45 protein-coding genes, 2 pseudogenes and 1 riboswitch (1 of these 48 running past the window's edge) are annotated in these 57,671 nt (G+C 66.7%); of the genes and pseudogenes, 13 read left to right on the top strand and 34 right to left on the bottom strand.

The genetic code is table 11. From position 1 onward, the window contains the following. From FFT10_RS21320 to FFT10_RS21315, 3 genes are all read left to right on the top strand, one after another. On the top strand, positions 1-505 hold the 3' portion of the coding sequence (locus tag FFT10_RS21320) for a Bug family tripartite tricarboxylate transporter substrate binding protein (protein ID WP_137734894.1). 497 nt of this gene lie to the left of the window's left edge; only the last 505 of its 1,002 coding nucleotides appear in the window; its start codon lies beyond the left edge, outside the window; the stop codon is at positions 503-505. Between the two features lie 124 nt (positions 506-629). Then, on the top strand, positions 630-764 hold the full coding sequence (locus FFT10_RS28635; RefSeq protein ID WP_265575357.1) for a hypothetical protein: 135 nt from the start codon (positions 630-632) through the stop codon (positions 762-764). A 116-nt stretch (positions 765-880) separates the two neighbouring features. After that, positions 881-992, top strand: a riboswitch (glycine riboswitch). A gap of 54 nt (positions 993-1,046) precedes the next feature. Further along, positions 1,047-2,351 carry a D-amino acid dehydrogenase gene (locus tag FFT10_RS21315; RefSeq protein ID WP_137734893.1) on the top strand — a complete coding sequence of 435 codons (1,305 nt, stop codon included), beginning with the start codon at positions 1,047-1,049 and terminating at the stop codon, positions 2,349-2,351. Between the two features lie 22 nt (positions 2,352-2,373). Here FFT10_RS21315 and FFT10_RS21310 read toward each other — a convergent pair whose 3' ends face one another. From FFT10_RS21310 to ssb, 3 genes are all read right to left on the bottom strand, one after another. Continuing rightward, positions 2,374-3,933 carry a tetratricopeptide repeat protein gene (locus tag FFT10_RS21310; RefSeq protein WP_137734892.1) on the bottom strand — a complete coding sequence of 520 codons (1,560 nt, stop codon included), beginning with the start codon at positions 3,931-3,933 and terminating at the stop codon, positions 2,374-2,376. A 218-nt stretch (positions 3,934-4,151) separates the two neighbouring features. Beyond that, positions 4,152-5,186, bottom strand: a complete 1,035-nt coding sequence (locus FFT10_RS21305) for a porin (RefSeq protein WP_137734891.1) — start codon at positions 5,184-5,186, stop codon at positions 4,152-4,154. Positions 5,187-5,529: 343 nt separating this feature from the next. After that, a complete protein-coding gene (gene ssb / locus FFT10_RS21300) occupies positions 5,530-6,063 on the bottom strand; it encodes a single-stranded DNA-binding protein (protein ID WP_137734890.1) in 534 nt (177 codons plus the stop codon). 174 nt (positions 6,064-6,237) lie between these two features. On the opposite strand from ssb, the gene recQ reads away from it, so the two are divergent. From recQ to uvrA, 3 genes are all read left to right on the top strand, one after another. Further along, positions 6,238-8,130: a DNA helicase RecQ gene (gene recQ, locus FFT10_RS21295; RefSeq protein WP_137734889.1), complete on the top strand. Its 1,893-nt coding sequence runs from the start codon at positions 6,238-6,240 to the stop codon at positions 8,128-8,130. Positions 8,131-8,265: 135 nt separating this feature from the next. After that, positions 8,266-8,847: a response regulator gene (locus tag FFT10_RS21290; RefSeq protein WP_137734888.1), complete on the top strand. Its 582-nt coding sequence runs from the start codon at positions 8,266-8,268 to the stop codon at positions 8,845-8,847. A gap of 105 nt (positions 8,848-8,952) precedes the next feature. Further along, the gene (uvrA, locus tag FFT10_RS21285) at positions 8,953-11,979 is read left to right on the top strand and encodes an excinuclease ABC subunit UvrA (protein ID WP_137734887.1); all 3,027 of its coding nucleotides are present in this window, start codon (positions 8,953-8,955) and stop codon (positions 11,977-11,979) included. Between the two features lie 21 nt (positions 11,980-12,000). On the opposite strand, the gene FFT10_RS21280 is transcribed toward uvrA, so the two are convergent. Further along, positions 12,001-13,047, bottom strand: coding sequence for a GGDEF domain-containing protein (locus tag FFT10_RS21280; RefSeq protein WP_162520874.1), 1,047 nt, complete (start codon positions 13,045-13,047; stop codon positions 12,001-12,003). A 242-nt stretch (positions 13,048-13,289) separates the two neighbouring features. Here FFT10_RS21280 and FFT10_RS21275 point away from each other — a divergent pair, with 242 nt between their 5' ends. The 3 genes from FFT10_RS21275 to FFT10_RS21265 are packed head-to-tail and all read left to right on the top strand — an operon-like array spanning position 13,290 to position 15,513. Beyond that, positions 13,290-13,652, top strand: a complete 363-nt coding sequence (locus FFT10_RS21275; RefSeq protein ID WP_228027222.1) for an ArsR/SmtB family transcription factor — start codon at positions 13,290-13,292, stop codon at positions 13,650-13,652. Then, positions 13,649-14,575 carry a DinB family protein gene (locus FFT10_RS21270; protein WP_137734885.1) on the top strand — a complete coding sequence of 309 codons (927 nt, stop codon included), beginning with the start codon at positions 13,649-13,651 and terminating at the stop codon, positions 14,573-14,575. The genes FFT10_RS21275 and FFT10_RS21270 overlap by 4 nt, the downstream gene beginning before the upstream one ends. 23 nt (positions 14,576-14,598) lie before the next feature. Beyond that, positions 14,599-15,513: a hypothetical protein gene (locus FFT10_RS21265; RefSeq protein ID WP_137734884.1), complete on the top strand. Its 915-nt coding sequence runs from the start codon at positions 14,599-14,601 to the stop codon at positions 15,511-15,513. An 82-nt stretch (positions 15,514-15,595) separates the two neighbouring features. On the opposite strand, the gene FFT10_RS21260 is transcribed toward FFT10_RS21265, so the two are convergent. Further along, the gene (locus FFT10_RS21260; RefSeq protein ID WP_137734883.1) at positions 15,596-16,018 is read right to left on the bottom strand and encodes an SWIB/MDM2 domain-containing protein; all 423 of its coding nucleotides are present in this window, start codon (positions 16,016-16,018) and stop codon (positions 15,596-15,598) included. A gap of 223 nt (positions 16,019-16,241) precedes the next feature. Between FFT10_RS21260 and FFT10_RS21255 the strand changes: the two genes are divergently transcribed. Further along, entirely contained in the window at positions 16,242-16,601 is a 360-nt protein-coding gene (locus FFT10_RS21255) for a phage holin family protein (protein WP_137734882.1), read from the top strand. 41 nt (positions 16,602-16,642) lie between these two features. On the opposite strand, the gene FFT10_RS21250 is transcribed toward FFT10_RS21255, so the two are convergent. Beyond that, positions 16,643-18,289: a M48 family metalloprotease gene (locus FFT10_RS21250; RefSeq protein WP_228027221.1), complete on the bottom strand. Its 1,647-nt coding sequence runs from the start codon at positions 18,287-18,289 to the stop codon at positions 16,643-16,645. A 63-nt stretch (positions 18,290-18,352) separates the two neighbouring features. Here FFT10_RS21250 and moaC point away from each other — a divergent pair, with 63 nt between their 5' ends. Next, a complete protein-coding gene (gene moaC / locus FFT10_RS21245; protein ID WP_137734881.1) occupies positions 18,353-18,847 on the top strand; it encodes a cyclic pyranopterin monophosphate synthase MoaC in 495 nt (164 codons plus the stop codon). Between the two features lie 24 nt (positions 18,848-18,871). Here moaC and FFT10_RS21240 read toward each other — a convergent pair. The 7 genes and pseudogenes from FFT10_RS21240 to FFT10_RS21210 form a co-directional block, all read right to left on the bottom strand. Beyond that, a pseudogene (locus tag FFT10_RS21240) lies at positions 18,872-18,937 on the bottom strand (cyclic pyranopterin monophosphate synthase MoaC); the annotation flags it as partial. A gap of 978 nt (positions 18,938-19,915) precedes the next feature. After that, a complete protein-coding gene (locus tag FFT10_RS21235) occupies positions 19,916-22,030 on the bottom strand; it encodes an ATP-binding protein (RefSeq protein WP_137734880.1) in 2,115 nt (704 codons plus the stop codon). A 731-nt stretch (positions 22,031-22,761) separates the two neighbouring features. Beyond that, positions 22,762-23,178, bottom strand: coding sequence for a hypothetical protein (locus tag FFT10_RS21230; RefSeq protein WP_137734879.1), 417 nt, complete (start codon positions 23,176-23,178; stop codon positions 22,762-22,764). Between the two features lie 1,225 nt (positions 23,179-24,403). Continuing rightward, a complete protein-coding gene (locus tag FFT10_RS21225; RefSeq protein WP_162520873.1) occupies positions 24,404-25,762 on the bottom strand; it encodes a GIY-YIG nuclease family protein in 1,359 nt (452 codons plus the stop codon). A 752-nt stretch (positions 25,763-26,514) separates the two neighbouring features. Next, positions 26,515-26,919 (bottom strand): ASCH domain-containing protein, encoded by a 405-nt coding sequence (locus tag FFT10_RS21220; protein WP_137734877.1) that lies wholly within the window; start codon positions 26,917-26,919, stop codon positions 26,515-26,517. Beyond that, on the bottom strand, positions 26,916-28,223 hold the full coding sequence (locus tag FFT10_RS21215; protein ID WP_137734876.1) for a DUF2130 domain-containing protein: 1,308 nt from the start codon (positions 28,221-28,223) through the stop codon (positions 26,916-26,918). Before FFT10_RS21215 ends, FFT10_RS21220 begins: the two co-directional genes overlap by 4 nt. Before the next feature lie 142 nt (positions 28,224-28,365). Continuing rightward, a complete protein-coding gene (locus tag FFT10_RS21210) occupies positions 28,366-31,176 on the bottom strand; it encodes a DEAD/DEAH box helicase (protein ID WP_228027220.1) in 2,811 nt (936 codons plus the stop codon). On the opposite strand from FFT10_RS21210, the gene FFT10_RS28365 reads away from it, so the two are divergent. Then, positions 31,141-31,554 carry a hypothetical protein gene (locus FFT10_RS28365; protein ID WP_228027219.1) on the top strand — a complete coding sequence of 138 codons (414 nt, stop codon included), beginning with the start codon at positions 31,141-31,143 and terminating at the stop codon, positions 31,552-31,554. The two genes, FFT10_RS21210 and FFT10_RS28365, sit on opposite strands and share 36 nt — an antisense overlap. A 103-nt stretch (positions 31,555-31,657) precedes the next feature. Here the strand turns inward: FFT10_RS28365 and FFT10_RS21205 are convergent, their stop codons facing one another. The 12 genes from FFT10_RS21205 to FFT10_RS21150 form a co-directional block, all read right to left on the bottom strand. Then, positions 31,658-33,475, bottom strand: coding sequence for an EH signature domain-containing protein (locus FFT10_RS21205; protein ID WP_162520872.1), 1,818 nt, complete (start codon positions 33,473-33,475; stop codon positions 31,658-31,660). Then, complete coding sequence (locus FFT10_RS21200; protein ID WP_137734873.1) at positions 33,472-34,221, bottom strand: flagellar motor protein MotB; 750 nt, start codon at positions 34,219-34,221, stop codon at positions 33,472-33,474. Before FFT10_RS21200 ends, FFT10_RS21205 begins: the two co-directional genes overlap by 4 nt. Positions 34,222-34,237: 16 nt before the next feature. Beyond that, positions 34,238-36,259 (bottom strand): anti-phage ZorAB system protein ZorA, encoded by a 2,022-nt coding sequence (gene zorA, locus FFT10_RS21195; RefSeq protein WP_228027218.1) that lies wholly within the window; start codon positions 36,257-36,259, stop codon positions 34,238-34,240. Positions 36,260-36,399: 140 nt separating this feature from the next. After that, complete coding sequence (locus FFT10_RS21190; protein ID WP_137734872.1) at positions 36,400-37,398, bottom strand: DUF5655 domain-containing protein; 999 nt, start codon at positions 37,396-37,398, stop codon at positions 36,400-36,402. Then, positions 37,395-38,714 carry a restriction endonuclease subunit S gene (locus tag FFT10_RS21185; protein ID WP_137734871.1) on the bottom strand — a complete coding sequence of 440 codons (1,320 nt, stop codon included), beginning with the start codon at positions 38,712-38,714 and terminating at the stop codon, positions 37,395-37,397. The genes FFT10_RS21190 and FFT10_RS21185 overlap by 4 nt, the downstream gene beginning before the upstream one ends. Then, positions 38,714-40,153, bottom strand: coding sequence for a class I SAM-dependent DNA methyltransferase (locus FFT10_RS21180; RefSeq protein ID WP_137734870.1), 1,440 nt, complete (start codon positions 40,151-40,153; stop codon positions 38,714-38,716). The genes FFT10_RS21185 and FFT10_RS21180 overlap by 1 nt, the downstream gene beginning before the upstream one ends. Before the next feature lie 3 nt (positions 40,154-40,156). Next, on the bottom strand, positions 40,157-40,474 hold the full coding sequence (locus FFT10_RS21175; RefSeq protein WP_137734869.1) for a hypothetical protein: 318 nt from the start codon (positions 40,472-40,474) through the stop codon (positions 40,157-40,159). A 93-nt stretch (positions 40,475-40,567) separates the two neighbouring features. Beyond that, positions 40,568-44,086, bottom strand: a complete 3,519-nt coding sequence (hsdR, locus tag FFT10_RS21170) for a type I restriction-modification system endonuclease (RefSeq protein ID WP_137734868.1) — start codon at positions 44,084-44,086, stop codon at positions 40,568-40,570. A gap of 235 nt (positions 44,087-44,321) precedes the next feature. Next, entirely contained in the window at positions 44,322-44,750 is a 429-nt protein-coding gene (locus tag FFT10_RS21165; RefSeq protein WP_137734867.1) for a hypothetical protein, read from the bottom strand. A gap of 401 nt (positions 44,751-45,151) precedes the next feature. Then, positions 45,152-46,120 carry a hypothetical protein gene (locus FFT10_RS21160; RefSeq protein WP_137734866.1) on the bottom strand — a complete coding sequence of 323 codons (969 nt, stop codon included), beginning with the start codon at positions 46,118-46,120 and terminating at the stop codon, positions 45,152-45,154. Positions 46,121-46,366: 246 nt separating this feature from the next. Then, a complete protein-coding gene (locus FFT10_RS21155; RefSeq protein WP_137734865.1) occupies positions 46,367-47,464 on the bottom strand; it encodes a hypothetical protein in 1,098 nt (365 codons plus the stop codon). Between the two features lie 145 nt (positions 47,465-47,609). Further along, positions 47,610-48,695 carry a tyrosine-type recombinase/integrase gene (locus FFT10_RS21150; protein ID WP_137734864.1) on the bottom strand — a complete coding sequence of 362 codons (1,086 nt, stop codon included), beginning with the start codon at positions 48,693-48,695 and terminating at the stop codon, positions 47,610-47,612. Positions 48,696-48,743: 48 nt separating this feature from the next. Here FFT10_RS21150 and FFT10_RS21145 point away from each other — a divergent pair. Further along, positions 48,744-48,878, top strand: a pseudogene (locus FFT10_RS21145) (cyclic pyranopterin monophosphate synthase MoaC); the annotation flags it as partial. On the opposite strand, the gene FFT10_RS21140 reads toward FFT10_RS21145, so the two are convergent. From FFT10_RS21140 to sucD, 9 genes are all read right to left on the bottom strand, one after another. After that, positions 48,851-50,590 carry a PglL family O-oligosaccharyltransferase gene (locus FFT10_RS21140; protein WP_228027217.1) on the bottom strand — a complete coding sequence of 580 codons (1,740 nt, stop codon included), beginning with the start codon at positions 50,588-50,590 and terminating at the stop codon, positions 48,851-48,853. The pseudogene FFT10_RS21145 and the gene FFT10_RS21140 overlap by 28 nt on opposite strands. 266 nt (positions 50,591-50,856) lie before the next feature. Next, a complete protein-coding gene (locus FFT10_RS28630) occupies positions 50,857-51,288 on the bottom strand; it encodes a pilin (RefSeq protein WP_137734862.1) in 432 nt (143 codons plus the stop codon). Positions 51,289-51,581: 293 nt separating this feature from the next. Further along, a complete protein-coding gene (locus FFT10_RS28625; RefSeq protein WP_137734861.1) occupies positions 51,582-52,013 on the bottom strand; it encodes a pilin in 432 nt (143 codons plus the stop codon). A 188-nt stretch (positions 52,014-52,201) separates the two neighbouring features. After that, positions 52,202-52,975 carry an MBL fold metallo-hydrolase gene (locus FFT10_RS21125; protein WP_137734860.1) on the bottom strand — a complete coding sequence of 258 codons (774 nt, stop codon included), beginning with the start codon at positions 52,973-52,975 and terminating at the stop codon, positions 52,202-52,204. A 232-nt stretch (positions 52,976-53,207) separates the two neighbouring features. After that, positions 53,208-53,903, bottom strand: coding sequence for an FHA domain-containing protein (locus FFT10_RS21120; protein ID WP_137734859.1), 696 nt, complete (start codon positions 53,901-53,903; stop codon positions 53,208-53,210). Between the two features lie 87 nt (positions 53,904-53,990). Beyond that, positions 53,991-54,776, bottom strand: coding sequence for a Stp1/IreP family PP2C-type Ser/Thr phosphatase (locus tag FFT10_RS21115; RefSeq protein WP_137734858.1), 786 nt, complete (start codon positions 54,774-54,776; stop codon positions 53,991-53,993). A 76-nt stretch (positions 54,777-54,852) separates the two neighbouring features. Further along, positions 54,853-55,773 (bottom strand): serine/threonine-protein kinase, encoded by a 921-nt coding sequence (locus tag FFT10_RS21110; protein ID WP_137734857.1) that lies wholly within the window; start codon positions 55,771-55,773, stop codon positions 54,853-54,855. Positions 55,774-55,872: 99 nt separating this feature from the next. Then, the gene (locus tag FFT10_RS21105; RefSeq protein WP_137734856.1) at positions 55,873-56,595 is read right to left on the bottom strand and encodes a TerC family protein; all 723 of its coding nucleotides are present in this window, start codon (positions 56,593-56,595) and stop codon (positions 55,873-55,875) included. A 156-nt stretch (positions 56,596-56,751) separates the two neighbouring features. Beyond that, positions 56,752-57,654 (bottom strand): succinate--CoA ligase subunit alpha, encoded by a 903-nt coding sequence (sucD, locus tag FFT10_RS21100; protein ID WP_137734855.1) that lies wholly within the window; start codon positions 57,652-57,654, stop codon positions 56,752-56,754. Positions 57,655-57,671: the final 17 nt, after the last annotated feature.

Raw genomic sequence — 57,671 nt, 5'->3', positions numbered from 1 at the left:
CAACGGCACCTCCATCCACCTGTCGGGCGAGCTGTTCAAGAGCATGGCCGGGGTGTTCATGGTGCACTTCCCGTACCGGGGCTCGGGCCCGGCGCTGATCGACCTGATGGGCGGCAGCATGGACCTGATGTTCGACAACCTGCCCTCGGCGCTGCCGCACATCCGCTCGGGCAAGCTCAAGGCCCTGGCCGTGACCAGCGCCAAGCGCAGCGATGCCATCCCCGAGCTGCCCACCATCGAGGAAGCGGGCGGCCCCACGCTGAAGGGCTACGAGGCCAGCAGCTGGTTCGGCCTGGTGGTGCCGGCCGGCACGCCGGCCGACATCGTCAACCGGCTGCAGGGCGAGACGGCCAAGGCCCTGGCCAGCCCGGCGCTGAAGGAACGGCTGCAGGCCCAGGGCGCCATCCCCAGCGGCATGTCCAGCGCCGACTTCGGCAAGTTCATCGCCGCCGAATCGGCGAAGTGGGCCAAGGTGGTGAAGGCGGCCAACGCCAAGGTCGACTGACCGACCCGCGCGGCCGGCGGTAACGGTTGGCAACAGGGCCGCAAGTGCGGCGCTGATCGGCCGATACCAACGCCACGGCCTGCTGCACCCTTCGCGGCAGGCCCGTGCGCAACTGGAGGCCACCATGGCATCAGCACCGAACGTCCTGCCCCGCCCCGCACCGGCCACGCCGCTGCGCCCGGCGGACCTGCCCGCGCCCGTGCTGCGCCACGGCAGCCCACCGGCGCAGCGCGCGCTGCCACTGCGCCGCGCGGCTTGAGCATTCCAGGGGCTGCTGCTAGCATCCGCCCCACTCTGCAGGAGAGCGCCGGGCACCCCGCCCGGCCACCGAAGGCGCAATCTCCCATGAACGCTCAGGTTCCGTACTGCAGACCACAGCAGCCGTCTGGAGAGACCTCACCCCCGCGGTGAGGCACCGAAGGAGCAAGGCCACGGGCACGGCGCCCGGCGGCTGAATCTCTCAGGTACCAAGGACAGTGGGAGCGGCAAACGCACCAGCCTCCGGGCGGTGCGTTCCGTCTCTGTCCTTGGAGTTTGTTCCATGCACGTCCTCGTTCTGGGCGCCGGCTTGCTCGGCGTCAGCACCGCCCATTTCCTGCAGCAGCAGGGCCACACCGTCACCGTCGTCGACCGCCAGGCCACCGCCGCGGCCGAGACCAGCTTCGCCAACGGCGGGCAGATTTCCGTCAGCCATGCCGAGCCCTGGGCCAACCCCGGCGCGCCGCTGAAGCTGCTGCAGTGGCTGGGCAAGGAAGACGCGCCGCTGCTGTTCCGCCTGCGCGCCGACATGCGGCAGTGGCTGTGGGGCCTGCAGTTCCTGCGGGAATGCACGCCGGCGCGCACCGCCCACAACATCCGCCAGATCGTGGCGCTGGGCACCTACAGCCGCAGCACGCTGCAGCAACTGCGCGCCGAGCTGGACCTGCAGTACGACCAGCGCGCCCAGGGCATCCTGCACTTCTACACCGACCCGAAGGAGTTTGCTGCGGCCGAGGCGCCGGCCGCGCTGATGCGCGAACTGGGCTGCGACCGCCGCGTGATCCCGGCCGACGAGGCCGTGCGCCTGGAGCCGGCGCTGGCCCATGTGCATGCCCTGGGCCGGCTGGCCGGCGCCACCTACACCGCCGAGGATGAGTCGGGCGATGCCCGCGCCTTCACCCAGGCGCTGGCCGCGCGCTGCGCCGCCAACGGCGTGCGCTTCCTGTTCAACCACGGCATCACCGCGCTGCGCAGCGTGGGCGGCGTGGTCGACCATGTGGAAGCCACCGACGACCACGGCCGCTTCCAGCGCCTGCGCGCCGACGCCTACGTGGTGGCGATGGGCGCCTTCAGCCCGCTGCTGCTGCAGCCGCTGGGCATCCACCTGCCGATCTACCCGGCCAAGGGCTACTCGGTGACGATGCCGGTGGCGGATGCCGCCAAGGCCCACCAGGTGTCGTTGACCGACGACGGCCACAAGCTCGTCTTCTCGCGCCTGGGCGACCGCCTGCGCATCGCCGGCACCGCCGAGCTCAATGGCTACGACCGCAACCTGAACCCGGTGCGCTGCGAGGCCATCGTGCGGCGGGTGGAAGAACTGTTCCCCGGCGCCGGCGACACCAGCCGGGCCGAGTTCTGGACCGGCCTGCGGCCCACCACACCCAGCAACCTGCCGGTGATCGGCCGCAGCCGGTTGCCCAACCTGTTCCTGAACACCGGCCACGGCACGCTGGGCTGGACGCATGCCTGCGGCTCGGGCAAGAGCATCGCCCGCATCGTCAGCGGCCTGCTGCCGGAGCTGGACTTCGCCTTCACCGGGCTCCCGCCGCGCTGGCGGCAGCAGCCGGCAACGGCGCTGGCCGCCTGAAGGCGGCGCGGCAGCGGCTGCCTCAGGCAGCCAGTGCCTCACTGAGCGGCTGGCGGGCGCGGTAGGCCCACTTGGCGCCCAGGCGCAGCGTGTCCAGCGTCATCGCGCTGGCGTCGCTGAAGAACAGCGCCTCGTCCAGGCCCAGCCGGTCGAACAGGCGGCGCTGGCGCAGCGAGCGGGCCCGCAGGTCGCCCTCGGCCGCGCCGGCATCGGCCTGGGCCTGGCCGAAGAAGGCCGCCACCCGGCGGGCCACGGCCAGCGCGGCCGCATCCACCGCCGGCACCGCACGCGGCGCCGACAGCCGCACCTGGGCGATGAACGGGTTGCGGCCCACCACCAGCCCCCAGGGCCGCAGGCCGGCCACCGGGTCCACGCTGAGCGCCTCCAGCTTGGTCAGGCCGAAGGCGCGGGCCAGCGCCAGGCGCTGCGCCAGCCAGGGATCGGCACGGCGCACCTGCTCCAGCGCCAAGGACAGCTCGGCCTCGCCGCTGTCCTCGTCGGCCAGCGGCAGGCGCAGGGATTGCAGCAGCGTGGCGGCATGGCCGTCACCCTGCCCGGCCGCCTGGTGCAGCCAGTGGATGGCCTGCTCGGTGTCCTGCAGGTGGCTGGCCTCGCGCAGCTGCAGCGCGCCCAGCTTGCGCTGGGCCTCGGCCTGGCCGCGCAGCGCCGCCTTCTCCAGGAAGAAGCGCGCCAGCTGCGGGTTGGCCACCGAGCTGCGGTGGTCGGCATGCAGCCGGTACAGGTGCAGCCAGGCAGCGTCCTGGCCGGCATCGGCGGCGCGCAGCAGGAAGGCCGCGCCCTTGCGCAGGTTTTGCTGTTCGGCAAACACCGATGTCGGCAGGCTGGGGCAGGCGATGCCCGACAGGCTGCGGCCCAGGGTGTAGGCGGCCGCGCGGTCGCCCTGGCCCGCGCGCAACTCCAGGCTGTCACGCAGGGCGGCGTCGGGCAGGCCGCCGAGCGTGCGGCCCTGCTGGTCGGCCAGCTGTTCGGCGGCCACCACCAGGCTGGCCAGGTCGCCGTCCAGCGCATGGCCCAGCGCCAGTGCGGCGGCCAGACAGGCCACCAGGTGGTCGAGCTGGCCGTCCTGCAGCGCCTGCTGGGCAGCCAGGCGGGCCAGCAGCGGGCCGTCGATGTCACGGCCGTCGGACAGCGGCTGCAGGACCGCCACCAACGTCTGCGATGCGGGTGCGGCCGCCAGCGCCGCCACCGCGTCGGCCGCGGCCGCATGCCCGGCGGACGCCGCAGCGCCCAGCCAGCGGCGGGCATCCTGGCGGCCGTCGGCCTGCAGCGCGCGCCACAGGCCCAGCTTCAGCTGCGCGGCCAGGCAGCCATCGGCCGCTGCCAGCGCCAGGGCCGGGGCCTGCTGCAGCGCCATCAGCTGGTCCAGCGGCAGGGCCTCGGCCAGGATGCGGGCCGGCAAGGGCTGGCCGGCCAGGCTGGGGTGGCGCAGGTACTCCAGGCCGGTGGCCACATGCTGGGGAAAGCCGTTGACGCCGAGCAGGTAGCGGCGGCCCACTTCGCAGCGGGCAGCCGTGTCGCCCTGGCGCGCCTGGGCCAGCAGTTGGATGTCTTGTCGACGCATGGTGGAACCTCTGGTTGCAGTGGTGCCGGCGCCACCGCGTGGAGCGACGCCGGCAGGGATGGAGTCCACGGTAAAATCCAAGGGTTGCCACGAACAGACAAGAAGATGACTTTTAGGTAATGAAGAGTGAATGAACCAGGCAGAAGCGGCCGCACCCTTGCAGGTGCGGCCGCTGGAGGCGAGGCGCGGGCAGGCCACCGGCTGGTGGCCTGGCGGGATCAGAAGCTGTGGCGCAGGCCCAGCTCGTAGCCGGTGGAGTCCTTGCCGGCAGCGCTGCCGGTGCCACCGCTGGCGGCGTAGGCGGCCACGCCGTCGTTGCTGACACGGGCCAGCGTGCCGTACACCGCGGTGCGCTTGGACAGGTTGTACACATAGCCGACGGCGAACTGCTTGCTGTCGTTGGCGTCGATCGAGGTCGTGCCGCGGATGCCCGAGGCATTGGCCGAGGTGTAGCCCACGCGGATCGCACCCAGGCCCACCGGCACGGTGGCGCCGATGTTGTAGGTGTTGACCTTCTGGTCGGCGTACTTCTTCTGGTCGTAGTAGCCGTTCAGCTGCACCATGCCCAGGTCGTACGACGCGCCCAGCACCATGACCTTGTACTTGTCTTCGCCGGCGGCGCCGGTCAGCGGGGTCACGTCGGTGCGGCCCAGGGCCAGCGACAGGTTCAGCGCGCCGGCCTTGTAGCCGAGGCGACCGCCCATGTACTTCTTGCCGGCAGCGCCTTCGCCGGCCGCCACCGACAGCTGGCCGTAGAAGCCGCCCAGGTTGCGCGGCAGGAAGTAGCTGACCAGGTTGTCGGCACGGGTGTTGGTGTCGACAGCGGTGCCCAGGGCATTGAAGAACTTGCTGCCGGCGGCCACGCCGTTGTCGCCGAAGACGTCGAAGTCGGAATAGCCGGTGTACGACGGCGTGAAGTCACGGCCCAGGCGCACTTCACCGAAGCCGCCGCTCAGGCCCACCGTTGCACGGCGGTTCCAGAAGCGGTTGGCATCGGAGATGGCACCGGTGTCGGCGCTGAAGCCGTGCTCCAGCCAGAAGTTGGCCGACAGGCCGCCGCCGAGGTCTTCGCTGCCGCGCACGCCCAGGCGGCTGGAGTTGATGCCGCCGCTGGCCAGCGACTTCAGGGTGGTGTCGTCGTTCTTGACGCTGCGCACGGCCAGGTCGACCACGCCGAACAGCGTGACCGACGACTGGGCGCTGGCCGTCGCGGCGAGGGTGGCCAGGACGGCCAGGGTGGCGAGTTTCTTCATGATCATCCTTCAGGAGGGGTTGGCTTCGGCTGCTCGTCCCACCGGCGGCGGGGCTGGCTGCGGTCCAGCGCAGCACCGTGCCGACGGTGGTCTGTCCGCGGGAAGCAGGACATGGCTGCAGCTTAGGAAGCCGCGCCGGCGCGCCCAAGCCCGCCACCCGCAACCACCCCCCCGGCGCAGGCGCCACCCCCCGTGTTGCGGCCAAAGCCGTGACGCTGATGCCGCAGCGGGCCGTCACACGCCCGTCATGCGCCACCGCGGCGCCATGACCACGCCAGAAAGCAGCGGGGCCCGCAGCGTGTGGCGCTGCGGGCCCCGGACCAGCCAGCCGTGGCGGTGACCGTCAGAACGGGATGTCGTCGTCCATGTCGTCGAAGCCGGTGCTCGACTTCGGTGCCGGGCGCGGCGCGGCCGGGGCGCGCGGCGGCGGGGCGCTGCGGCGCGGGGCGGGCGCCGGCGCGCTGTCGTCGCCGTAGTCGTCGGCGCCGCCGGCCATGCTGGCACGGCCACCACCGCCACCGCCGCCGCCCATGCCGCCTTCCTCACGGCCGCCGAGCAGCTGCATCTGGTCGGCAAAGATCTCGGTGGTGTACTTCTCCACGCCGTCCTTGTCGGTCCACTTGCGGGTCTTCAGGCGGCCTTCCACGTACACCGGGCGGCCCTTCTTCAGGTACTCGCCGGCGATCTCGGCCAGGCGGTCGAAGAACACCACGCGGTGCCATTCGGTCTCTTCCTGGCGCTCGCCGCTGTCCTTGCTCTTCCAGTTGCGGGTGGTGGCCAGGCTGACGTTGCACACCGCGCTGCCGTTGGGGGTGTAGCGCACTTCCGGGTCACGCCCCAGGTTGCCGATGAGGATGACTTTGTTGACCGATGCCATGGCGGGGGCTCCTGAAAGGCGGTGGACGGGCGGTGGGAGGGGCGCGATTGTCGCCGTTGCGGCGATTATGGCCAGCGCCGCCGCCGGCGCGGCACCACCGAGGTGGGATCGGCGGCCCCCAGGCGGGGGAGCCGCGCCCGCCGGCGGCGCCCGGCTCGTTACCATCCCCGCTCCATGCCCAGTTCCCGCCACGCCGACGCCGCGTCCACCCGCCCGCTCGACATCCTGCAGCAGGTCTTCGGCTATGCCGCCTTCCGCGGCCAGCAGCAGGCGGTGGTCGACCATGTCACCGCCGGCGGTGATGCCCTGGTGCTGATGCCCACCGGTGGTGGCAAGAGCCTGTGCTACCAGGTGCCGGCCATCGCCCGCCACCGCGCCGGCCAGGGCGTGACGCTGGTGGTGAGCCCGCTGATCGCGCTGATGCACGACCAGGTGGGCGCGCTGGACGAAGCGGGCGTGAAGTCGGCCTTCCTCAACAGCACGCTCGAAGGTGACGAGGCCCGCCGCGTCGAGCGCGACCTGATGGCCGGCAACCTGGTGCTGCTGTACGCCGCGCCCGAGCGCATCCTGACGCCCCGCTTCCTGGCGATGCTGGATTCGCTGCATGAACGCGGCCTGCTCAGCCTGGTGGCCATCGACGAGGCCCACTGCGTCAGCCAGTGGGGACATGACTTCCGCGAGGAATACCTCGGCCTGTCGCAGCTGCACGAGCGCTTTCCCAGCGTGCCGCGCATCGCGCTGACTGCCACCGCCGATGCCCACACCCGCGCCGACATCGTCGAGCGCCTGGCGCTGGAGAGCGCGCAGCAGTTCGTCGCCAGCTTCGACCGGCCGAACATCCGCTATGTGATCGTCGAGAAGGACGAGCCGCGTCAGCAGCTCTTGCGCCTGCTGCGCGACGAGCATGAAGGCGATGCCGGCATCGTCTACTGCCAGAGCCGCAAGAAGGTGGAGGACACCGCCGCCTGGCTGGCCGGCGAGGGCCTGAACGCGCTGCCGTACCACGCCGGGCTGGACGCCGCGGTGCGCCGCCAGAACCAGGACCGTTTCCTGCGCGACGAGGGCGTGGTGATGGTGGCCACCATCGCCTTCGGCATGGGCATCGACAAGCCCGACGTGCGCTTCGTCGCCCACCTGGACCTGCCCAAGAACATCGAGGGCTACTACCAGGAGACCGGCCGGGCCGGCCGCGATGGCGGCCCGGCCACCGCCTGGATGGCCTATGGCCTGGCCGACGTGGTGAACCAGCGCCGCATGATCGACGAGGGCGAAGCGGACGAGGAGTTCAAGCGCCTGCAGCGCGCCAAGCTCGATGCCCTGCTGGCCCTGGCCGAGGCGCACGACTGCCGGCGCGTGCGGCTGCTGGCCTACTTCGATGAAGCCAGCCAGCCCTGCGGCAACTGTGACAACTGCCTGCACCCGCCGGCGGTGTGGGATGCCACCGACGCCGCGCGCAAGGCGCTGTCCTGCATCTACCGCTTCCACCAGCAGAGCGGCTTCGGCTTCGGCGCCGGCCACCTGATCGACGTGCTGCGCGGCAAGGTGACCGACAAGGTGACGCAGCGCGGGCATGAACGGCTGTCCACCTTCGGCATCGGTGCCGACGTGGCCGAACAGCAGTGGCGCAGCGTGCTGCGCCAGCTGATCGCGCTGGGCCATGTGCGCAGCGTGGGCGAATTCAACACGCTGGAACTGACCGACAGCGCCCGCGCGGTGTTGCGCGGCGGCGTGCCGGTGCTGCTGCGGGTGCCGGCCGAGGCGCCGCCGCGCGGCCGCCGCAGCAACCGCGGCACCGGCAGCAGCCGCGGCGGCACGGCCAAGCCGCCGCCGCTGCCGCTGGACGAGGCCGGCCTGGCCCGGTTTGCCGCGCTGAAGGCCTGGCGCGCCGAGGTGGCCAAGTCCCACAACCTGCCGGCCTACGTGGTGTTCCACGATGCCACGCTGGCCGAGATGGCCCGCGAGGCGCCCGACTCGCTGGATGCGCTGGCCGGCATCAGCGGCGTGGGCGGCAAGAAGCTGGACGCCTACGGCAGCGACCTGCTGCGGGTGCTGGCAGCCGCCGGCTGATCCCAGCGGCCGGTCGCGCGGGGGGCGCCGCGCCGCGCCGCATCGCTCGCGCAGAGGAGAAACGCGCACAACGCAGCAGACTGCAACTGAACGCAACGCCATAATCGATAAATTCGAACTGACGCGTGTGCACCGATGCTCCGCTGCCTCTCCCACCCCACCCTGGCAACGCCCGGCGTTGCCAGCGGGCGTGCGGACGCGCCGAGGCCCTGGCCGGCGGCGCTGGCGGCCGCCGCCGCCGACACGCCAGCGCCATCACCGCCGCCGGCCGCATCGCCGCAGGCCGCCCCCGGCAGCCAGCCCACGCCGCTGCTGCGGGTGCTCTACATCGAAGACAACCCGGTCAACACCCTGCTGATGACGGCGATGTTCGAGCGCCTGCCCGGCCTGGTGCTGCGCTGCGAATGCGATCCGCGCCAGGGCGTGGCGGCGGCGCTGGCCGAGCCGCCGGCCCTGCTGCTGATCGACATCCAGATGCCCGGGCTGGACGGCTACCAGGTGCTGAACCTGCTGCGCAACGACCCCGCCACCCATGCGGTGCCGGCCATCGCGGTCAGCGCCAATGCCATGCCGCAGGACGTGGCCCGCGGCCAGGCCGCCGGCTTTGCCGACTACCTGACCAAGCCGCTGGGCCTGCAGCGCCTGCGCAGCGCGCTGCGCGCGGTGCTGCCGGACTGGTCGCCCGAGCCACCCGCCTCCGGCGCCAGCGGGCACTGACCCGGCCGCCGCCCGCCCGGCGGCAGCGCGCGGCGCCGTGGCCGTCGCACAGCCCGGAATGACGCGCTTGGCTATGATGGTCGGTTGCCCTCGCCGTCTGCTGCCATGCCTTCCCACACTCACGATGCCCCGGTGCCGGCGCCCGCCCGCCCGCTTCCCGTGGGGTCGACCCACCTGCACATCCGCGGGGCGCGCACCCACAACCTGAAGAACATCGACCTCGACATCCCCAAGCACAGCCTCGTGGTGATCACCGGGCTGTCGGGCAGCGGCAAGAGCAGCCTGGCCTTCGACACGCTCTATGCCGAAGGCCAGCGCCGCTATGTGGAGAGCCTCAGCGCCTATGCACGGCAGTTCCTGCAACTGATGGACAAGCCCGATGTCGACGTGATCGAGGGCCTGAGCCCCGCGATCAGCATCGAACAGAAGGCCACCAGCCACAACCCGCGCAGCACGGTGGGCACGGTCACCGAGATCCACGACTACCTGCGCCTGCTGTACGCCCGCGCCGGCACGCCCTTCTGCCCCGACCATGACCTGCCGCTGCAGGCCCAGAGCGTGGGCCAGATGGTCGACGCGGTGCTGGCCCTGCCCGAGGACACCCGGCTGATGGTGCTGAGCCCGGTGGTGCGCGACCGCAAGGGCGAGTTCACCGAACTGTTCGCCGACATGCAGGCGCGCGGCTATGTGCGCTTCCGCATCGACGGCCAGACGGTGGAGGCGGCCGACCTGCCCGAGCTGAAGAAGAACGAGAAGCACGACATCGACGTGGTGATCGACCGGCTCAAGGCCCGACCCGACGTGAAGCAGCGCCTGGCCGAGAGCTTCGAGGCCGCGCTGCGCGCCGCCGATGGCAAGGCCATCGCGCTGGAGATGGACACCGGCAAGGAGCACCTGTTTTCCAGCAAGTTCGCCTGCCCGGTCTGCAGTTATGCCCTGCCCGAGCTGGAGCCGCGGCTGTTCAGCTTCAATGCGCCGATGGGCGCCTGCCCGCACTGCGACGGCCTGGGCCAGCAGACGGTGTTCGACCCGGAGCGGGTGGTGGCCTTCCCGAGCCTGAGCCTGGCCGGCGGTGCGGTGAAGGGCTGGGACCGGCGCAATGCCTACACCCACTCGATGCTGGAGAGCGTGGCCCGGCACTACGGCTTCGACATCGAGACGCCGTTCGAATCGCTGCCGCCGCCGATGCAGCAGGTGCTGCTGTACGGCTCGGGCGCCGACGAGATCGAGTTCGTCTACGAGGCCGAGACGGCCAAGGGCAAGCCGCGCATGGTCAAGCGCGCCCATGCCTTCGAAGGGATCATCCCCAACTTCGCCCGCCGCTTCCGCGAGACCGATTCGGCCGCGGTGCGTGAAGACCTGGCCCGCTACCAGGCTGCCAAGCCCTGCGCCCACTGCGGCGGCACGCGGCTCAAGCGCGAGGCGCGGCATGTGTTCCTGGTCGGCCAGGACGCCAGCGTGCCGCGCCAGGCCATCTACCAGGTCGAACATGCCACGCTGGCCGAGAGCCTGGCCTACTTCGAGCGGCTGCAGCTGCAGGGCGCCAAGGCCGAGATCGCCGACAAGGTGGTGCGCGAGATCCGCGCGCGGCTGAAGTTCCTCAACGACGTGGGCCTGAACTACCTCAGCCTGGACCGCAGCGCCGACACGCTCAGCGGCGGCGAGGCCCAGCGCATCCGCCTGGCCAGCCAGATCGGCAGCGGCCTGACCGGCGTGATGTACGTGCTGGACGAGCCCAGCATCGGCCTGCACCAGCGCGACAACGAGCGCCTGATCGGCACCCTGCGCCACCTGCGGGATCTGGGCAACAGCGTGCTGGTGGTCGAGCATGACGAGGACATGATCCGCGCCGCCGACCATGTGATCGACATGGGCCCGGGTGCCGGCGTGCATGGCGGCCGCGTCATCGCCCAGGGCACGCCCGACGAGGTGGCCGCCCACCCCGACAGCCTGACCGGCCAGTACCTGGCGCATGTGCTGCGCATCGAGGTGCCCACCGAGCGCCACACCTGGCAGCCCGACTACGTGGCGCCGCCGGAACCGCCGCCGGCGCCGGTCAAGGGCAGGGCCAAGGCCGCCGAGGCGCAGCCGATGTGGCCGCGCTTCGAGGCCACGCCGGCCAGCTGCCTGCGCATCGTCAACGCCCGCGGCAACAACCTGAAGAACGTGACGGCCGAGGTGCCGGTGGGCCTGCTGACCTGCGTGACCGGTGTGTCCGGCTCGGGCAAGAGCACGCTGATCAACGACACGCTCTACACCGCGGTGGCGCGCAAGCTGTACCACGCGCATGCCGAGCCGGCGCCGCATGACGAGATCGAAGGCCTGGACGCCTTCGACAAGGTCATCAACGTCGACCAGAGCCCGATCGGCCGCACGCCGCGCAGCAACCCGGCCACCTACACCGGGCTGTTCACGCCGATCCGCGAGCTGTTTGCCGAAGTGCCGATGGCGCGCGAACGCGGCTACGGTGCCGGCCGCTTCAGCTTCAACGTGGGCGCGGCCGCGGGCGGCGGCCGCTGCGAGGCCTGCCAGGGCGACGGCGTGCTGAAGGTGGAGATGCACTTCCTGCCCGACGTCTACGTGCCCTGCGACACCTGCGCCGGCCAGCGCTACAACCGCGAGACGCTGGAGGTGCAGTACAAGGGCCGCAACATCCATGAGGTGCTGGCGATGACGGTGGAGGAGGCGCGCCGCTTCTTCGACGCCGTGCCGGCGCTGGCGCGCAAGCTGCAGACCCTGCTCGACGTGGGCCTGGGCTACATCACCCTGGGCCAGAGCGCCACCACGCTCAGTGGCGGCGAGGCGCAGCGGGTGAAGCTGGCGCTGGAGCTGAGCAAGCGCGACACCGGCCGCACGCTCTACATCCTGGACGAGCCCACCACCGGCCTGCACTTCGCCGACATCGAGCTGCTGCTGCGGGTGCTGCACCAGCTGCGCGATGCCGGCAACACCATCGTGGTGATCGAGCACAACCTCGACGTCATCAAGACCGCCGACTGGCTGATCGACATGGGGCCCGAGGGCGGCGCCGGCGGCGGCCGGGTGCTGGCCGTGGGGCCGCCGGAGGTGATCGCCGATTGCGCGGAGAGCTTCACCGGCCGCTTCCTCAAGCCGCTGCTGCAGCAGGGCTGAGGCCGGCGGTCGGCAGCCAGGTCAGTCGGCGACCACCACCCTGTCGCGCCCGGCCTGCTTGGCGGCATAGAGCGCGCGGTCGGCGCGGTCGAAGAAGTCGGCCGGCGCCTCGTCCACCGACAGGCCCAGCGCCGGGTTGCGCTGCAGGAACTGCGCGACGCCCAGCGACACGGTGATGTGCTCGTCGGCATCGCCGCCCTTGCGGCGGATGCGGCTGGCGGCCACGGTGGCGCGCAGCTTCTCGGCCAGGGCCCGCGCAGGTGCCAGCGGCATGCCGGGCAGCAGCAGCGCGAACTCCTCGCCGCCCACACGGGCGGCCAGGCCGCCCTCGGGCGTCAGTGCCTTCAGCACCTGAGCCACCGCGCGCAGCACCTGGTCGCCGAAGGCATGGCCATAGCTGTCGTTGACGCGCTTGAAGTGGTCGATGTCGATCATCAGCAGGCACACCGGCGCACCCACCGGCGGGCGGCCGATCACCGCCGCATCTGCGGCCAGGCAGGTGACCAGGCGGCGGTCGAAGGCGCGGCGGTTGGCCAGCGTGGTCAGCGCGTCGACCAGGCTTTCCTGGCGGGCGCGGCGCACCTCGTCGCGCAGGCTGTCGATCTCGCGCTGGCTCTCGGCCAGCTCCTTCTGCAGCCGGGCCAATGCGGCCTGCATCTGCAGGGTGTGGGCCAGCGCCTCGTCCAGCGGCGGCGAGCCGCCCGGTGCACTGTCGGCCGGCCCGAGGGCAGCGCTCAGGCGCTGCAGGGTGTCGCCGTAGCGTGCGGTCTGGTCGCCAGCGGCAGCAGCCGAGGCCTGCATGCCATCGAGCAGGCGGGCCACACCGTCGGTCACCTGGGTGGCGGTGTCGGCATCGGGGTCGGCCAGGTGGCGGCGAAACAGCGCTTCGGTGGCGGTTTCGTCGAGCACGCCGTGCTCCGCCAGGTGGGCATCCAACGCCTTGTGCAGGGGCGAGTTCACGTCCGCCACGTAGGCGTACCAGACGGCATAGCTCACCGGGTGCAATGCGGCAGCCTGCCGGGACATCAGCGGCAGTGCCTTGCGCAGCAGCTCGGTGCTGCGTTCCACGGTGTCGTGATACTCCATGGGTCTCCCGTTCGGGCGGTCAGGGCGCGGTTGGCGGATCGGGCCACGGCAAGCGCCGTCAGCCCACCGACGCATCGACATTTTCCTACACAGCCTGAGGGGCGGCCTCCGATAAAACGGTGGTTTGCCACCCAGCTGTCGGCCAGCACGCGTCGGCTTGCGCAATCCCGCACACCGCCGTGGGACATGCAACCAGATCGTTGCATTTGCGGGATCATGCAACCATGGAGTTGCCTGACAGCCCAACCACCACCGAAGCCGATGACGCCGCACTGGACCGCCTGCTGCGCGCCCTGGGCGATGCCACCCGCCGCCGCCTGCTGGACCGCCTGCGTGACGCGCCCGGCCTCACGCTGACTGCGCTGGGCGACGGCTCTGCGCTGACCCGCCAGGCGATCAGCAAGCACCTGGCCGTGCTGGCGGCGGCCGACCTGGTGGTGACCGTCTGGCGCGGCCGCGAGAAGCTGCACTACCTGAACCCGGTCCCGCTGCAGGCCCTGCCCACCCGCTGGGTGACCACCAGCGCCCGCGCCCACAGCGCCGCCCTGCTGGCGCTGCAGCAGGCCCTGGCGGACGAACCCCGATGAGCCCGCTGCCACCCCCCAGCGCGGTGCTGTCCTCGCACCTGGACGCCAGCCCGGCGCGGGTGTGGGCCCGGGTCTGCGACAGCGGCTTCATCGCCGGCTACCTGGGTGCCAGCCTGCCGCCGGCCGACCTGGCCACCCGCCCGCTGGATGCGCCACCGCTGCAGGGCCGCAGCCCGAACGGCCAGCCGCTGGACCTGCGCATCCACAGCCGGCTGGCGCCCACCAGCCTGTCGCTGCAGCTGCGCACGGCCAGCGAAACCACGGTGCTGCACCTGTCGATCAGCGCCGATGCGCAGGGCAGCCGGTTGACGCTGCTGCACCAGCCACTCCACCCAGCGCTGGCGGGCCCGCAGGCGCCGCCGGAGCCGGCCCTGGCGCTGCCCGCTGCCGATCTGGCCCAGGCGCTGGCGCGCCCGCTGCCGGCCGTGCTGCTGGCCGGCCCGCCCGCCGACGCCGCCGCGCGGCAGGCGGCCCTGGCCTACCTGGCCGACACCGCCCACCTGGTGGCGCAACTGCGCAGCGCCATGGGGCCGCGCCAGGGCTATGCGCAGCCGGCCGACGGCGGCTTCTCGCTGGTGCAGCACCTGTGGCACCTGGCGGATGTGGAGGCGCATGGCTGGTCGCAGCGCTTCACGCGGCTGCGGTCCGAGGCGCACCCGGTGCTGCCCGGCGTCGACGGCGACCGCCTGGCGGTGGAAGGCCGCTACCAGCAACGCCCCTGGCGCGGCGCGGCCGCACGCTTCCTGCGCCTGCGCCAACGCAGCCTCGCGGACTTGCGCCAGTGCGATCTGGCCGTGCTGGGCCGGCCGGTGCAGTTCGGCGGCCAGCCGGCCACTGGCGCCGAGGTGCTGGCAGCGATGCTGGCCCACGACCATGAACACCGCTGCGAGATGGCCGCCCTGTGGCCTGCGGCCGCCCGCTGAACCCACCGCCAGGAGCACGCACGATGGCCAACGCCCAACCTGACGACACCACCGCCCTGCCGCTGGCCGCGCTGCTGGCCCAGATCGACGCCACGCATGCCGACCAGCCCGCGGCTGCAGTCGCAGCGCTGCTGGCCCGGGCGGCCAGCCTGCCGGCCGACGCCGACGGCGCGCGGGCCCTGCACCTGGCCGAGCATGTGGCGCTGAGCCACCTGGGCGATGCCAATGTGCTGGCCACGCTGCTGGCGGCCTTGCCGCCGGCGCTGGCGCAGGCGCCCGCCACCGCCCCGTCGGTGCAGCGGCTGCAGTGGTCGCTGGCGGTGGTGCAGCGCACACCGGCCCCGGCCACGCCGCCCGAGCCGCAGCGCTGGCGGGCGCTGCAGAACGTGGTGCTGGCCCTGGCTGCACAGCGGCGCTGGGCCGAGGCCACGGCCTTGTTGTCCGCCGATGAAGCCGCCGCCCGGTCCCAGGGCCGCAACGAGGCGGGCCAGTCCTATGCCGTGGCGGCCAACAACGTGGCGATGGAACTGCAGACCAGCGGACCGGCCGCCGGCCAGCCGCGGGATGCCGACCGCGATGCACTGATGCTGCAGGCCGCCGCCATCGCCCGCCGCGCCTGGGGACACGCCGGCACCTGGCGCCATGCGGAGCGCGCCGAGTACCGGCTTGCCCTGTGCCATGCCGTCGCCGGCCAGGGCGCCGCGGCCCGGCACCATGCCCGCCTGTGCCTGGCCGCCTGCGAGGCCGCCGGTGCCGAGGCAGATGCCACCGAGCACTTCTTCGCCCACGAGGCGCTGGCCCATGCCCACCACGCGGCCGGCGATGCCGCTGCCAACGCAGCGGCCCGCGCGCAGATGGCTGCGCTGCTGCCGCAGATCGACACCGCCGACGGACTGCGCGCCTGGTGTGCCGACGTCCTGGCCGCCGTGCCGACCTGACGTGTCGGCCCCAGCAACGACAAAGCCGGCCCGAGGGCCGGCTTTGCGGAGCTGCTGACCGGGCCACCAGGGCCCGGCGGCATCACTTCAGGTGACCGTTGATCAGCTTGGTCATCTCGAACATCGACACCTGGGCCTGCTTGAAGATCTCCTTCAGCTTGGCGTCGGCGTTGATCATCGTCTTCTTGGCCTTGTCCTGCAGGCCGTTCTTCTTGATGTATTCCCAGACCTTCTTGGTCACCTCGGTGCGCGGCACGGCCTTGTCGCCAATGATGGCGGCCAGCGCGGCGCTGGGCGTCATGGCCTTCATGAAGGCGGCGTTGGGCGTGCGCTTCTTGGCGGCGACCTTCTTGGCAGGCGCTGCCTTCTTGGCCGGGGCGGCCTTCTTGGCCGGCGCCGCAGCCTTCTTCGCCGGCGCCGCCTTGGCAGCCGCCTTCTTGGCCGGGGCGGCCTTCTTGGCGGGAGCCGCCTTCTTGGCCGGGGCGGCCTTCTTCGCAGTTGCCATGTTCATTCTCTCCATCACGTGAGTGGTTGATGCGCCGGAGTGCCCGGGCCGCTGGCTGCTTGAACCCGCGTTGCTCTCTGTGGCCTTCAGCGGGCGCAATGGTACTGCCAGCCATGGGTGGTGAGAAGCGGTTTTCATAGGTAAAACCGCCCTGTCCAGCCCTTGTGGCGCGGTTTTGTTGGCCCCAGGCGTCACCCGGGGACGCGGCGGTATGCTGCGGACCATGAAACTGATCGTCCGTTGGCTGTTGCTGGCCGCCGCCCTGCTGCTGGTGGCCCATCTCTACCCAGGGGTCACGGTGGCCAGCTTCGGCGCCGCCATGGTGGCCGCGCTGGTGCTGGGCCTGCTCAACACCCTGGTGCGCCCGCTGCTGGTGCTGCTGACGCTGCCGGTGACGCTGGTCACGCTGGGCCTGTTCCTGTTCGTCATCAACGCGCTGATGTTCTGGTCGGCCGCGGGCGTGCTCAGCGGCTTCAACGTCACCGGCTTTGGCGCGGCGCTGATCGGCTCGGTGATCTACAGCCTGTGCGGCATGGTCATCGACGTGGCGATGGAGCGGCTGTTCAGCCGCAGCCCGGCCTGATTCTGCCCGCGCACGTTCGGCGTTAGGCGCGGAGACGCCGGCTACTCGGGCGCATCGCCGCCGCGCGGGCGCTCGCCGGCGCGGCGCTCGTCGGCCAGCAGCTGGCGGCGCTGGGCCTGCAGGTCACGCAGGCGGGCGTCGATCACCGATGCCTCGATGAAGTCCATGCCCACGCCGCCGCGCCGCGCCATCAGCTGGCCAGCGCGCAACCGGTCGATGGCGCCGGACAGGTTGCCCAGGGCGGCCTGGGCTTCGGCTTCGGCACGGACCGACCGCAGTGGCTGGCCCAGCCGGCCTGCGGCCTGGGCCAGGGCCTGCCAGGCGGCGGCATCGTCGCGCTGCCCCGTCACCCAGGTGTGCAGGGCTTCGACACTGCGGCGCAGCGGTGCCTCGCCGCCATCGGCCAGCGACCACGCGGCCTGCAGCAGCAGGCCACTGCGGCCACCGTCGACCAGGCCCTCGGCCGCCAGCAACGCGCCGGCCTCGGCCGGTTGGCCGCGCGCCAGGGCCAGCTGCACCGCCAGGTGCGCCAGCGCCCGCCGCGCCGGCGCATCGCTGCGCTGCGGCGAGGCGGCCAGCAGATCCAGCGCAGCGCGCACGGCGCGATCGGCACGGTCGAAATCCCGCAGGCCGGCCGAGGCCAGCGCACCGGCGTAGAGGCCGCCGAGTCGGTCAGACAGCGGCAGCTGCGCCATGGTGCCGCGGGTGTCGAAGTCCTGCAGCTTGCGCAGCGCCTGCACGCCAGGGTCCATCAGCACGCGGGCCCGGGCCTGCATCAGGCCGTGCAGCAGCGGTGGCGGTGGCAGGCTGCCGGCCTGGGCAGTGGCCTGCACCATCTGGCGGGCCTCGCCGATGCGGTCGACGGTCAGCGGGTGGCTGCGCAGGTAGGGGTAGGCGCCGCTGTCGTTCAAGCGGCTGGCGCCATCGAGCCGGTCGAACATGGCCGACATGCCGGCGGGCGCAAAGCCGGCACCGGCCATCGTGGCCAGGCCGTTGCGGTCGGCCTCTCGCTCCATGTCGCGCGAGAAGTTCAGCTGCGCCTGCAGCACGGCCGCCTGTCCGCCCATGATGGCGGCCTGGGCCATGTCGGGGCTGCCCGCGCGACTGGCCACCAGCAGGCCCAGCAGCATCGCCGCCAGCCCCAGGGTGCTGTTGCGCGACGACGCCGCCACGCTGCGCGCGATGTGGCGGCGGGTGATGTGGGCCAGCTCGTGGGCCAGCACCGAGGCCAGTTCGTCCGGCGTGGACGTGATGGCGATCAGCCCGAGGTGCACACCCACGTAGCCGCCGGGCAGGGCGAACGCGTTGACCGAACGGTCGCGCACCAGGAAAGCCTCGTAGGGGAACAGCCGCTCGGTGTCGGCGTCGATGTCGCCGTGCTGGCGCGCAGTGCGCACCAGCGGCGCCCACAGGCTCTGCAGGTAGTCCAGGAGCTGCGGGTCATCGAGGTAGGCGGGATCGCGGCGGATCTCGCGCATGACCTGCTCGCCGATGCGCTTTTCCTGGTTGAGGTTGAACTCGTCGGACGCCGATTCACCCAGGGCCGGCAGCCGCACCGGCGACGGCGGCAGGCCCTGGGCCTGCAGGCTGCCGGCGCTCAGCAGCAGGGCCAGCGCAGCACACAGCAGGCGCTGGGGCCGTGGCCGGCGCTGCGGCCGGTTGGGCAGGGGTGGACAGCAGGCGGGCAAGCGGCGGATCCGATCGGGTCACTTATCATCCCACCGCCGCATTGCCCGCATGTTTCCCCTGCCATGACCCACGCCCCCTCCTCGCCGCTGACCCACTTCGACAGCCAGGGACAGGCCCACATGGTGGACGTGGCGGCCAAGGCCGAGACCCACCGCATCGCCCGTGCCACCGGCAGCATCCGCATGCTGCCGGCCACGCTGGCGCTGATCACGGCGGGCACGGCGAAGAAGGGTGACGTGATCGGCATCGCCCGCATCGCGGCGATCCAGGCCGCCAAGCGCACGGCCGAGCTGATTCCGCTGTGCCACCCGCTGCCGCTGACGCGCGTGGCGGTCGACTTCCGCATCGACGACGACGCCAGTGCGGTGCACATCGAGGTGCAGGCCGAGACCGTGGGCAAGACCGGCGTGGAGATGGAAGCGCTGACCGCCGTGCAGGTGGGCCTGCTGACGATCTACGACATGTGCAAGGCGGCCGACCGCGGCATGGTGATGACCGACGTGCGCCTGCTGGAGAAGCAGGGTGGCAAGTCGGGTCACTGGGTGGCTGAGTCGTAAGTCGTTGGCCGGTCAGCGATTTTTGTCTTCGATGGTCAGCAGGCCCACCTGCACGGCGGTCAGCGCCTCCATCTCCACGCCGGTCTTGCCCGTCTGAAAAGTTGCGTTTGATCCCTGGGTGAGTGCCCGATTGGGCAGGGTCAGTGGATCACCAGTGGATCAAAATCGTCAAGGTGCTGGGCGCTGCAGCCTACGTTGGCGGACAAACCAGACAGCGGCTGGCAACGCGGCGCCCCGGGACGGGTGTTGCACCCGGCCAGTTCACGCTCCCCTTCTATATGTGGCCGTGGCTAGAAGCGCATTTGGCGAAACACTGATGGCCCTCCAGTTGACCGTAGCCGCCCCACGTCGGTTCCTACGTAAAGCGTCGGATAGGCGGGAACTGTCCGCGAACAGTGATGAACGATGACTAGCCTAGTTGTCCAAGGCGCCCTGTCGCGCCAAGTTGGCAACCTCGATGCGGAAGCCGTCTTCGATCCTGTCGATGATCGGCTCGACAACCTTGTTAGGTGCTGGGTAGCCGCGTGCGACGAACAGCCGCCTCGATGGGCGACTCGTGTTTAGTCCCCTTGATGCCGTACAGATCCGCCACTGCTGACGTTGAGTCAGCCCCTAGCGATGTCAGCAATGTTTCGCGCAGCGTGCTCTTGCGTGAAAGTTCTACATGGCTAAACGCGGCCATGTCCTGACCTTAGGCCCAACAACTCGACCGACAAATCAAGACCGACTGTTGTCGCTCGGCGCTGACCGGCGAACGTCTGCAGGCCATTCCCTGACTTTGGCGAATCTTCAGAATGGCTGGCAGCTTCGCCGCTGAATTTGCCCTTCATTAGCGGCAGGACCGACCGAAGCCCGCGGAAGCGTCAGTCACATCCTTCCGCTGACTGCCCCAGCGGGCGGCGAACTGGACCTATTGATCCGACAATAAGTCGTACCTTGGACACGCCTGAAGGTATCGCTCTGGCTGGAACTCGAGTTCCGGATCGCTGAGCAGCCAATCTACTGCTGAAGTAGCGAGCAAACTCGAGCAGGAAAAGGTATCCGCCTCGGGTAGCGGGAGCCTTGTCTCTATTGCTCAAGTCGGGCAAGTTCAATCTGAATGGCGCGAATCAGTTCATCTAGGCATCGTTGTAGAAGAGCCCAGTATTTTTGGTCCGAGGCAGCCAGAGCTTCATCCAAGTCTCGTTGCAGATATTCCCGGAGGGACGCTTCGACACCCGGCACTAGTTCCAGGTGATGCTCGTTGTTTCTGTATACACGGATGCGGTGAAGGGCATCGAATAGCGATGGGTAGGCCGCCTTGACCTTAGAGAAGAAGTATTTCTTCTCGGCAATCGAAGTGCCATATCTATCAATGCTCTCGATGAAGCATCTGTTGAGGATGCTAAGAGTTGAGCCAAGTGTTTGTGAGTCCTTCGCGACCACCGCGTCCCGTAGACGATCAGCCTCTGGAAACGAGTTCGGACCAAATAAGCTCGGCTGACTCGCGGCCTTGGCGACCCGCTCAAGTTCGCGCATGTCCTCGGCGATTTCTCGAAGTCTGACAGAGAGAAATCCTTCTCTATCGTCTGGTGCGGCCAGCCGCATTCTCCAAGGCCGGCCCTCGCGTCTCGCGTTCTCGCTTGCGACGTAGTCGGCGAGAACTGAGTAGGTGACATATGGATGTTCAGGAGCAGAGACGACTCCATAGCGAAACAAATGAGTGCACGATTGCCCCTGCGAAGCTGCGAACTGAAATTTCTGTATGTCTCCAACGGAGAGGGCTTCTAGGGAGCGGTACTCCTCCGGATAGAAGCGCTCCAATTCATCGACAACGTGGCGGACGTAGAAGACCAGTTCATCGTCCCGAAGCGCTCGCTGCTTATCGAGTCGACCCTTCGCCACCTTAAGTGGGAAAGGTTCACCTGCCACCTGCGCCATCTGCGCCACATGGCTACAGGCAAGGCGAGTTAGAAGTGGATGGCCTGCGTACTGCTCAAACAACGACAAAAGCGCGGTGGGATCGTATCGAATTCCTACTATCTTGCCGATCTTCTGCACTAGCTCATTGGATTCCAACTTGGAGAGACCTCTCAAGAAAATTGTGGTCACGATTCCAAAGAGGGGATTCTGAAAATCTCCAAACCGACTCTCCTCAGCTATCGCAGGATTGACCCCCGCAATCACGACGTTGAATCGGGGAAATATCGATTGAGCGGTGCGAATGGCTTGCCAGAACTCCAAAAACTCCGTTTCCCAGTGCTTGTCTGCGGCTGTTCTTGGCGTAATCCATTCCACTTCATCAATGACAATCGTAATACGCTCGAGATTGGCGACCTGCACTAGCGTCCGCAAAACGGAGAGAAATTCATCTGCCGCATCGAGTTCCGAAAAGCCTGGAAGTGCACCAGGCAATTGATCACGCACGAGTCTCTTTGCGATGTACTCTAGCGCTTGATTCCAATGTCTCTTCCTCAGCGACGGCGACTGGCCATCAAATACTTCGACGCGATGCTTTGGGTCCTTTTCAAGAACTCTCTGTAGTTTCCATAGAAGGGAGGTCTTACCTGTCTTTCTGAGACCAAAGACAGCGGCATTCTCACTGCGCCTGCAAAAGTCCAAGATTTGGCCGAGCTCATGCCCCCGACCGAAGAAGTATGTATCCTCGCGGAGTGGCAGTGTATACTTATACCTATCGAGAAGAAGGAAGTGTTTCTGAAGTTGGTTCCGAACGGTCCATGCGTCCGCCGACTTTTCAACAAGAGCTGATGCGGCGAATGGGACAACGATTCTAGATTCCTTATTTTCTAGAAGATAAGACGAGACCCACGCGTCTGTATTTGGCGCCTCGGAGATCAAGAAGCAGAGAAGTGGCTCGACCCGCCCTTTAGCAGGATCAGTGGAAAAGACATGCTCTATTGCACGTATGGTTCTGGGCTCAACTGCATCAAATCGAGAGTACGCAAGAACTAACTCGTACTCAAAACCGTACGACTCTGCAAGCTCTGCAGAGGCGCGCAGCAGAAACACAGTGATTGTGGTGCGCTCGTACGTCCGCGTGTTGGCCCATGAAATGTCAAAGCCCGCAGCGAGGAAAGGGCGCAGGAGGTCGCCCTCTCTCTTGTGGTTGGACAGAAAGGGTCGGACACTTTCGTGGATTTCACCCGGCATGCTGTGGTCTCGTTGTAGTGGGTTGGCGGACATCACGTACTTTCAGCGGCAATCGCTTCTTGTTGTCGGTGAGTACATCTTGCCATTGGCGTTGGTTTGTACTTGACGGCACTTGGGACCCGGCGTCGGGTTGACCCTTGTGTAGGTGGACGCCCGGAACCACCGGAAACGAGCACTGGCGTCACTAGACTCAGCTTTGCAGAGTTGTAGTGGACCGCTGTGTATCGACTTGAGTCCACCGCGCCACGACTGACCGGCCGTTGAATGGGCTTAGCGGGGCAACAGCGAATCCAGCGCCAGCTACCGCACGCACTGTTGCGGTTTATGTTTGGTCTCGCCATCGAATCGAAGACGGCATGATGGCGTTAACCGCGAATTCGCCTGCCGGCAGCAAGCGACTCCAAACGCTGTACGAGGCCCGGGCTGTCTCGCCCAATTGCAGCCGAAATTCGGGTTGGGGACGTTTCCGGCCGCCGGTTCGCTGTCGCACACACAACGGAACGTCGCGGTGCGATGATGGGTATGCACTCATGAACTGTCGACCGCCCTACTCGGCGAGAGGTTCCTGAAGGCCACTCACCGCCGCCTGTGAAGAGCAATTTCTACCGTGTCGGCACACCCGACGCTGCTTGCTGCGGCCTCTTTGCCCCGGGAGCGCGTGGATGATTCGCTGACTTGAAGCTGTCGATGTCCGACTTGAAGCATGGCAATAGGTCGCGTCTTGCCGACCAATGGAGAAAACTTGGCGGCCATCGCGAAGAAACCTATTGTGCCTTCAGCGACCCGAGAAGTCGCTCGCGCTTTCGCTTATAAGAATCTAGAAGTAGCTCATTGTGTTTGCTGTTGGCCATAGGATCTGCGCAGATTGATTCCGCGCTCACAATGAGAGCTTCCAATCTAATAAGCTCCTCAGCAATAGATTCGCTCATAAATTTTGAGGAGCTGCCTAGTTGCGGCAGCAGCCAAGCACGACGTCTTTTGAAGGCTTCGAGCTCCGAGTTCAAGGCCAGAATCTTTTTATTGATCGCATCGAATTCCGCCCGAAGTTCTTCCCCAGGTGCATCGAGGAGTACTTCGATGGAGATCGAACCGCTGTGTCCAGCTACAGGCTTATTACTCAGTGGTAACTGGGGGGCGACGGCGCGTGGCTCCTTCAAAACTAATTCAGTGGAAGCGCTCACCGAGTCTGCGATCCTTGCAGAGGCTGTGCCGATTAGCCAAGACTGGTGATCCGACGAGCAGCAAAGTGCAGAAAGTTCTAAGCCAGCACTGCTTTGAGGCCCGACTAATCGACGGCACCTCGCGATGTGGATAGTGACAGGCTCCGATGCAAAGACAAAAAAGCGCACTCGACCGCTTGGGGTGTCGGCACTAACCAACGTTGAACTGCCGGATGAGAAATGAGTCGTAGCAATATTTGCTAATGACTCCCAGCCATCATCGAACCAACTTTGATTATTGTGCGCGGAGGAGAATGACTTATGATCGGTACATGAGTGTAGAGGCCAGGGCGGTCCAAGCTCATCAAAATACGCCTTACCGCCGTCAGCCGACTCATAGTAGTACACCGCCGCTCCACAAACTGGGCAACGCGAGTTTGGTGTTCGGCCGCTCTCTGCTAACCTAGTATGCGAATCAAAACGCGCCCGTCCCTTAGATATCCTTGATTGCAGAGGTGGGCGGCTGCGGTTTGATTCGAAGACTTGCCTCGGAAGATGTGTGCGTGCAGGCGCTTGAGGAATCAGGCTACCTGTCGAAACCCATCCTCCACCCCATCCGCATTGGCAGCCAGGGGGATGATTATGAGCATTACACATAACGAGTATCGATGGCCATCGATTGCAGCCCATGACTGGGCCAAGCAGATTCATGAAACCTTCGACTAGGTTGCCTTTCTATCGAAGCACTGTCAATCCCCCTATGCAGACGGCCATGAATGGGGGCACAGCGCCGCCTGTATGTTGAAGGTGGCGCACACTGTCATTGAGTTGACTGAGCACATTGGATCACTGAGGTTGTCGCATCGATTGCTGCTGGGGGCCCGGGTCCGTTACGCCGGATTCGCGCTTGAACGGCCGCTTCGTCGCATTGCGCTGACGTTCAGTTGAAAATGCGTTGCTGTTGCCCAGCGGCAGACGTCTGCCACCTCCCGCGGGACAGACAGTGGCGAAGTCGGTTGGAACCTGTAGTTCGACCGAAACAGAAACTGTTGCGGGTTTGGATGCAATCGCTGGTGCTTTTGGTGCGGAATACCCAGGCAGCACACGGGCAGGGTCAGTACCTGCCCGTGCAGAAACGGTACTTGGCTTAATGTTCGGTAATGTGTCGACTCCCGGCAATGAAGAGGATTGCCATGCGCTTCGATCGAAAAATTTGGCCGTCAACCACTATCGGTGCAGCTAGCTTTTACGAAGTGCCGCCAAGCGGCGCGACTACAGCTTGCTCAGCAGACATCCCTTGTTTGTAGATGCGATTCTTGAATGTGCTCACCCCGATACCATGGGCCTTCGCAATGGCAGTTAACGACGGATACTCCACGCCGTTGACCGATATCGCTTTGCCGTGTGTTCGCGCGACCTTGGTTTGAACGGTGACCCACTCGACGTTGCCTGGCCCCCAGGGTTCACTTGGTCGCTTGCGGATGAGTTCCAAGCCCGAAGGCACTGGGGATACGTCGGCCTTAAACCTGTCGTAGTCAGCCTTCCATTCAGCGGCAACTCCGCTACTGTGGCGCTTGAGCAAGGCCAGCCAACGGCGAAAAAGGTTTGAGCCTGCGTCAGGATTTTTGCTGTGTCGACGGACCTGCTCTGGTTGCGGTAGCGGGAGTCCATTTTGAAGTCTCGTCCGAATAACGTGTGGAGCAATACCGAGCCGCTCGCTCAGCACACTAGCGGCTTCTTCGATGGATCTGAAGGTTTCGTCACCGTAGCCGATGATTTTCCCGCCTGGGCTCCCAAGGCCCCCTGGCTTCGCAGTATTGAGGCCATTGGGGCCCAACGCGCCCAATCGGTCTACCCAGAAGCTCTCCCTGGCCTGCAGCACAGCCAAGTCCCTGATACCGTCCTCGAGCACATCAATATCGAAACCATCGGCGCCATCTTCGCGGAACGCAGCGTGCAGCTTACTCGTCGATCCATCGGTTGCCCGACGCACGTGAAAGGCCCATCGTTGTTTGATGGAAGTGACTGTGAGACCTACATATACGGCGCCGGTCCTGCGTCGAGTTACGCGGTAGATCGTGCCTGTGCGATGGCTGGGGGTGGCGTTCAGGATGGCCAGCGCATCATCCAAAGTCCACCCGGCTTTCAGGCGTGACCAGATGAGCGCGCGGTCGTCGTACCTGCCAACAGAATGCAAGAGCGCTGCAACGCTATGGAAGCGCTTGCCTACTTGATCAGGATGAGCATTGCCTTCGTAGACGAACCCTGTTGAACGTCCGCCACCGTAACAGCTTCGCCAGGTTGCCGCGGATAGAGTCAATGAATCAGCCAAGGCACTGCTGCAGATTTGTCCCTTCTTGGCCAAGCCACGAACACGCTGCCAAAAGTTTCGGTAGCTGATGGCCGCTTCAGTTGCCTTGGCCGCATAGTGGGACATCAGATCGATGGGCTGGCCGTCTACTTCAACCAACGTGCGTCGGGTGGCGTACTTGCGCCTGAAGTCATCGGCACTCAGATTCAAGGATTCATTAATGGTGGCGTCCGACAGCTCATGCCTTTCGACCAAACGCCGGATTCGACTGGTGAAGGTTGCGAGCGACACCATCGGTTGGCGGTTCGCAGAACGGAAAATGCTTGCCGGGCCAGCATGCGCAGTGTCACGGTATGTAATTGCACGAAGCGGCGTTGAGACCGCGCGCTCGTATCCTTCAGAGTCTTTGTGACTCTGCAGCTGTTGCTGTCGCCCTGCGCGATGATTTCCCATCTGGTCCGCCTTGAATGTCGTGCTTGGTGCAATTGGGTGACATCTGAAGACAAAATGCAACGGGCACTTTTCGCGAGAGTGCATCAGCCAATGCTGTGGATTTCGGTGAGACAGTCGAATCTCGCCCTCATGTTTCAGTCTGTCCTGAGCACCCACGTCGCGAAGAATGCAACAAAGCCCGCGAAGCGGGCTTGATGTATTTCAGGCCATCCGGCTGGAAAAGGTCAAACGTTCCCCTAACCCAGGGTGTACAAGCCTAGGCTAGGGCAGACCTTGATCAACCAGATGTCTGGCATCCGTATTGGCATCAATCCCCAGATCAGCTGCGCTGTTCCGCTGGTCACGGTGTGTGGGGTTCGGCCCACCGTGGTTCACGTCATACCCCGGCCGCAGCACTGTGGAAATCCACGCCGTTCACCGGTGCACCTGGGGTATGTTCCTTCTGGTGCATTCGGGCCTTGGCCCGACCCACGGCACCCGAACGTCTGAACGCCGATAAAGTGCCTGGGGCTCGCCCTGCTCGGCGAGCCCGGGGATTCTCATGCACCGGCGCGAATTCGCAAAATTCGAGATATTCGGTGCACCGCTGCTGCTTACCCAGCCGCGCCGAGAACACTCCCAGCCACTGCGAGGTCCAGCGCAACCCAGATCACGGCGCCATTCCGGTGGGTGTACGACACCGGCCGGGCCAGCCGCTTCACATCGCCGAGCACCCAGGCAAACCGGTACTTCTGCAGGTCCGGCATCGCCAGCCGATCCGGTGCCACCGCGTGGTGCTGGAGGTTGGCCGCCATGTCGGCCGCGCTCAGCGGCCCCTTGGAGTCCACCAGCCTGGCCACCGCCACCACGGAGCCCGTGCCCTTTTGGATCAGCGCAATCGGGCCGCGCACCTGTGTGTGGGTCGATCGCAGCTCCCAGGTCTTGCGCCCCTCCATGATCCAGTCGATGAACGGCGCCTTGATGATCAGGCCCTTGCTCAGCCCGGCGTAGCTGCTCATTCCTCGTCTCCCTCGGTGGTGCTGGAGGTCAGTGCCAGGGCCTCGATGCCATCGAGTTCCGGCAGCGCGTTCTGCGAGATCGCCTGCAGTTCACCCACCACGGTCAACATGCTCTTGGTCACCCGGTCGATCTGGGCCTGGCGCTTGGCCCAGATCTTGGTCATCGCGCGTTTCTCGCTGTTCAGGTCGGACTGCATCGCGTTGAAGCTGTCCAGCATGGTGCGCACCCGCTGCGAGAACCCCGGGCTGGACAGGTAGTGGTACAGCTGCTCCACCTTCTCGGCCTGGCCAGAGCTGGCCACCCGCAACTTGTGGGATTCCAGCAGGATCACCCGCAGGGTCTCGGCCATCGGCCGCAGCACCTGGGGTGACACCACCCACACGTCGCCGATGCGCACGAACGGGTCGGTGATGCCTTTGGGCATGGCCGTGGTCACCAGCACCGCCAGGTCAGCCTGGGCTTCCTGCTGGTCGTCCTTCAGCTTCTGCAGCCACTTGTCTGACCAGTTCTCGGCGCGCTTGGCCTCCCAGATGATCTTGCCCGCCACCTGGCCCGCCGGGGTGCGCACGGTCTGGATCACGTCGGCGCCACGCTGGCCCTTCTTCACCTCTTCGATCAGGTCGTGGAAGAAGCTGGTGGTCAAAGATTGCTCCACCTCCAGCTCCAGCACCTCGCCCTGCAGCTGCTGGGAGCCCTGCTCCAGCTTGCGGCGCAGGTCTTCATTGGCGCGCTGGGCGTCCTCGATCTTTTTGCGCAACTCGGCCTCCACCATCGAGAAGCGCTCCGATTCCCGCTGCGAGATCGCGTCGGTGATCTTCACCCGCTCCTCGTCCAGCCGGCGCTGCAGGTCCAGCTCCAGGCCGCGCTGCTGCTCTTCCAGCGCTTGGCGCTGGCGGCGCAGTTCGATCTCCTGGTCACGGAAGGACCTGATCGCCTCGTCCTTTCGCGCCAGGTCCTCCAGCAGTGCCTTGCGCTCCTGGTCCGCCTCGGCCAGGGCCTTGGCACGGGTTTCCTGACGCACCTGCTCCAGGCCCGCCTGCGCCTCGCGCTCGGCCTTCTTGGCCATCGACAGCTGTTCCTGCATGCGCGCCACGTCGCCGGCCACCTTCTGCAAGGCCGAGCGCTGGGCTTCGTCGCGCATCCGTTCTTCGAGTTCGGTACCCCGGGCGCGCAGCACCGCCTCGAACTCGTCGGCATGCCGATCGATGGTCTGGCGGGTGATGCCCTCCTGCAGTGGAAACTCATGGGCGCAGTGCGGGCAGACGATGGTCTCGTCGGCCATCACGATGATCTTCTGGCTCAAGTGCTGTTCTCCCTGTTGTGATGCTCGCCGCCCAGTCGATGGCATGCGTTCCGGTGATTGGCTGTCACGCAATGCTAGGTCGGCCATGGCTCAAGGAATGAGCCTGTGCAGCGCGGCGGCGGCGCCGGTCGCCGGGCCCTACTCACGCAAAGTCTGCGAAGTCCGCCACCTTCAGATCGCTACAGCCGTTCAACATGTCCGACGCCAGGCTGCGCTTGCGGGCGAGCAATGCATCCAGCTTTAAGTCGAAGCTGGGCACCTCGTCGCTCACCACGCTGGGGTAGTAGATGTTCACGGTGCGGGTCTGCCCGATGCGGTAGGCACGCGCGGTCGCCTGATCTTCCTTCGCCGGGTTCCAGGTGCGGGTGAAGTGGATGACGTGGTTTGCAGCCTGGATGTTCACGCCAAAGCCCACCGCCAGCGGCGACAGCACGATGGCGCAAAATCCGGGCCTGCGCTGGAAATCATCGATCAGCTTCTGGCGGTTCACCAGCGCCCGGGGGTCGGCCGAGGTGTCGCCGTTGATGATGTGCGGCGCAAAGCCGAAGAACGTGGCGATCACCCGCTGCAACAACAGCTGCAGCTCGCGGAACTCGCAGAACACGATCACCTTGTGCGCGTCGTCCACCCTGGCTGCCAGGTCCTTCATCCGGTTGATCATCCAGCCCATCTTGGGCGACTCGTTCACCAGGCGGGTCACGTCGATGGTGCGGGTGTCACCGTGGTGGTGCCCGTGCGGGTCGGAGCAGATCTGACGCATCGCCATCAGCGTCTGCAGCTGTGCCGACGGGTTGGTGTCACGCTGCTCCCGCAGCTGGTTCAGGGCGGCGCGGTACAGCCCCAGCTGGAACGCCGACATCGGCAGCTGCTTGCAGTCCTGGTCCTCCACCGGCTGCGGCAAGTCCTTGGCCACGTCGGTCTTCTTGCGGTGCAGGATCTGCGGCTTGATCACCGTGCGCAGCTCTTCCACCTTGGCCCGTTGCTCGTCGGTCTTGGCCTCGATCGGCTGTCGGTAGGTGCGCGAGAAGTGGTTCAGCGCACCCAGCATGCCCGGCTGCACAAAGTCGAACAGGCACCACAGGTCGGCCAGCGTGTTCTCCACTGGTGTGCCGGTACAAGCCACCCGGAACCGCACCTTCTGCTTCTTGGCCGAGCGTGTCACCAGCGCCGCCGGTGTCTTGATCTTCTGGGCTTCGTCGCAGACCATGATCGACCAGGGCTGCGAGGCCATGGTGAATTCCAGGTCACGCATGGTCTCATACGTGGTCAGCACCAGGCGTGCTCCACCCACCCAGTTCTTCACCAGCAGCCGGGTCACGCCCTGAGCTTTCAGCTCGGCATCCAGCTGGTGCCTGGGCACCCGCAGCGGCTTCAGCGCATCGCCATACAGCGTCAGCATCGGCATCGTGCCCGGCAGGAAAAACTTCTCCAGCTCGTTGCGCCAGTTCTCCAGCAGGGCGACGGGGGCCACCACCAATGCCGGGGGCAGCGCCGGGTCCGCATCGAAGCAACTGGCCATGAAAGTCAGCAGCTGCAGCGTCTTGCCCAGGCCCATGTCGTCGGCCAACACCGTGCCGCGGCACTGGTCGGGCGACAGTGACCAGAGGTGCTGCAGCCAGGCCACGCCTTCCTGCTGATACGGCTTCAACTGCACCTCCGGTCGCAGGCCGGCCGGCACCACCATCTGGTGGCCATCGGGCGGCAGCAGCGCGTCGGTGCGTTCCTCGCTGTAGTCGATCTCTTCAAGGTTGCGCTTGAGCACCAGGCGCTGCTTGGCCTGCTTGCCAACCGCAGGCTTCTCGGGCGCAAAGGTCTTGGCGCGGATCTGCGCCCCGGCCTGGGCCAGTGCAGCGAGTGCATGCCGGGCATCGTCGATCGGCACCGGGCGTGCCAGCCCCGGCAGCGGCACGGCCTTGTCACCGGCAGCCGCGGCCGCATCCACGGCGGCCTGAAGCGAAGGAATCTCGTCGAAGCGGATCGGCACCAGGGTGACGGCACCGGTCTTCGGATCTTGCACCCGCACACCGGCAGCGGCCTCGCCTTCGAACCAGCCGCCGGCGCCCGGCGGCTTGGCCACCACCGGGACGATGAATGGCCGCTCGACGCCGATGCCCTCCACACGCGGCGAGTAGTTGTCCAGGTCGAACAGTTCCCCGGCAGTCCACAGCTGAGGCTGCACCCAGGCGCGGTGCCAGCCCTCCAATTGCCCCAGGTGTTCAGCTGTGTCGCCCTCGATCTCCAGCTCATGCCCTTCCCAGAAGCAGCACTGGGCACCCTGCTCGAGCCGCAGGTGCAATCTCTCAATGAAGGTCTGCAAGGCCGTCGGCACGTCAAACCAGACGGTCTCGGCTGCAGCGTCTTCCGCACCCAGGCCCTGCACCAACAGGCCGACGCGCTGAACCTCACCCTGCGGCCCATGTTCGGCATGCGGAGTGAAGCGTTCAAAGGCGATGCCGGCCGCCACCCGTGCCGTCTCGATCTGCTCGGCGTCCACCGCCTTTGCCGCACCTTCACCCAACACGGCGAACGGATTGCGCACGAACGCCTCGGCACGCGGCCCTGACACCCGGCGGCCAGGCATGGCCTTGATTTCGGCCAGCACGCGTTTGACCTCCGGGTCGATCAACACGCGCACCAGTGACGCACCGTCGGGCACGTCATAGCTGTCCTGCAGCGGGAGCACGTCGAAGCGCTCCAACCAGCGGACGGGCGCTTCATCGAAGCCGGGAATCAATTCGACCGTGTTGTGGTCGGCAGCCTCGCTGCGGCGCATGGCCAGGCGCAGACGTTCTGGCGTCAGGATGATGGTGCGCGCCACATAGTCCGACACCTCGCAGCCCGCATCAGTGGCCAGGCGGCGGATGCGGGCGAAGCTGGTCTCCTTGAAGTTGCGGCTGCGTTCCGCCGCCGGCACGGCATGAAACGCACGCAGGTGCTGCAGCAGCTGCCACACCGTTTCGGGCAGGAGTTCGAACCGGTCGCCAACCTGCAGGGACGCACCCACCAGCTTGGGCGTGGGTTGTGCTGGCTTGCCCTTGGCATCCGCCCAGCCATCCAGTTGCAGAACAAACTCGGCATCGCCGACGGCGCCGCGCGATTGAATGCGTGGGCGCGCAGCGGTGTCGGGTGGCATCAGCAGGGCCAGGCGCTGGCTTGCCAAAGCTGGATCACGCAGAACCGCATGCACATCGGACCATGGCAGGTGGAACGCGTCATCTCGCCGCTCGCCGAAGCCCTCGGTGTAGAGCTGGGCCAGCCTGGCGCCCAAATCGGCAGACACCCCGAAGGCATGCGGCATCGCCAGCCAATCCGCTGCGGTTGGCGCCGGTGACGGGTAGGTCAGTCCAGCGTCTGTGACCTGTACGGCGGCGCTCGGCGCCACCGCTACTGCCTGTGCTGGTGCCGTATCGCGCTTGAACATCTTCCCGAACATGTCAGTCGTCCGCCTCGCGGTAGTAGCCCTTGCCTGCGACATACCTGAAACTCCAGCGTTCGAGCATCACCCGAAGTCCAGGATGGTCCTCAGGCTTCAGCATGCGCACCCACAGAGCACCACCCTTCTTTCGGTTGTCCTCCATCGCCAGCCCAGCATCCTGGCATAGCCATTCAAGCTTCTCGAGGCGCACGCGGTTCAGTGGTTCCCGAGGCAACACACGGCCGTCAGATTTCACGCGTCGGGGTTCAGGGGTGTCGTCTTTCGGTGGCGTGAATTCAGGCCAGATCCCCTTGAGCAGGCTTGCTCGCTTCAACGGATCTGACTCCACCAAGGATTGCGTTGGTGTTTGTGTGCGTGGCACTGACGTTCGAACTGGCAACTCAGCAGCCGGCGGTCGCTGGTGTACAGGCGCTGGTCGACCCAACCGCCGCTGTAGTTCGATCTCGAACTTCGACTCCCACGGACCGGCGTGCGTGAGGCGCTCCGCTTGCAGGGTCTGCTTGAGCTGAGCAATTCCAAGACTCTCCTGATCCAGATCGGTCTTGAAGTCCTGCCGATCGAACACATAGCAGGCATTCCCGGTCTTGCCGAACTCGATGACCAGCAGGTGGCCAATGCACATGACAAACGCGTTGTTGGCGCGTTCGGGGTAGCCAGTGAGTGCGCGCAGCCGCCCCTCCATGCGGCGGCGAACATCCACGAACAGAGCGCTGCGGTTGCTCATGGCGTCTGTACCCAGCACGAACCACATGTCGCTGATCAGTGGCTCCCACTTCAGCCAGTATTGCAATCGCCTGACATCGGCAGAGCCGTCCTGCGCCAGCAGGCTGAAAAAGTCTGCGATGAGCCGCCGCTTCAGCCAGCTCTCCACCATCTGCCGGGCGGTCTCGCTCTTGACCGATGCGTCCCACGCGGTGCGCTCCAGCCACGGGTTGCCGATGCGGTGCAGGCAAGCGTCTCGCAATCCCGCGTGCTCAGGCTTGTCGCGGCAGCGGGCATAACGTGCGACGGTCAGTGCCATCGCCTCCCGCGCCACCATGCTGGGCAGTTGGTGGCCATGCTGATCACCATGCACCACGGCCAGCAGCTGCGGCATCTCCGCCTGGAAGGGCGGATCGTCCACCCGGATCACCTCGTTGACGTAGGCCATCACCGCCTCGTGCCACACCCAGGATGTAGGTGCGATGTCCAGCCCCGCGCACACAGCTTCCAGCTCTGACCGGTCACCGGCACGCAGACTCTTGGCGTAGCGGTTGCAAGGGCTGTCGCCCAGCAGGTTGCGATGGGCCAGCAATACCTCCAGCCAGCCAGGTGATCGGCCGCGGCTGCTGGCTGCCTTGGCGACAGGCAGCAGGTGCTCGTCCAGGTAGCCACGCAGGCCCAGCCAGTTGCGCCTGGCATCGGCAAGCCCATCGCCTTCGCGCTCGAAGCCGAAGTACGCAGCCAACAGCCCCTGGTAGCAGCGGCGGAACTGTTTGGCCTGCCCCTGCCGCTCCTTGACCAGGTCCAGCAGCCTCTGCAGCAGGGCCGACTGGTCGATCAGCCGGTCGCCATCGTCGTCCACGGACACCGTGACGCCGTAGCACACGTACTTCAACTGCGTGAATGACTCGACCTGTCGCTTCCGCATGAACTTGCGCACCGCCACCACCATGTCATCCCGGGGCGGGCGGGCACGGTCATCGTCACCGCCAAAGGTCTGCTGCACCTCCTTCAGCGCATGCCGCATCGGCTGCGTGTTCGGTGCCCAGCCCAGGTCCTTGGTGCCTGGGTTCAGCACCAGTGCCGCACGCAGTCGCCCAGCCAGCAGGTTCAACGATCTTGGATCGGGCATCGCTCTCTCGGATCCAGGGCCTTGACCAGGGCCTCATCGTCAATCGGCGGCGAGGGATTGGCAGCCTCGTCCTTCAGGTCTTGCCGCGTCTTGAACTCGAGCTTGAATTCGATGCGCCGGCTCGCGTCCAGCGTGTCGCGCAGCGAGTTGAACGACGCACCACCCACGAAAAAGCGGGTGGCGATCAGCTTTCGGTCGTCCAGCGACAAGCCTTCGCCCGGCCGGGGCTCACGTAGCAGCTCGCACAGCACACGCTCACTGCGCTCCAGGCTCAGGTTCAGGTTGAACAGGTAGGTGCCGGTGCGGCTGGCGTAGCCCTCCACCACCGCACGCTTGAACCACTTGGCGCCATCGGGGCTGCGCAGCTTGGCCAACAGCTGCGGGGTGAACTTCAGCACCAGCTCACGCTGCTGCGGCGACAACGTGTTCTGCCCTTCGCGCTCGAACTGTCCACGGGGCCCGAAGTCGATGGTGCGGTCGGTCACCCGCACACCGTCAGCGATGGCGGACTGCCGGATCTCGCCCATCAGCCGGGCGATGGCTTCGCCGCGGTCCTTCTCCTCCCGCTCCTCCTCGGACTGCTTCTTGGTCACCGCCAGCAGGGCCACGCTCATGGCGACCAGAAACAGCACCATCAGGGCCGACATCAGGTCAGAGAACGAGATCCAGAACGGCTTCTCGCCTTCCTCGCGTGAACGCCGGCGCGCCGGTTGTTGCAGGCTCAACATGCTGTGGCCCTCCGGGTCAGCCGCGGGCCGGTACGTTGTCGAGCACGTCGCCCAGGTCCTGGATCGCACCCTTCAGGTAGTTCACCGCCTGGGCCAGCTCCTGGTGGAACGCCGCATTGCTGCTGCGCAAGGTGGTTTGCACGTTGCTGGCGAATTCGGCATGTGCCGTGCCGAGGACCTCGCTCACCTTTTCCAGGTATCCCTCGGCGTTGCGCTGGGCATCCAGCAGCCGCTCGCTGGCTGTGCCCAGGCTCGACACCAGCTGCTGGGTCAAGCCAGCCTCACGCTTGGCTGCTTCCACCGTGGAGCGCAGGTCGTTCACCATGGCGGCGATAGCGTCGCGCACCGTACGCTGGTCCTGCAACACCCGCTCGGTGCTCTTGAGCGCGGCATCGACTGTCACTGCAGATCGCACCAGTCCATCGGCCGAATCGGTCAGACCGTCTGACACCTGGCGGAGCTTGTCCAGGTTGTCAGCCAGGCGGGTGGACGTGGTGTGCAGGCGCTCCGCACCCTGCGCCATCTTGTCGACATTGGACTGTGTGCTGAGCTGCAACTTGTCGACCGACTCTCGCATGGCCTTGGCAGCTTCGTCCACCGCGTCGATCAGGTCTTCCACTTGTTCACCGTGCGTGGCCAGCAGCTTGTGAGCGCGTTCGGCCAGTTCTGCCTGGCGGGTGCTGTGCTCCTGCTGTGCCGCATGGCTCTGCTGCTGCAAGCCCTGGACCAGCGCACCCGTGGACTCTGACAGCTCCCGCATCATCTGCAGCGTCAGCTCGGCAGCGTCACTCTGGCCCTTGGATACATCCTGCTGCAGCTTGTTGATGAAGGCGGCCATCTGCGCGTCACTCTCGGCCTGGCGGTCGCGCATCTGCGCCATCAGCTCTTCCATCCGCTTGGCCATGGCATCCGTGGCGCCGGTCCCCGCCTGTTCGATGCGGCCGGCCAGCTGGTCAAAGCGCTGCGATGCGGTCTCGATGGTGCGGGCCGTCTGCTGCAGCATCTCGTTCATACCGCTCAGCTGACCGCCAAACATGCCTTCCATCTTTGACGAAAACGCACTGAGCACGTCAGTCAGCATGCGGTTCACCGCATCACCCTGGTTGCCGCCCACGGTCTCCACCGCGTTGGAGATGCGCTGCAGCGGCTCTTTCAACCCTTCGGTCAGGCTAGTTGCGATGCTCTGACCCAGCTGCTGGCTGGTGGCCGTCATCGTGGCAATCTGCTGCTGCGTCAGCTCGGTCAACACCTGCTTCAGGTCGGTGACCAGGCTCTCCTTCATTTGCAGCGCCTGCGTGGCCGAGGTCTCAGACGCTTCGACCAGACGTTGCAGATACTCTTCACCGGCGCCGGCGTCAAAGAGGCTGTCGATCACGCCGCTCAGGCTTTCAGTGGCGGTGTAGAGCTTGTTGATCAACGCCTTCTCGACCAGGGTCACCAGCATCGCCAGCAGGATCGCCGCGCCCGACACCAGGAAGGCGCCGCCCACGCTTTGGATCAGCGTGGCCAGGCTTTGCCGCACCTGGTTGGCATCGTCGGTCACCTGAAAGCCTTGCAGGCCAAGTATCAGTCCGGTGAACGTACCGATGATGCCCAGCCCGGTCAGCATGCCGGGCAGGTGCTTGTAGAACTCGGTGCGCAGCGGCCCATCCACCAGCGACTGTTCGGTGAAGAAGCCCTGGGCCAGTGCAGTGGCACGCCACCGCACCACCTGCAGGCTGCCGAACTCGTCAGCCCGCTTCTGCGGGTGCAGGGTGTCGCGGTATTCGGTCCAGCAGTGCTGCAGCTGCGGGCTGCCCATGGCCGACTGCAGCACCTCATCGAGATCCAGCACCTGGCCTCGTGCCTTGATCGAATCGATGGAACCGCGGGCTGACTTCAGCTGGCGTCCCACACGAACGCCGGGCAGGACGAACTGAATGATGAAGAAGAGCACGGCCACCGCAAGCAACCCACCGACGCCCCAGTGGAGCGCGGCGCTCCACATCTCGAACTGACTCCCCGACATCCTGTCTCTCTCCCTTGGATTCCAAAACAACTTCAGCGCGCTTGATGCGCAGCGCTATGCAAAGTTCACTCTCGAGCAGCCGCGCCAGGTCGGCACCACACACCGATCAGCAGGTCACCGCCATCCTTCGAAGATGCCTGCGCTGACAGGTAGCCCTGCGACCTGTTCGGTCATGTCGCTGCCGGAACGGGCGCTCTTCCCTCGTAGGCCATCACGATCAGCGTCTTGGCGGCGTCCAGCTGCTCCTGCGTTGTCAACGCCACTTCCAGATCGCCCGTGCCCCAATGGCCCTGCTGGCTGACGTCTCGCGCGTTGGTCAACAGCGGCCGCACCGCGGCAGGGTCCAGGTGCAGGTACAGCAGCAGCCGGCTCTTCTGCGGCACCACGGTCGCGAAGTTCTTCAAGCGCTTGTAGGCGGCGTACAGCTTCAGCTCCTTGCGCTGCACGTCGTCGCCCAGCGCAAACATGTAGTCCTCCAAAGAGCTGAGCAGGTCTTGCAGGGCGGGCGCCATGCCAGACACCACCTCGGCATAAGGCTTGTCCCAGCTCACGGGCTTGTCCGTGGCCGCTGCTGGGACTGCCCCGGCGGCCGTCTGGCTCTCGGCATCGGTCGGATCGCCTTCGGCCTTGCCCGGCTTCTTGCCGGCCGGCGATCCGCCTGTCTGCGGCGCGGTATGCACCTGCTCCAGCAGCAACAGGTCTGCGCCGAACTGCCGGTAGCGGATGAGGTCGATGCTGTGGTGCATCTGCCGCACCGCATGGCCGTCGAACTTGGTGAAGGCACCGGCGATGCACACCACCCGGGGCGCCTTCCACTCGATCGCTTGCGCTGCTTCGGCGCCCAGGCGCTCCTGCGCCAGCAGCCGGAACTCACCCTTGTGGTCGAGCAGCCAGTCCAGGTAGTACAGGCCCTGGTTGATGACGCTCTCGCCCACCGCGCGCTTGTATTCCACGATCACGGGGCAGTTGTCCTCGTCCAGGCCCAGCGTGTCGATGCGCCCGCCGTGGACCTTGCCGGTGCTGTACTCACTGGCCAGCAAGCGGATGCCCAGCATCTGCTCCAGGTTGGCCTCGATCAGCTTCTGCAGTGGCTTCTCGAGGTCGGACGCGCTGCCTTCGAGCTCGGTGGCCTTGCCATCGACCAGGCGGTACAGCTTGATCTCGCTCATGCGGTGCGTCTCCCGCGCTTGCTGGCCCGCTGTGGTGATCCCTGAACGGCCAGCCGGGCGACCATCACGGCGGCCGACTCGTCGTCCGCATCATGGGGAACGAGTTCGCCGCGAAATGCCTTCGCGAGCGCGCTCGGTACGAGGTTGCCTACCGAGGTCGCCGCGAGCGTCGTTCGACGCTCTAGCTCGTCGGCGAGCGTCATCAGGCGACGAACTTGATCAGTTATTTCCCTCTGTACTTTCAGGGGTGGAACCCGAACTGGCGCGTACATAACCGTCTGCTGATTGATCTTCGGCATGTTTCCCGCGGTCCCTGTTGCTCTACTCCGAAACCATTGGCGAACCGGGTCTGACTTCAGCAGCAAGAGCAAGAACTCAGGTAACACCCGTGCATTCGCGCGGCACTTCATCATCAGGTCTGGATAAATGAAGCTGGCGGGTGCTCTGTCGTAAATCGCACTTGTACCCACGTATTCCAAGGTGTTCGCTCTCTGGATCAGGATGTTTCCCGGCGACAACCAGAGGTGCGAATCGGGAGGTATCACCTCATCTATGTACTTGAAGTGCTCGGGTTTGAATCGGCCTGATGTTGTTGCGGACAGGGTGAGCGTCCTCGTTCCGGTCACGTAGTCGACTGACTTCGGCGAGTAGCCGTTCCTTGGCTTGCCTTCCAGCAAATCACCAAGGATCGCGGCGTCCCACTCAGACTCGGAAGAATTCTGACGATCGAGGCCCAGAGCCCCGCCACATGCGACGTTCACGACGGACTGCCTAAACCGTTGCAACATTGGCGCGACGCGGTCGAGTCGGTCGCGGCAGGCATCGACTCGCGCGAGGATCGCGTCGAGCTTGTCGGCAATGCGCTGCTGTTCTGCAAGTGGCGCGACGGCGATCTTGGTTGCCTCGAATTTTCCTTTCGTGACATGCCGAAGCCCGACCCCACCATGAGCGATATCGATCAGGTCGTTAACCGTCTGGTTGATTGCATGTTTTAGGAAGCGCTTGTCGAATAGCGCGTCGTTGAAGTCGACGCGAAAGATGTGCTGATTCAGTACGGCATCGCCGCCTGCCCAAATGTGGGCACCGAACGACGTGCCGGGCGTACCTGACCAGGCGAACAGCAGTTCCCCACCTCGGAGGCGGTTGCGCTCACCCACCTCACCCGCAAAGTAGTTGTACGGCGCATCGCGCTTGTTCAGGTTCTGAATCCGAACGATTGGGAGACCATCGCCTTGCCACTCTGCGGGCTTGAACGCACGACCGTTCTTCAGATCACAGATTTCACCGATCGGCACCTCGGCCCAACCCACCGGCATCACCCGTCGACCTCCGCGCCCAGCTCGGCCAGGATGGCATCCAGCTCGGTCATGGCGTGCTCCAGCTCCTGCATCGCAGCCTGGGCCAGCGCGGCGGGCTCGGGCAGGTCGGCGGCGTCTTCAGCGTTGTCGTCCTTCAGCCAGCTCAGGTCCAGACTGTCGTCGCGCTGCGCGATCTCGTCGCGGCTGAAGCGGCGGAAGCGGCCCGCCTCGCCTCCGTCCACGCGGGGCGATGTGCCGTCAGCCCGTTCGCCATAGGCATCGATGAACGGCCGCAGATGGTCCAGCGTGAACGGCGTGCGCTTGCCGAACTGCGGCATGTTGGCCCGCAGGTCGTATACCCACACTGCATCGGTATTGCCGGTCGGCGTGCGGCCACGCTCGAAGAACAGCACATTGGTCTTCACGCCCTGGGCGTAGAAGATTCCGGTGGGCAGGCGCAGGATGGTGTGTAGCCGGCACTTGTCCATCAAGTCAGCGCGGATCTGCTTGCCCACGTTGGCCTCGAACAGCACGTTGTCGGGCAGCACCACGCCGGCCCGGCCACCCGGCTTCAGGCTGCGGTAGATGTGCTGCAGAAAGGCGAACTGCTTGTTGCTGGTGGGGTAGCTGAAGTCGTCGCGCGTGGGCAGGCCGCCACCCTTCTTGGTGCCGAAGGGCGGGTTGGCCAGGATCAGGTCGGCATCGCGCAGTTCGGTGCCTTCGGCTGACAAGGTGCTGCCCACGCGCACCGGCCCCTGGCCCGTGCCTTCGATGTCGTGCAGCATGCAGTTCATCAGCGCCAGGCGCTGGGCATCGGGCACCAGCTCCATGCCCACGAAGGCGCGCTTGCGCTGGAACTCCTGCTGCGCCAGCGTCAGGGTGAACAGGTCGTCGGTCTGCTGCTTGATGTAGTGGTCGGCGGCGATCAGAAAGCCGCCGGTGCCGGCGGCCGGATCCTGGATCACCTCGCCCGGCTGGGGCTTGAGCACCTCCACCATCGCGCGGATCAGCGGCCGGGGCGTGAAGTACTGGCCGGCGCCGCTCTTGGTCTCGTTGGCATTCTTCTCCAGCAGGCCCTCGTACAGGTCACCCAGGCCGTCGGTGCGGGCCGAGTACCAGTCGAGTGCATCGATGTCGGCCACCAGCTGGGCCAGGTGGCGCGGCTCCTTGATGCTGGTGCCGGCGTCGCGGTAGACGGCAGCCACCAGCGGATCGGGCGCACCACCCAGCACCAGCAGGCCGCGGCGGTAGTGGTCCAGCTGGTCCACACCATTGCGGGCCGTCAGGTCAGCCCAGCGCCAGCCCGCAGGCAGGCGGTGCTCGGTCTGCGTCTCCTGGGCCATCTTCAGGAACAGCAGCAGCGTCAGCTCGGTGACGTACTGGTGGTAGGTGATGCCGTCATCCCGCAGAATATCGCAGAGCGACCAGAGTTTCTGGACGATGTTGTGGGTTGACATACATCAGCCCCCGATCCTGTCGAGCTTCTCGCTGATTTCACCTAGCGATTCGGTTACGCGATTTGCAAATGTATGTTCTTTGTACCATTGGAGTTCACCACAAACCATAGACGCGAAAGACCCATTTGCGGTCCAGTCGAGGCTGCTTTCAAGCCGATCAACCGCACCAACTACATCATCCAATGTCGAAGTAACTCCCAACGAATCGGGGAGTTTGGATTCGACATCGTCTAGCTTGTCTCGAATTTCAGCAAGTAAATCAATCACTCGCTCGTTTTGTTTTGCGAGCAGATCAAGCGCTCTCACAAGTGCGTCAGTCATTTCCATCTTGTTCCATGTCGATCAGAGATTTTCAGCGGCTTCAAATATGGTGCTTCAGCACTGAAGCAACTTGATGAAACTTGGAGGATGAGGCTACGCAGCGTCGCTCCACACGGCGTCTTCCAGCTCGGCCAGTACTTCGCGCCCCTGACCGTTGAACACGGTGTCGATGGCGCGGAAGCCGCCGTGGGCCACGTAGGCGCCCTGGCTGAAGGTGGCCTCGTCGACCACCACCTTGTCCTTCAGCGTGGTGGCGATGCGATCCAGCCACTTGCGCTGGGGCGTGCTCCAGGCGCGGCTGGCCAATAGACGGGCCACCGCCTTGTCGACCCGGGTGCTGAAGGGCACCAGCGGTGAGCCCAGCGCCAACTGGCGGATGTAGCCGATCAGGGTGGCGGCCACGTCTTCCTGCCGGGCCTGGGCCCAGGCGGTGCGCACATGGGCCTCGGTGAACTGGTGCTGGGCCAGCTCCACCATCAGGCTGCGCAGGTGCTCGGCAGTCAGGTCCCGCGGGCGGGTCAGCACGATCTGCAGGGCCGCGATGCGGTTCACGTTGTCGTTGATGAAGCGCTGGAAGGCACTCAGGTAGTCATCAGGCCGGGTGTAGGCACCCCAGCCATGCTCGACCCCCAGCAGTTCATCGGGATGGTGTGACACCACCATGTCCACACCCGCGGTGGGCTCGGTGTGCCCCAGCAGGCCCGCCAGCTGGGCACCATGGGCCTGCACCAGGGCCTGCATGCTGGCCAGGGGCAGATCCTTGAGGCTGGCGGCCAGGGCCTGGGCATCCTGCCCGGTCAGCAGGGCCAGCTCGGACAGGGCAGCCTGCAGGACTGGCCGCTGCGGTGCCAGGCGTTGGGCACGGCGCAGCAGGTTGCGCAGCCGCACCACCAGCTGGGCCCGCACCTCGTCGGCATGGGTGACAGGCTGGCGGGTGCGGGGGTTCTCGCCCACGATGGTGCCGGCAGCGGCCGGGTCTTGCAGTTCCAGCATCAGCTGCGGCAGCGGCGTGGCGGCCTGCTGCACCACCGGGCGCATGGTGTTGACAGGGGCCAGCGCGGCGTACAAGTCCACCGCGTCGAAGATGCGGAAGTGCTCCTTGCCGATCTCGGGGCACAGCCGGGTGGCCCGGCCCAGCATCTGCTCATAGAGGATGCGGCTGCGAACCCGGCGCAGGAACACCAGGTTGCTGATGCGCGGCACATCGATGCCGGTGGTCAGCAGATCGACGGTGACGGCCACCTTGGGCAGGGCCTCGTTCTTGAACAGGCGGATCAGCTGGTCGGGCTTGTCACTGCGGCCGGTGATCTTGAGAACGGTCTTGTCGTTCAGCTCGCCATGCTCGGCGGCCAGCGCCTGGGTGAGCAGGCGCACCACCAGGTCGGCATGCTGGTCGTTCGCGCAGAAGACCAGGGTCTTCTCCTCGGCCAGTGGGTCCAGCTGGCGGGCCAGCTCACCACACACCACCTGGTTGAAATGCTCGGTGATGACAAGCCGGTTGAAGTGGTCGATGTCGTAGTCCACCTCGTCGGGCAGCACCTGTTCAGCCTCACTGCCCAGGGTGTTGAGCAGGGTGACGGTCTCACCGCTGTCGAAGTGGATGCCGTTCTGCGACAGCAAGGTGCGCAGCCGGATAGGCGGCAGATGGTCTACCAGCCAGCCGTCGACCACCGCCTCCTGGTAGGTGTAGGTGTAGACCGGCAGGCCGAAGATCTGGGTGGTGTGCTGGGCCGGCGTGGCAGTGAGCGCCACCTTGAAGGCGTCGAACTGGTCCAGCACCCGGCGGTAGGCTGAGATGTAGTCGGCCTCGTCGCGAAACTGCAGCTCACCTTCTCCCATCTCGCGGTCGAGGATGTAGCCGCGGTGGGCCTCGTCAATGATGATGCAGTCGTAGCGGTCAACCGGCATGTCCCCGGGCTGACCACCGAACAGCCGGCGGGCCATGCCCTGCACCGTGGCCACATGCACCCGGGTGGCGCTGTCGGGCGTGATGTCGGCCAGCTCCTTCAGGTCGTAGATCTCGGTGAAGCGCTTGTTCTGCTCCAGCCGCGCGTCCTTGAAGGCGTTCTGCGCCTGCTCGCCCAAGGCAGAACGGTCGACGAGGAACAGCACCCGCTGGAAGCGCTTGGCCTTCAGCAGCCGGTAGATCAGGCCGATGACGGTGCGCGTCTTGCCGGTGCCGGTGGCCATGGCCACCAGGCACGCGCGCTGCCCGGCTGCGATGGCAGATTCCACGGCCTGCACGGCAGCGATCTGGTAGTCACGCAGGTTCAGGTAGCCGTGGGGCTCGGCCTTCAGCATCTGCTCGGCGGTGGGCAGATCCTGCGCCAGCAGCTTCAACAGGCCGTCGGGGGTGTACCAGTCGGCCAGCGCCCGTGCATGGTGGGTGACCTGGCGAACATCCCGAAACCAGACGCCGCTGCGCTGCTCGAACTGCCGGTGAAAGGGCCGGCCGTTGCTGGCGAAGATGAACGGCACTCGGTAGTGGGTGGCCCCTGTGACGGTGGCCGTCAAGGCCGGCCAGCCGGGAAATGCACCCAGCTTCTGTCGGTCCCAATCGCCCGGGGCTGGTGCGGCGCCATCGTCCAGCGCCTGCAGGCCGAGGCTGTAGCGCTCGGCCTGGCCAACCACAGCCGACACATCGGTGCTGAACTTCTTGGCCTCCACCACACCCACGGCCACCATGCCGCAGAACAGCAGGTAGTCGGCCGGGCCTGAGGCTGTGGGCCACTCGGCGATGGCCAGGTTGCGGCCAGCCTCCGGCCGGGTGCCACGGGCGTAGCGCAAGGTGTTGCTGTCCACCTCCCAGCCGGCATCCCGCAATTGGCGGTCGATGATGGCGCGGGTCTCGGCCTCGTCCAGGTCGATCAGGCGGGTGGCCTGCTGGATGGCCTGGCTCACCGCAGCGGCGGGTTTGCCTGCTGCAGCCTGCGGGGATTCGAGGATGGCCTTCAGCTCGCGGTCGAACTCGGCCTCCAGGCGCTTGCGTTCGGCTTCTTCGGCCTGGGCCAGCTGCTCCCATAGCTGCCGCTCCTGGGTTTGCGCAGCAGCGGCAGCTTCGGCCTGCAGCCGCTGCGCTTGCTCAGCGGCAGCCGCGTCCCGGGCTGCTTGCAGATCTGCCTGAAGACGCTGGACCTCATCGGCCTGGCGCCTGGCCACGTCGATGTAGCTGAGGTTGGTCGGCGCAATGAACGGGCCGGGCTTGAAATCGGCGCCGGGACTGCGGAATGCCCGGTGGAACCAGATGCCGACCTGGCGGGCGATGCGCAATGCGCTGCCGGCGTCCCGGGCATCGATGCTGGGGCTGTGCACACCAGCGTTGCCTTGGGTGCGCAGCATGTGCAGCATGCTGATCACCTCGCCATCCACCAACTGACGGCGGCGGAATTCAGCCAGCAGGTCAGCCTGTTTGGTGTCGGTGCTGGCCTGAAGACCGTGCACGGCGGCCAGGTGCTGGGCCACCACCTCGCCGAACTGGCGCAGCTTCAGCAGGCAGGCGTTGGGGTCGGCGATGCAGTACCGCTCGGCAGAGATTCCAAGCTGGGCCATCAACGGATCTGCCCGCTCGAGAAACGCGAAATTGCTTTGCGATGAACCTGCCGTACCAACCATGCGGTTTTCGTAGCGCTTTGGCCCGATCTGCGCCCGGCACCAGCGTTCTTCCCTGTGTTTCGTTGACTTTATGTCAACGGCGACAGCGGGGAAAGTAGGCCAAGACCTTCGACTTCACTGATATCGCAGTGATTTGGGCGTGGCCGGCAGAACTTCGGCGTTGATGAGCACAGGATGCCCCTGGCGAGAAGGTTGTGCTTACACCTACCGATGGACCTTGGCGGCGGGGCGCACATCAGGCCACCAGCAGCGCCACCACCGACTTGCCGTCGATGATGACGGGCGACACCACCTTGCCGCCTGACAGCGCCCGGCAGTGCTCCAGCAGCCGCAACTCGGCGGGGCTGATCTGGCAGCGCGCCTGGAGGGCCCTGAAGTGCTGCAGCAAGGCATCGCCGTGCCCCTGCAGGGCGAGTTCGATGATCCGCTCCGGGTCGATGTCCATCAACTCGGCGAGCGGCGTGATCTTGCTCCAGGGCAGCCGCATCTGGCCGGTCCGGATGCAGGTCACGACGTTGGCCTGCTCGAAGCCCAGGCGGGCGGCGATGTCACCATCGGACAGCCCACTCTCGGCCTGGAAGGCGTTGATCAGCGAGGCGATGGTGGCGGCAGGGACGGGAAGCTCAGGGGTGATTTTCATGGTGATCTCCAGGTTGACGATCACGACGGTGACCGCATGACACCATCATTGGGAGACCGCCCGGGTGGCAGAGAAGGCAATCTGCAACGAGCCGAGGAGGGACCAGCGGCAGGTGGCCCTGTAAGCTGTTCGTTGGCGGGGCAGGAAAAACGCCTGACCAAGGGCCACGACTGACGCTTGGCTGGCTAGGGGGTACAAGGTCTCAAAGGGGGGCATCGGCGGCATCGATGCAGTACGGCAGGTGGCAATGTCAGGTTCGACCAACACCTCCATCAAGCCGATGGTCAGGCTTCCTGTCGGCGAGATGGATGGTGCTCTTCAATGCGAATGGGCTGGCACTGCCCCTGAGACACACGAAGGGGTGATCTTTGATATGTCATAGGGCGATGGGAGAGGCAGCCCCCGACCCACCGCCCGCCCCTCTGTCAGCGCTGACTATCGCGGTTCACCTGCTCCCCTCGACCGCCCGAAACTCGTGAGGTCAGGCGACGTTCCAACTGCCGCAAGGCGTTGCCGACGAGCTCGTTTGCCCGCCGGTGCCGCACCAGGCGCACCGACTTCAGCGAGACCTGGCGGCTCTCACGGTACTTGATCGCCTCCATCGTGAGGCCGCCTGCTTCGGCTGGAGGATGGGCCAGCTTGAATGCACCCGCCCCGCCCCGGCGCCAAGCGCTCCAGACCCTGGCCTGCAAGGCCGGTCGCGGTGCTTCCCAGCGTCGAATCCGCACCTCAGGTCGCGCGATGAACCGGAGGTAAGGCGCAACCAGCTTCCGCCACGAGTGAAAGAGCACATGCGTGATGTGATGAATCCCGAGGTCCATCAGCGCGCCGCGGCGAAACGCGATTTCCAAGCGAGCGCGACGGTGTTCAATCGGCAGCGGTTCGTTGTGGTCCCGGGTCTTCGGGTACGCCTTGACCTGAATCCAGTCGCCTCGCGAGCCCCACAGCAACTGCGCCCACGTCGGCGGCTGGCGGTCGTGGAAGGGTTGGAGTGAAACCCTGCCACCTCCAACCGACGCGCGCAACCCGAAGCCATAGGGGCAGGCTTCGTCTGGCCGAAGCCGCCCGGCAATGGCCAGCATCGTGCTGTCGATCAGTTCCTGCCGTTCGGCCTGTGTACAGCCGGTGACTGGCCAGAAGTCGATGGCGATCTCCAGCTCCATGACCAAGCTCGCCGGAAACTGCAGTTGCAACCAATGAAGGTCGGCAGCACTCGGGTCGTGCAGGGTCAAGGTGCCTCCGGCCGATGGCTCGTCAAGCGGGCGCCACACGGCTGAACGTCCGGCGCTGAAGATGACGGGCACCGGGTGGTCAGCCGTGATCGTGATGAAGTCGATGACAGCGTGAGGCGCCAAACGGGTGAAGTCGAAGTCGGGGGGCGATGATTGGTTCATGGTGGTTTCCTTTTGCGGGTGGTGGGGTGATGGAGCTTCGGGCGGGGCTGCCTGTGCTTGGCCCTTGGGGTCTACGGGAACGGCCGGGGCTTCTTCGGCGCCTCGTCTAGGGTGATGTCGAGCGTGTTGGTGATCGTGGTCATCGATGAGTCCTTGTTCGCCGGGCATGGCGCTGCCCTCACGGGCCGCAGCGCCGCGTTCCGAGAGGGAAGGTGATGGGGTGGCCGACGGGGCCTGTGGGGGCGGCTACGGTGCCGTAGCCGCCGCCTTGATGTGCCGCTGGAGCTGCTGCTCCAACCCGGCCAGCACGTCCCGGGCATGGGCTTCGGCGGCCCTGAGCGCGAGGAGCTCGCCTGGCAGGTTCAGCGCCACGCCGATGCCGGCCATGGCCTGAGCGTCGGCCATCAAGGCCGCCGTGAGGCGGAGCGTTGGCCTGGCGGCGTCTCCGCCATCAACCAGCTGGGGGTCGATGGCGTCAAGCTGGTGGCGGACCTTTGCGGCTGCGTCCTGGCCGAGCAGGTACTGCAAGCGCTGGTCCAGGGCCCACCGGAGGTCGTCAGTGTCGTTGAAGCGCTTCGCAGCCAGGTCGATCTGGCCATCGCGATTGGTGCGCCGGATCGGCAGATACCGGCCCTTCGCCTGCAACCACGTCTTGGCCGCACCGATCTCGACCATGACGTTCTTGCCGTCGTTGACAGTCACCAGCGCGTTGCGCCGCTTGGGGTTCGACAAAGTGCGCACGCTGGCCTCCGTCATCCCGGACAGCAGCGCCATCTGCCGCATGGTGAGGCCGCCGTGTTGGGTCGGACTGGCCCAATCCATGAAGTTGTCGTCGTGCCCCTCCAGGATGCGCCGGGCCTGAGCGGTCTCGCACACCAGCATGAAACGCGCGACTGCGCCTTCAACTTCACCGGCTGGCCTGTAGGAACCCCACTCGCGAACGAACGCCGAGTTCGCCAGGTCATGGACCACCACCGAGCACCAGGCGGCGGCCGACTCCGAATCCATGTCGGCGCTGGCCAGGTCCTGCAGGCCATGGAACGCGTAGCTGTAGAGCTCCTCCATGGTTTCGGCAAGGTGGGTGGTCTTCACATGCTCGTAGCGCAGTCCCAGAGCGCTCGGCGTCATGTCCGGGTCGTTGATATCGGCGTCACCCTGCACGCCGAGGAGGGACGCCTGCTCTGCGAGGTGGGGGCGGTCCGAGCGTCCGAAGATGAAGTGCAGCTGGCGGGTCAGCAACAGCAGCACGCTCTGCGCATCAGCGCGCAACTCGTCGGCCGTGAAGGGGACCGGGAAAGCGCCGGCGATGGGGTCGTCCGAAGGACTGTGGTCGTCATTGGTCATTGAGTTCTCCTTGTTGATGTTTCGTTGTTCGTACGAACGATGTGCGCGTCGCGAATGTACAGCACCGCAAGGTCTGGTGTCTAGTCATTCGTATAAACAGTGCGACACACTCAGGATCATGCTCTGGGTCCGATCAGGGCGCTGATCACGACGCCGAAGTCGGCGTGTCCTGCTGGCGCGTCAGCGTCGCCAGTTTGGTCGCGAGCTGCACCGGCTGCAGATGCGTGTACCGCATCAGCATCCGCAGCGATTTGTGCCCGCTGATCGCCATCAGCTCGGCCACCGACAGGGCTCCAGAGTTCGCCCAGGCCGTCACGGCGTGGTGCCGCAGGTCGTGCAGCCGGATGTCCTTCAGGAACCTGTCGGCTGGCGCTGCGCCGGCCTCCCGGCATGCGGCCAGGTACATCAACCGGGCGCGCCGAACAGTCACCGTGAACCGTGTGGACAGGCTGCCCGCCGGACCAATCGGCAGCAGCATGTCGTCGCCCCGGGACTTGGCAGCGCCATCCAGCACACGCAGCGCCTGGAGCGAACGCGGGCACAGTGGCACGTCCCGGGGGCTGCCGTTCTTGGTATCCGCCAGGCGGGCCACGGCAGCTTCGTAGTCGACATCGCCCCGGCGCAGCCCGCAGAGCTCGCTGCGGCGCATGGCGCTGTGCATCAGCACGGTCAAGGCTGCCGGCAGCCACGATGCCTTGCTGGAGCCGGCGGCGGCCATCAGCCACGCCACTTCGTCGTCTGAGAGTGTCCGCGTCCGGCTGTCACTGGCGCGTGGCTTGCGGATCAGCGCCATCGGATTCGAGGCCAGCCAACCCTGCTCTCGGATCGCCCAGCTGAAGATGCTGCTGATCATGGCCAGCTTGCGTGTGACCGTGCCCGGCTTGACGCACTTCAGCTGCTGGTCGCGCCAATTCGCCAGGTCGGCGGCAGAAACCGCATCGATGGGCCGCTCCGCGAAGGGCAAGCCCTCGAATTCGTCGAAGCGGTAGCGGTAGGTCGCGGCGCCCTTGAGTCTGGGCGCCATATCCCTGCGGTATTCCTGCACTGCCTCCCGGAAGCTGGGGGTGCGGGTGGCCACTTCCTGCCAGCGCCCTGCCTCCATGTCAGTCTCCACCCGCCTGGCCCATGCGGCGCCGTCGGACTTCCTGTTGAAGGTCTTCGTGACGGTCCTGAAGCCTTGCATGCGCACCCGGACGAGGTAGCGCCCGTTGCGTTCGATGATCGATGCCATGGTGTGATCCCGGTGGTGGTTGGATCACCCGTGGATCAACGCAGCTTTCTGACCCCCGTTTTCATAGGGAAGATCTACGACATGTGCAAGGCGGCCGACCGCGGCATGGTGATGACCGACGTGCGCCTGCTGGAGAAGCAGGGCGGCAAGTCGGGTCACTGGGTGGCTGACGCCGCGGGCTGATCGGCGGTCACCGGCGCTGGCGCGGGCGCCACCATCAACGGCGGCAGCGACGCCAGGTGGTGCCAGCTGTGCGCCTGCAACGGCGCCTGGCACTGGAACGGCAGGCTGGCGGACGGCACACCGGCCACGCAGGGCGCGAAGAACTCGGCCGCATCGGGGTTCCGGAAGTCCCGCAGGCGCTGCGCCACCCAGCGCGCCTCGTCGGTGTGGCCGCTGGCGGCCAGCTGGCGCGACCAGGCCACCATCAGCCGCGTGTCGAGCAGGGCGTGGATGCTGCGCGCCAGGCCCAGCGCCCGGCTGGCGGGGGGCACGGCATTGGTGGCGGCGGCGTAGTCGGCCTGGTGGGCGAACAACGGGCTCAGCTGGCCGCGGGCAATGCGCGTGGCCAGCGAGCCGCTGCCGTCGGTGGGCGCGTAGATGACCACGACGCGCTGGTAGTCCAGCACCGCCAGCACGCCGCCGGCGGCCATCAGGCCACCTGCCACCGCACCGGCCAGCGACGGCAGGCGCCGCGGCCCTGCGGGCGCCACCGGCACCGCCGCCGGCAGGCCCAGCACCAGGCCCCAGGCCAACGCCGCAGGCAGCAGGAAGTAGGCGTACCACAGCGGGTACTCCACCAGGCTGTGCAGGCCGGTGAGCAGCACCAGCACCAGCGCGGCACGGCTGACGGTGGCCGTGCTGTCGTCGGATGCGGCCGATGCCCGGCGCCAGGCTTGCCAGAGCGCCACGGCCAGCAGCGCCAGCACCGCCAGCGCCAGCGGCACGCCCAGCTCCACCAGCAGTTGCAGCGGCAGGTTGTGGGTGTGGTCGAAGAAGGCGGTGGGCCGGTTGACGAAGGGCGTCATCGACCAGGCGAGGTTGAACTCGCCGAAGCCGGTGCCCATCCAGGGCTGGACGGCGATCAGCAGCAGGGCATTGCGCCAGATGTTGGGCCGGGCATTGGGGCTGTCGCCGCCCTGGCCACCGTCGGCAGCCAGGCGGGCGCCGGCGCCCAGCGCCTGCTGGCTCACATCGCCCCACCAGGCCATCAGGCCCCAGGCCGCCAGGTACAGCAGCGGCGCAGCCAGCAGTGCCAGGCGGGCGCTGCGCGGCAGGCGGCGGTCGACCAGGCCCCACAGCAGCAGCAGGGCCAGGCCAGCTGCGCCCGTGCGCGAGGCCGTCAGCTCCACGCACAGCACCAGCAGCGGCACCAGGACCACCAGGGCCAGGCCGGGCAGACGTCGCAGCGCATGCAGGGCGACGGCCGCCACCAGGGCCCACAAGAGCAGGCTGCACAGGTGGTTGGGCTGGCGCAGGTTGCCCACCGCCCGGCCGGCCAGGCCGGAGACGGCGATCCAGTCACCATCGGCCCAGCCTGGCGCAAACACCTGCACCAGGGCCACGCCGCTGCCCAGCACGCCCGCAACCAGCAGGCCCCAGGCCAGCGCGACGAAGACAGCCGGGCCATGGCCGTCACGAGCGGCAGCGGTGCCCGCCAACACCAGCAGCGCCGCGCCAGCCAGCAGGCCCAGGGCCTGCAACGCCAGCGACGCCGGCAGCAGTCCCCAGCCCCAGGATCCTGCCGCCGACATCGCCACCAGCCCCAGTGCGCCGAGCAACGGCAAGCTGCCGCGCGCCGGCACCAGCCGCGGCGCCAGCACCGCCACCACCAGTCCCCACAGCGCCACTGCGATGCACTGGTTCAGCAGCGTGGCCGATGGCGGCTGGTGCATCGCCAGCTGGGTGGGCAGACAGGCGGCCAGTAGGCATGCGACCAGGAGGGCCGGCGGCGTGCCATCTGGCCTTGCGGCGGAAAGGTGGGCAGGGTGCAACGGGGACGGCATCAACGGGCAGGCCCGCAGGCCGCATCGGACAGAAGAGGCAGTAAACCATAGGCGGCGGGCAACACCACGGCGCGCACCAATGCAAAACGCCCACCGAGGTGGGCGTTGAGAACGCATCGCGGGCCGGTGCCCGCGAGAGGACCGGGTCAGGCGCGTCAGTTCTTGACGTAGCCCAGGGTGACGCAGGCGCCGCTGTATTCCCACTTGCTGATACTGGTCGGCGGGCCGGCGACGACGGTCGGGGTCATCACGCAGGTGTCGGCTTCTTCGATGCCCTTGAACTTGTTCGGGGTCATCGTGATCACGCCGGTGTCCGCAGTGATCGCGAGGCTCTTGAACGCATTGGTGGCTGCCGGGGACGTGATGCCCAGGTCAGCGAAGGCCGAGCACTTCTTGATGTCGGCCTGCACATCCAGGCAGGTCGAGATGGCCGACTTGACCGGGTTGGCCTGGGCGATCACTTCGCTGTAGGCCGCGCGGTTGATGTACCGCTGGTAAGCCGGCAGAGCCACGGCAGCCAGGATGCCGATGATCGCCACGACGATCATCAGTTCGATGAGGGTGAAACCTTTTTGGACGCGCTTCATGGCAGTTTCTCCAGAAATGAAGTGGGGGGGGCGGAACACCTGGAAAGTTGCACGGCCTGTGCCAGCGCTCCAGATGGCATGCCTGCCCACCAGACATGACATTTGTCACAGACCGCCGAATGCGTCTGCCGCGTTTCGTCAACTTGCGGTGAGAGCGGCTGACAAAAAACGTCAGTCCTGACGATTCAGGCCAGCGGCATCACCGTGGCGCGCACCAATGCAAAACGCCCACCGAGGTGGGCGTTGAGAACGCATCGCGGGCCGGTGCCCGCGAGAGGACCGGGTCAGGCGCGTCAGTTCTTGACGTAGCCCAGGGTGACGCAGGCGCCGCTGTATTCCCACTTGCTGATACTGGTCGGCGGGCCGGCGACGACGGTCGGGGTCATCACGCAGGTGTCGGCTTCGGCGATGCCCTTGAACTTGTTCGGGGTCATCGTGATCACGCCGGTGTCCGCAGTGATCGCGAGGCTCTTGAACGCATTGGTGGCTGCCGGGGACGTGATGCCCAGGTCAGCGAAGGCCGAGCACTTCTTGATGTCGGCCTGCACATCCAGGCAGGTCGAGATGGCCGACTTGACCGGGTTGGCCTGGGCGATCACTTCGCTGTAGGCCGCGCGGTTGATGTACCGCTGATAAGCCGGCAGAGCCACGGCAGCCAGGATGCCGATGATCGCCACGACGATCATCAGTTCGATGAGGGTGAAACCTTTTTGGACGCGCTTCATGACATTGTCTCCAGGAGAGAAGGCGGTTGGGGATGAATCCAGCCATCCAGGTGCACATCGTGTGCCAGCACCAAGAACCAGCTTGGCAGGGCCAACGGATGGCTTTTTCCACACTTCTGCAGCCTGGGCTGCCGCGTTGTGTCACCTCGGCCAGCCGCAAGGTGACAGGATTTGTCACCCCTGACGCTTCATGCCAGCGGCATCACCTGGCCGGCGGTCAGCGCGCGCACCGGGTGGCGCGGGTCCAGCGCGGCGATTTCGGCCATCACCGCGTCCAGCTCGCCGGGCTTGATGTGGGTGATGAACACCTCCGCCGGCTGCTGCAGCTGCTGCAGCTCGCGGCCCAGCGCGGCCGGGTGCAGGTGGCGGCTGACGCCGGCCAGCATCGCCTCGTCGTTGCGGAAGGCCGTCTCGATCACCAGGCTGGCCACCTTCAGGCTGGCCAGCCGCTGCCACAGCGCCGGGTTGGGCGCGGTGTCGCCGGTGAAGACCCAGCTGCCCTGCTCGGCCAGCACCGCGAAACCCACGGCCGGCACGGTGTGCAGCGCCGGCAGCACCTCGATGCGGCGCTCGCCGAACTGCAGCACCTCGCCCAGCTGGAAGGGCTGCAGCCGCAGGATCGGCTGCTCGGCCGACGGCAGGCGGGTGAAATCCGGCCAGATGGCGCCGTTGAAGATGTGCTGGCGCAGCGCGTCCAGCGTGGCGGGCAGGCCGTGCACAGTGATCGGCGGGCGCCTGCTGCTGCGCCGGCGCATCACGCTGTCGGCCAGCAGCGGCACGCCCAGCACATGATCGAGGTGGGAGTGGCTCAGCAGGATGTGGTCGATGCGCGCCAGCTCATCAAGGGCGAGGTCACCCACACCGGTCCCGGCGTCGATCAGGATGTCCTCGTCGAGCAGAAAGGCCGTGGTGCGGCACCCCGCGGCGATGGAGCCAGAACAGCCGAGGACGCGGATGGGCATGGATCAGGGGGCCGGCGGAGCCAGCCTGGCGGTTGCGGGCACAGGCCGGCACCGCTGCAACACGGCCGGATCACTGTCACGAGAGCGCATGGTGCAGGGCCGGCCTGCGGCTGGCAAGACAGCGCCCTGGGATTTCGCCACGCCAAGGGGTGAGCCGGCTTGCCGCCGCCGTGGCGCCGTGAACTGGATCACACCCGGAAGTGCCGGGCGGCAGGGCCGCTGCCGCAGGCCGTCAGGCGTGTACGAACTGCATTTGCGTGCCGGCCAGCTCGATCAGGTCGCCATTGGACAGCGGCGCCGTGTCGGTGACCAGGGGCACGCCGTTGATGCTGGGGCGCTGCGCGCCTTCCACGTGGGCCAGCACGTAGCCGTTGGGCCGCTTGGTGATCGAGGCCACCTGCACGCCGGGCTTGCCGACGGTGGTGACCACCTTGGTCAACGTGACCGACTTGCCAGCGGCGGCACCGCTGAGCACCTTGATGGACGCCGCCAGCGACATGGCCGCGGACGCCTGCTGCTGGCCCAGCGCAGCCAGGCTGGGCATCGGCGAGGTCTGGTTGTACGGCGTGTGCGGCACGCCGGAGCCCATGCCCACGCCGGCCCCCTGGCGCATGATCATGGTCTTTTCGTAGTCGGCGCCCTCTTCGACCAGGTACTTGATCTTGTACTTGCCGATCTCCACCGTGTCGTTGTGGGCCAGCATCTGCTTCTTGATGGCCTTGCCGTTGATGTAGGTGCCGTTGGTGCTGTTGAGGTCTTCGATGAAGACGTCGTTGCCCAGCATCTGCAGCACGGCATGCTCGCCGCTGACGGCAAGGTTGTCGATCACGATGTCGTTGTAGGGGCGGCGGCCCAGGGTGGTCTTGTCCTTGGTGATCTGCACGTCCTTGATCACCACGCCGTCGAGAGACACCACCAGCTTGCCCATGCTTGCCCTTCTTGTCTGTCTGTCCCTGCCTGCCCGGCGGCTGCCGGTTGGCGGTGTGGCGGGTTGCCGGCGCCCGCCGCAGCGTTGTCAGCGCCCGAACTTCCACCATGGCCGCGCAGCCCCTGTCGGGCCTCCTGCCACGCGGATGAGTATCAACGCAATATTATCCTTTCCACCTGCTTCATTGGCAGCAGCAATCAAGGCCTGGCCGGCAGCGGGCAGGGAATCGTTGGTTTGCAGCAGCCGCGCGATCATCGCGTCGTCCAGCATGTCGGACAGACCGTCCGAGCACATCAGGTAGACATCGCCGGGCTGCACCTCGTGGAGGTGGGTCTCCAGCAGCACCGTGTCCTCGACGCCGACGGCACGCGTGACCAGGTTCTTGTTGGCCGAAAAGGCCGCCTGTTCCGGCGTGATCAGGCCGGCGTCGATCTGTTCCTGCAGCAGCGAATGGTCGCGGGTGATCTGCTGGAACTGCCCGGCACGCCAGCGGTAGGCGCGGGAATCGCCGACATGGCCCAGCCGCAATTGGTTGTCGCGGAAGACGGCCACGACCAGCGTGGTGCCCATGCCCGCATATTGCGGATTGGCGTTGGCGGCGTTGAAGATGGCGCGGTTGGCGTTGTCCACGCAGATGTCCATCGCGCGGCGCACTTCCACGTCGGTGGCGCGGCTGGCGGCTTCGGCCAGCCAGCGGCCCAGCTCGGTCTTGATGAAGGAGGTGGCCATGCCGCTGGCCACCTCGCCGGCGTTGTAGCCGCCCATGCCATCGGCCAGCACGGCCAGGGCGTTGGCCTCGTCCACCGCAACGGAGTCTTCGTTGTTGCTGCGCGCACGGCCGGTGTCCACGGCGTGGAAGAACTCGAAAGTCATGCTTGGCGCTGCGGGGAAGGGGGTGGAATTGGCGAAAGCGAGCGTTGATTGTGCATCGGAACCTGCGCCGTCCGGCTCACAGCCCGGTGGAGGCGGACGGTGCCAGCACACGTGTCATCAGCGCTGCCAGCGCCGCCACGGATGCGGCCCAGTCATCGAGGTCGGCAGGCCGATCGGCGGGCTGCCTGGCCAGCAGCTGCTCGACTGCGGCCACCGCTGGCGCCGGCAGATCGGGTCGCAGCCGTGCCAGCTGTGCGGGCGGCTGGCTGGCCATGGCCTGCAGCAGCGCACCCAGCGTGGCCGCCTGGTGCGGGCGCCGGCCGGACAGCAGCTCGAACAGCATCACCCCCAGGGCATATGCATCGCTGGCCGCGCTGGCCGGTGCGCCGGCCAGCTGTTCCGGCGCCATGTAGGCCGGCGTGCCCAGGGTCATGCCGGTGCGGGTGGCGGCGGCATCTTCCTGGCGAGCGACGCCGAAATCCGCCAGCTTGACCTGGCCGGCAGCCAGGTTGACCAGCACATTGGCGGGCTTCAGGTCCCGGTGCACCACGCCCTGGGCATGGGCATGGGCGAGCGCCGCAGCCACCCGGGCGCCGATGCGCAGCACCAGGTTCTCGGGCAGCAGCAGGTGGCGCTGGGTGTAGCGGGTGAGATCGACACCGCGCACACGCTCCATCGCCAGCCAGGCCTGCTGGCCCTGCAGGCCGGCCTCGTGCACCGCGACGATGTCGGGGTGGTCGAGCTTGCGGGCCAGTTCGGCCTCGCGGTGCAGGCGGGTCAGCCATTCCTGGCGCTCGGCGGCGGGCAGATCGGTCGGCAAGCGGATCAGCTTGACGGCCACCTGCTGGCCGGTGCGCAAGTCGTCGGCCTCGTAGACCAGGCTGGCACCGCCCTCGCCGAGACGGTTGCCCAGGCGGTAGCGGTTGTTCAGCAGTGGGGCCTGCACCCCGGCGGACGGTTGTTCGGGCGCTGAGCGCCGCAGCGAGAACCAGGACATGGGGCCTCCTTGAAGGCCCGTCTGCGCAGGCTCGAGGATGACCTTATCACGCAGCGCCGATGCTGGCGACGCGTGCCAGCCGCGCCGGCCAGGTCGGCCTCAGGTGGCTGGCGCCTGCGTCTGGCGCCGCTTCATCCATGTGCCCACAGCCAGCACGAGCAGGGCGCCCGCCAGACCGGCGCCGTAGCGGATGCTCGCAATCGCCTCGCCCGGGCCGGCCTGCGGAATGAAGCCGGCTGCAGCGGGGTCACCGACGGCCATGGTTCCGGCGATCCAGCCCAGCAGCATGCCGCCCAGGGTGATGACCATCGGGAAGCGGTCCATCAACTTGATGACGAACTGGCTGCCCCAGACGATGATGGGGATGCTGACGAGCAGGCCGAAGATCACCAGTGGCATCTTGTGGTCGCCACCGGCGCTCTCGGCGGCACCGGCGATGGCGATCACGTTGTCCACGCTCATCACGAGGTCGGCGATGATCACGGTGCGCACCGCGGCCCACAGCTTGTCGGAGCCTTCCACATCGCCGTGGCCGTCTTCATCGCCCGGGGCCAGCAGCTTGACGCCGATCCACACCAGCAGGATGGCGCCGACCAGCTTGAGGTACGGGATGGCCAGCAGCGTGAGCGCGAAGAAGATCAGCACCACCCGCAGCAGGATCGCGCCCACCGTGCCCCACAGGATGCCCTGGGTGCGCTGGGCCGGCGGCAGCTTGCGGCAGGCCAGCGCGATGACGACCGCGTTGTCGCCACCCAGCAGGATGTCGATCATGATGATCTGGCCGACGGCAATCCAGAAGTCGGCGTGCATGAACTGTTCCATGGGGTCCCTCTCTCTTGTGCGCCGGCAGTGTAGGTGCCGCTTGTGCGCACCGGCCTGCGGCAATTACATAGGCGGGCGCTGGCAGGCGGCCTGAAATGCAACAGGCCGCCCGGAGGACGGCCTGTGGTGGTGGTGGCCGGCAAGCGCCGGCCGGGTTCAGCCCTTGGCGATCAGCCCCTTGAGCAGGCGGCCCATCTCGCTGGGGTTGCGGGTGATGGTGAAGCCGCACTCTTCCATGATGGCGAGCTTGGCGTCGGCCGTGTCGGCGCCGCCGCTGATCAGCGCACCGGCATGGCCCATGCGCTTGCCCGCGGGGGCGGTGACACCGGCGATGAAGCCGACGATCGGCTTCTTCATGTTGGCCTTGCACCAGCGCGCGGCCTCGGCCTCGTCGGGCCCGCCGATCTCGCCGATCATGATCACCGCGTCGGTGTCAGGATCATCGTTGAAGGCCTGCATCACGTCGATGTGCTTCAGGCCGTTGATCGGGTCGCCGCCGATGCCCACGGCGCTGGATTGGCCCAGACCGATCTCGGTGAGCTGCGCCACCGCCTCATAGGTCAGCGTGCCGCTGCGGCTGACCACGCCGATGCGCCCCTTGCGGTGGATGTGGCCCGGCATGATGCCGATCTTGATCTCTTCCGGCGTGATCAGCCCCGGGCAGTTCGGCCCCAGCAGCAGCGTCTTCTTGCCGCCGGCCGCTTCCTTCTGCTTCATCTTGTTCCTGACTTCGAGCATGTCCCGGACGGGGATGCCCTCGGTGATGCAGATCGCCAGGTCCAGGTCGGCTTCCACCGCCTCCCAGATGGCGGCTGCGGCACCGGCCGGCGGCACGTAGATCACGCTGACGGTGGCGCCGGTCTGGCTGGCAGCTTCCTTCACGCTCGCGTAGATCGGGATGTCCGAGAACTTCTCGCCGGCCTTCTTCGGGTTCACGCCCGCGACGAAGGCCGCCTTGCCGTTGGCATAGGCCTGGCAGCCCAGGGTGTGGAACTGACCGGTCTTGCCGGTGATGCCCTGGGTGATGACCTTGGTGTCTTTGTTGATCAGGATGCTCATGGTTCTTCTCCGGGGCT

The sequence above is a fragment of the Pseudaquabacterium pictum genome, from assembly GCF_005403045.1.
Taxonomy (GTDB): Bacteria; Pseudomonadota; Gammaproteobacteria; order Burkholderiales; family Burkholderiaceae_C; genus Pseudaquabacterium; species Pseudaquabacterium pictum.
This window is presented reverse-complemented; position numbering and strand designations above follow the sequence as displayed.

Bases quoted from the DNA above. Each gene is read 5' to 3' on its own strand.
- recQ (WP_137734889.1), top strand. From the start codon at position 6,238: ATGCCCAGTTCCCGCCACGCCGACGCCGCGTCCACCCGCCCGCTCGAC.
- FFT10_RS21255 (WP_137734882.1), top strand. From the start codon at position 16,242: ATGAAACTGATCGTCCGTTGGCTGTTGCTGGCCGCCGCCCTGCTGCTG.
- FFT10_RS21155 (WP_137734865.1), bottom strand. From the start codon at position 47,464: ATGACCAATGACGACCACAGTCCTTCGGACGACCCCATCGCCGGCGCT.
- hsdR (WP_137734868.1), bottom strand. From the start codon at position 44,086: ATGGTTGGTACGGCAGGTTCATCGCAAAGCAATTTCGCGTTTCTCGAG.
- FFT10_RS21150 (WP_137734864.1), bottom strand. From the start codon at position 48,695: ATGGCATCGATCATCGAACGCAACGGGCGCTACCTCGTCCGGGTGCGC.
- FFT10_RS21310 (WP_137734892.1), bottom strand. From the start codon at position 3,933: ATGCGTCGACAAGACATCCAACTGCTGGCCCAGGCGCGCCAGGGCGAC.
- FFT10_RS21175 (WP_137734869.1), bottom strand. From the start codon at position 40,474: ATGACTGACGCACTTGTGAGAGCGCTTGATCTGCTCGCAAAACAAAAC.
- FFT10_RS21315 (WP_137734893.1), top strand. From the start codon at position 1,047: ATGCACGTCCTCGTTCTGGGCGCCGGCTTGCTCGGCGTCAGCACCGCC.
- FFT10_RS28635 (WP_265575357.1), top strand. From the start codon at position 630: ATGGCATCAGCACCGAACGTCCTGCCCCGCCCCGCACCGGCCACGCCG.
- FFT10_RS21265 (WP_137734884.1), top strand. From the start codon at position 14,599: ATGGCCAACGCCCAACCTGACGACACCACCGCCCTGCCGCTGGCCGCG.
- FFT10_RS21305 (WP_137734891.1), bottom strand. From the start codon at position 5,186: ATGAAGAAACTCGCCACCCTGGCCGTCCTGGCCACCCTCGCCGCGACG.
- FFT10_RS28630 (WP_137734862.1), bottom strand. From the start codon at position 51,288: ATGAAGCGCGTCCAAAAAGGTTTCACCCTCATCGAACTGATGATCGTC.
- FFT10_RS28365 (WP_228027219.1), top strand. From the start codon at position 31,141: ATGAAACGCACGCAGGTGCTGCAGCAGCTGCCACACCGTTTCGGGCAG.
- FFT10_RS21270 (WP_137734885.1), top strand. From the start codon at position 13,649: ATGAGCCCGCTGCCACCCCCCAGCGCGGTGCTGTCCTCGCACCTGGAC.
- sucD (WP_137734855.1), bottom strand. From the start codon at position 57,654: ATGAGCATCCTGATCAACAAAGACACCAAGGTCATCACCCAGGGCATC.
- FFT10_RS21260 (WP_137734883.1), bottom strand. From the start codon at position 16,018: ATGGCAACTGCGAAGAAGGCCGCCCCGGCCAAGAAGGCGGCTCCCGCC.
- moaC (WP_137734881.1), top strand. From the start codon at position 18,353: ATGACCCACGCCCCCTCCTCGCCGCTGACCCACTTCGACAGCCAGGGA.
- FFT10_RS21120 (WP_137734859.1), bottom strand. From the start codon at position 53,903: ATGGGCAAGCTGGTGGTGTCTCTCGACGGCGTGGTGATCAAGGACGTG.
- FFT10_RS21160 (WP_137734866.1), bottom strand. From the start codon at position 46,120: ATGAACCAATCATCGCCCCCCGACTTCGACTTCACCCGTTTGGCGCCT.
- FFT10_RS21185 (WP_137734871.1), bottom strand. From the start codon at position 38,714: ATGCCGGTGGGTTGGGCCGAGGTGCCGATCGGTGAAATCTGTGATCTG.
- uvrA (WP_137734887.1), top strand. From the start codon at position 8,953: ATGCCTTCCCACACTCACGATGCCCCGGTGCCGGCGCCCGCCCGCCCG.
- FFT10_RS21140 (WP_228027217.1), bottom strand. From the start codon at position 50,590: ATGCACCAGCCGCCATCGGCCACGCTGCTGAACCAGTGCATCGCAGTG.
- FFT10_RS21290 (WP_137734888.1), top strand. From the start codon at position 8,266: ATGCTCCGCTGCCTCTCCCACCCCACCCTGGCAACGCCCGGCGTTGCC.
- FFT10_RS21225 (WP_162520873.1), bottom strand. From the start codon at position 25,762: ATGGTGTCGCTCGCAACCTTCACCAGTCGAATCCGGCGTTTGGTCGAA.
- FFT10_RS21110 (WP_137734857.1), bottom strand. From the start codon at position 55,773: ATGTCCTGGTTCTCGCTGCGGCGCTCAGCGCCCGAACAACCGTCCGCC.
- FFT10_RS21220 (WP_137734877.1), bottom strand. From the start codon at position 26,919: ATGAGCAGCTACGCCGGGCTGAGCAAGGGCCTGATCATCAAGGCGCCG.
- FFT10_RS21275 (WP_228027222.1), top strand. From the start codon at position 13,290: ATGGAGTTGCCTGACAGCCCAACCACCACCGAAGCCGATGACGCCGCA.
- FFT10_RS21125 (WP_137734860.1), bottom strand. From the start codon at position 52,975: ATGCCCATCCGCGTCCTCGGCTGTTCTGGCTCCATCGCCGCGGGGTGC.
- FFT10_RS21115 (WP_137734858.1), bottom strand. From the start codon at position 54,776: ATGACTTTCGAGTTCTTCCACGCCGTGGACACCGGCCGTGCGCGCAGC.
- FFT10_RS21235 (WP_137734880.1), bottom strand. From the start codon at position 22,030: ATGTCCGCCAACCCACTACAACGAGACCACAGCATGCCGGGTGAAATC.
- FFT10_RS21200 (WP_137734873.1), bottom strand. From the start codon at position 34,221: ATGTTGAGCCTGCAACAACCGGCGCGCCGGCGTTCACGCGAGGAAGGC.
- ssb (WP_137734890.1), bottom strand. From the start codon at position 6,063: ATGGCATCGGTCAACAAAGTCATCCTCATCGGCAACCTGGGGCGTGAC.
- FFT10_RS21105 (WP_137734856.1), bottom strand. From the start codon at position 56,595: ATGGAACAGTTCATGCACGCCGACTTCTGGATTGCCGTCGGCCAGATC.
- FFT10_RS21180 (WP_137734870.1), bottom strand. From the start codon at position 40,153: ATGTCAACCCACAACATCGTCCAGAAACTCTGGTCGCTCTGCGATATT.
- FFT10_RS28625 (WP_137734861.1), bottom strand. From the start codon at position 52,013: ATGAAGCGCGTCCAAAAAGGTTTCACCCTCATCGAACTGATGATCGTC.
- FFT10_RS21190 (WP_137734872.1), bottom strand. From the start codon at position 37,398: ATGAGCGAGATCAAGCTGTACCGCCTGGTCGATGGCAAGGCCACCGAG.